General features: G+C 31.6%; 43 protein-coding genes and 1 tRNA gene (1 of these 44 only partly in view). 27 read left to right on the top strand and 17 right to left on the bottom strand.

Annotation, left to right across the window (positions count from 1 at the left end; all coding sequences use genetic code 11):
• The 5 genes from RG22_RS03540 to RG22_RS03560 all read right to left on the bottom strand — a co-directional run.
• A protein-coding gene (locus tag RG22_RS03540) for a SusC/RagA family TonB-linked outer membrane protein (RefSeq protein WP_081997663.1) crosses the window boundary here: on the bottom strand, positions 1-2,224 show its 5' portion. The gene continues 956 nt to the left of window position 1, outside the view; 2,224 of the gene's 3,180 nt are visible here — the first part of the coding sequence; the start codon lies at positions 2,222-2,224; its stop codon lies off the left edge, out of view.
• 194 nt (positions 2,225-2,418) lie between these two features.
• Positions 2,419-6,537, bottom strand: coding sequence for a hybrid sensor histidine kinase/response regulator transcription factor (locus RG22_RS03545; protein ID WP_052143619.1), 4,119 nt, complete (start codon positions 6,535-6,537; stop codon positions 2,419-2,421).
• Positions 6,534-7,553: a LacI family DNA-binding transcriptional regulator gene (locus tag RG22_RS03550; RefSeq protein WP_034040935.1), complete on the bottom strand. Its 1,020-nt coding sequence runs from the start codon at positions 7,551-7,553 to the stop codon at positions 6,534-6,536. The genes RG22_RS03545 and RG22_RS03550 overlap by 4 nt, the downstream gene beginning before the upstream one ends.
• 28 nt (positions 7,554-7,581) lie before the next feature.
• Positions 7,582-8,787: a DUF2264 domain-containing protein gene (locus tag RG22_RS03555; RefSeq protein WP_034045684.1), complete on the bottom strand. Its 1,206-nt coding sequence runs from the start codon at positions 8,785-8,787 to the stop codon at positions 7,582-7,584.
• A gap of 51 nt (positions 8,788-8,838) precedes the next feature.
• Positions 8,839-10,020 (bottom strand): glycoside hydrolase family 88 protein, encoded by a 1,182-nt coding sequence (locus RG22_RS03560; RefSeq protein WP_034040937.1) that lies wholly within the window; start codon positions 10,018-10,020, stop codon positions 8,839-8,841.
• A 115-nt stretch (positions 10,021-10,135) separates the two neighbouring features.
• Here RG22_RS03560 and kduI point away from each other — a divergent pair, with 115 nt between their 5' ends.
• Genes kduI through RG22_RS03575 form a run of 3 tightly spaced genes read left to right on the top strand, consistent with a single transcriptional unit; the run spans position 10,136 to position 12,980 of the window.
• Positions 10,136-10,978, top strand: coding sequence for a 5-dehydro-4-deoxy-D-glucuronate isomerase (gene kduI / locus RG22_RS03565; protein WP_034040939.1), 843 nt, complete (start codon positions 10,136-10,138; stop codon positions 10,976-10,978).
• An 18-nt stretch (positions 10,979-10,996) separates the two neighbouring features.
• Complete coding sequence (locus RG22_RS03570; protein ID WP_034040941.1) at positions 10,997-11,785, top strand: gluconate 5-dehydrogenase; 789 nt, start codon at positions 10,997-10,999, stop codon at positions 11,783-11,785.
• A gap of 13 nt (positions 11,786-11,798) precedes the next feature.
• The gene (locus tag RG22_RS03575; RefSeq protein ID WP_034040943.1) at positions 11,799-12,980 is read left to right on the top strand and encodes a DUF4861 family protein; all 1,182 of its coding nucleotides are present in this window, start codon (positions 11,799-11,801) and stop codon (positions 12,978-12,980) included.
• Between the two features lie 74 nt (positions 12,981-13,054).
• Here RG22_RS03575 and RG22_RS03580 read toward each other — a convergent pair whose 3' ends face one another.
• Both RG22_RS03580 and RG22_RS03585 read right to left on the bottom strand, forming a co-directional pair.
• Entirely contained in the window at positions 13,055-14,299 is a 1,245-nt protein-coding gene (locus tag RG22_RS03580) for a NosD domain-containing protein (protein ID WP_052143620.1), read from the bottom strand.
• Positions 14,300-14,600: 301 nt separating this feature from the next.
• A complete protein-coding gene (locus tag RG22_RS03585; protein WP_034040945.1) occupies positions 14,601-17,156 on the bottom strand; it encodes a DUF4955 domain-containing protein in 2,556 nt (851 codons plus the stop codon).
• Between the two features lie 405 nt (positions 17,157-17,561).
• On the opposite strand from RG22_RS03585, the gene RG22_RS03590 reads away from it, so the two are divergent.
• From RG22_RS03590 to RG22_RS03615, 6 genes are all read left to right on the top strand, one after another.
• A tRNA-Leu gene (locus tag RG22_RS03590) sits at positions 17,562-17,646 on the top strand.
• A gap of 110 nt (positions 17,647-17,756) precedes the next feature.
• The gene (locus RG22_RS03595) at positions 17,757-18,656 is read left to right on the top strand and encodes a MerR family transcriptional regulator (protein WP_034040947.1); all 900 of its coding nucleotides are present in this window, start codon (positions 17,757-17,759) and stop codon (positions 18,654-18,656) included.
• 46 nt (positions 18,657-18,702) lie between these two features.
• On the top strand, positions 18,703-20,166 hold the full coding sequence (locus tag RG22_RS03600; protein WP_034040949.1) for a phytoene desaturase family protein: 1,464 nt from the start codon (positions 18,703-18,705) through the stop codon (positions 20,164-20,166).
• Positions 20,167-20,171: 5 nt separating this feature from the next.
• Positions 20,172-21,011: a phytoene/squalene synthase family protein gene (locus RG22_RS03605; RefSeq protein WP_034040951.1), complete on the top strand. Its 840-nt coding sequence runs from the start codon at positions 20,172-20,174 to the stop codon at positions 21,009-21,011.
• A gap of 8 nt (positions 21,012-21,019) precedes the next feature.
• Positions 21,020-21,469 carry a sterol desaturase family protein gene (locus RG22_RS03610; protein ID WP_034040952.1) on the top strand — a complete coding sequence of 150 codons (450 nt, stop codon included), beginning with the start codon at positions 21,020-21,022 and terminating at the stop codon, positions 21,467-21,469.
• Between the two features lie 14 nt (positions 21,470-21,483).
• Complete coding sequence (locus tag RG22_RS03615) at positions 21,484-22,647, top strand: lycopene cyclase family protein (protein WP_034040954.1); 1,164 nt, start codon at positions 21,484-21,486, stop codon at positions 22,645-22,647.
• Here the strand turns inward: RG22_RS03615 and RG22_RS03620 are convergent.
• The 3 genes from RG22_RS03620 to RG22_RS03630 all read right to left on the bottom strand — a co-directional run bounded on the left by RG22_RS03620 (position 22,639) and on the right by RG22_RS03630 (position 24,901).
• Positions 22,639-23,196, bottom strand: coding sequence for a TlpA family protein disulfide reductase (locus tag RG22_RS03620; RefSeq protein WP_034040956.1), 558 nt, complete (start codon positions 23,194-23,196; stop codon positions 22,639-22,641). The genes RG22_RS03615 and RG22_RS03620 overlap by 9 nt on opposite strands.
• Positions 23,197-23,277: 81 nt before the next feature.
• On the bottom strand, positions 23,278-24,156 hold the full coding sequence (locus RG22_RS03625) for an anti-sigma factor (RefSeq protein WP_034040958.1): 879 nt from the start codon (positions 24,154-24,156) through the stop codon (positions 23,278-23,280).
• Between the two features lie 73 nt (positions 24,157-24,229).
• On the bottom strand, positions 24,230-24,901 hold the full coding sequence (locus tag RG22_RS03630) for a Crp/Fnr family transcriptional regulator (protein ID WP_034040960.1): 672 nt from the start codon (positions 24,899-24,901) through the stop codon (positions 24,230-24,232).
• A gap of 151 nt (positions 24,902-25,052) precedes the next feature.
• Here RG22_RS03630 and RG22_RS17955 point away from each other — a divergent pair, with 151 nt between their 5' ends.
• On the top strand, positions 25,053-25,487 hold the full coding sequence (locus tag RG22_RS17955; protein WP_034040217.1) for a transposase: 435 nt from the start codon (positions 25,053-25,055) through the stop codon (positions 25,485-25,487).
• A gap of 23 nt (positions 25,488-25,510) precedes the next feature.
• Positions 25,511-26,353: an IS3 family transposase gene (locus RG22_RS17555; protein ID WP_034040219.1), complete on the top strand. Its 843-nt coding sequence runs from the start codon at positions 25,511-25,513 to the stop codon at positions 26,351-26,353.
• A gap of 65 nt (positions 26,354-26,418) precedes the next feature.
• Here RG22_RS17555 and RG22_RS03645 read toward each other — a convergent pair whose 3' ends face one another.
• From RG22_RS03645 to RG22_RS03660, 4 genes are all read right to left on the bottom strand, one after another.
• Positions 26,419-26,850, bottom strand: coding sequence for a DUF5606 family protein (locus tag RG22_RS03645; protein WP_034040962.1), 432 nt, complete (start codon positions 26,848-26,850; stop codon positions 26,419-26,421).
• A 58-nt stretch (positions 26,851-26,908) separates the two neighbouring features.
• Positions 26,909-27,499 carry a peptide deformylase gene (def, locus tag RG22_RS03650; RefSeq protein ID WP_034040964.1) on the bottom strand — a complete coding sequence of 197 codons (591 nt, stop codon included), beginning with the start codon at positions 27,497-27,499 and terminating at the stop codon, positions 26,909-26,911.
• 87 nt (positions 27,500-27,586) lie between these two features.
• Positions 27,587-27,997 carry a Holliday junction resolvase RuvX gene (gene ruvX, locus RG22_RS03655; RefSeq protein ID WP_034040966.1) on the bottom strand — a complete coding sequence of 137 codons (411 nt, stop codon included), beginning with the start codon at positions 27,995-27,997 and terminating at the stop codon, positions 27,587-27,589.
• A 103-nt stretch (positions 27,998-28,100) separates the two neighbouring features.
• Positions 28,101-28,409, bottom strand: a complete 309-nt coding sequence (locus tag RG22_RS03660) for a hypothetical protein (RefSeq protein WP_034040968.1) — start codon at positions 28,407-28,409, stop codon at positions 28,101-28,103.
• A gap of 329 nt (positions 28,410-28,738) precedes the next feature.
• Here RG22_RS03660 and RG22_RS03665 point away from each other — a divergent pair, with 329 nt between their 5' ends.
• Both RG22_RS03665 and RG22_RS03670 read left to right on the top strand, forming a co-directional pair.
• Positions 28,739-29,554, top strand: a complete 816-nt coding sequence (locus tag RG22_RS03665; protein ID WP_034040970.1) for a 2,3,4,5-tetrahydropyridine-2,6-dicarboxylate N-succinyltransferase — start codon at positions 28,739-28,741, stop codon at positions 29,552-29,554.
• An 86-nt stretch (positions 29,555-29,640) separates the two neighbouring features.
• Positions 29,641-30,690 (top strand): glycosyltransferase family 9 protein, encoded by a 1,050-nt coding sequence (locus RG22_RS03670; RefSeq protein ID WP_034040972.1) that lies wholly within the window; start codon positions 29,641-29,643, stop codon positions 30,688-30,690.
• Here RG22_RS03670 and RG22_RS03675 read toward each other — a convergent pair.
• The gene (locus RG22_RS03675; RefSeq protein ID WP_034040973.1) at positions 30,687-31,730 is read right to left on the bottom strand and encodes a glycosyltransferase; all 1,044 of its coding nucleotides are present in this window, start codon (positions 31,728-31,730) and stop codon (positions 30,687-30,689) included. The genes RG22_RS03670 and RG22_RS03675 overlap by 4 nt on opposite strands.
• Before the next feature lie 60 nt (positions 31,731-31,790).
• On the opposite strand from RG22_RS03675, the gene glf reads away from it, so the two are divergent.
• Both glf and RG22_RS03685 read left to right on the top strand, forming a co-directional pair.
• On the top strand, positions 31,791-32,897 hold the full coding sequence (glf, locus tag RG22_RS03680; RefSeq protein WP_034040976.1) for a UDP-galactopyranose mutase: 1,107 nt from the start codon (positions 31,791-31,793) through the stop codon (positions 32,895-32,897).
• Positions 32,898-32,921: 24 nt separating this feature from the next.
• Entirely contained in the window at positions 32,922-33,692 is a 771-nt protein-coding gene (locus tag RG22_RS03685) for a glycosyltransferase family 2 protein (RefSeq protein WP_034040979.1), read from the top strand.
• Here RG22_RS03685 and RG22_RS03690 read toward each other — a convergent pair.
• Positions 33,670-34,431, bottom strand: a complete 762-nt coding sequence (locus RG22_RS03690; RefSeq protein WP_034040981.1) for a lipopolysaccharide kinase InaA family protein — start codon at positions 34,429-34,431, stop codon at positions 33,670-33,672. The two genes, RG22_RS03685 and RG22_RS03690, sit on opposite strands and share 23 nt — an antisense overlap.
• Before the next feature lie 83 nt (positions 34,432-34,514).
• On the opposite strand from RG22_RS03690, the gene RG22_RS03695 reads away from it, so the two are divergent.
• From RG22_RS03695 to RG22_RS03730, 8 genes are all read left to right on the top strand, one after another.
• On the top strand, positions 34,515-35,591 hold the full coding sequence (locus RG22_RS03695; protein ID WP_034040983.1) for a glycosyltransferase family 4 protein: 1,077 nt from the start codon (positions 34,515-34,517) through the stop codon (positions 35,589-35,591).
• Between the two features lie 38 nt (positions 35,592-35,629).
• Positions 35,630-36,301 carry a class I SAM-dependent methyltransferase gene (locus RG22_RS03700; RefSeq protein WP_034040985.1) on the top strand — a complete coding sequence of 224 codons (672 nt, stop codon included), beginning with the start codon at positions 35,630-35,632 and terminating at the stop codon, positions 36,299-36,301.
• Between the two features lie 8 nt (positions 36,302-36,309).
• The gene (locus RG22_RS03705; protein ID WP_034040987.1) at positions 36,310-36,870 is read left to right on the top strand and encodes an L-threonylcarbamoyladenylate synthase; all 561 of its coding nucleotides are present in this window, start codon (positions 36,310-36,312) and stop codon (positions 36,868-36,870) included.
• A gap of 26 nt (positions 36,871-36,896) precedes the next feature.
• Complete coding sequence (locus tag RG22_RS03710; protein ID WP_034040989.1) at positions 36,897-37,271, top strand: GxxExxY protein; 375 nt, start codon at positions 36,897-36,899, stop codon at positions 37,269-37,271.
• 31 nt (positions 37,272-37,302) lie between these two features.
• Complete coding sequence (locus tag RG22_RS03715) at positions 37,303-38,721, top strand: CCA tRNA nucleotidyltransferase (RefSeq protein ID WP_034040991.1); 1,419 nt, start codon at positions 37,303-37,305, stop codon at positions 38,719-38,721.
• Positions 38,722-38,723: 2 nt separating this feature from the next.
• Entirely contained in the window at positions 38,724-39,176 is a 453-nt protein-coding gene (locus tag RG22_RS03720; protein WP_034040993.1) for a GNAT family N-acetyltransferase, read from the top strand.
• 83 nt (positions 39,177-39,259) lie between these two features.
• Complete coding sequence (locus RG22_RS03725) at positions 39,260-40,273, top strand: COX15/CtaA family protein (protein WP_034040995.1); 1,014 nt, start codon at positions 39,260-39,262, stop codon at positions 40,271-40,273.
• A 38-nt stretch (positions 40,274-40,311) separates the two neighbouring features.
• Positions 40,312-40,827 carry an IS1096 element passenger TnpR family protein gene (locus RG22_RS03730; RefSeq protein ID WP_034040997.1) on the top strand — a complete coding sequence of 172 codons (516 nt, stop codon included), beginning with the start codon at positions 40,312-40,314 and terminating at the stop codon, positions 40,825-40,827.
• Here RG22_RS03730 and RG22_RS03735 read toward each other — a convergent pair.
• A complete protein-coding gene (locus RG22_RS03735) occupies positions 40,808-41,899 on the bottom strand; it encodes a hypothetical protein (RefSeq protein WP_034040999.1) in 1,092 nt (363 codons plus the stop codon). The genes RG22_RS03730 and RG22_RS03735 overlap by 20 nt on opposite strands.
• 215 nt (positions 41,900-42,114) lie before the next feature.
• Here RG22_RS03735 and RG22_RS03740 point away from each other — a divergent pair, with 215 nt between their 5' ends.
• From RG22_RS03740 to RG22_RS17925, 4 genes are all read left to right on the top strand, one after another.
• Positions 42,115-43,011 carry an ABC transporter ATP-binding protein gene (locus RG22_RS03740; RefSeq protein WP_034041000.1) on the top strand — a complete coding sequence of 299 codons (897 nt, stop codon included), beginning with the start codon at positions 42,115-42,117 and terminating at the stop codon, positions 43,009-43,011.
• Positions 43,012-43,035: 24 nt separating this feature from the next.
• On the top strand, positions 43,036-43,860 hold the full coding sequence (locus RG22_RS03745; RefSeq protein ID WP_034041001.1) for an ABC transporter permease: 825 nt from the start codon (positions 43,036-43,038) through the stop codon (positions 43,858-43,860).
• A gap of 28 nt (positions 43,861-43,888) precedes the next feature.
• Positions 43,889-46,600: a T9SS type B sorting domain-containing protein gene (locus tag RG22_RS03750; RefSeq protein WP_034041002.1), complete on the top strand. Its 2,712-nt coding sequence runs from the start codon at positions 43,889-43,891 to the stop codon at positions 46,598-46,600.
• A 3-nt stretch (positions 46,601-46,603) separates the two neighbouring features.
• Positions 46,604-48,429, top strand: a 1,826-nt coding sequence (locus RG22_RS17925; RefSeq protein ID WP_034041003.1) for a hypothetical protein, incomplete at its 3' end; no start/stop codon positions are given.

A 48,429-nucleotide genomic window follows, 5' to 3' on the forward strand; every position in this document is an offset into this window, starting at 1 on the left:
GAAGATCATTAGTATCTTTCTGGTAAGCCTCAACTAATATAGATAATCTGTCATTAAAAAAGCCCATATCTAAACCAACATTATACTGCTCTGTAGTCTCCCAAAACAAATTTGGATTGGCGCCAAAACTTGTAGGGCGTTGTCCTTGAACTGTTTGTCCGCCAAAAAAGTAAGACGCATCTCTATCTGTTAAAAACTCAAATCTTGCAGAACCAGGAATTCTATCATTACCTGTTTTACCGTAACCTGCTTTAAACTTTAATTGCGAGAACACATTTAAGTTTTTAACAAAATCTTCTTTATCTGCATTCCATGATACCGCTGCCGATGGAAAATATCCAATTCTATTTTTTTCAGGAAAAGCAGAAGACCCATCACGTCTTAAAGAGGCCGTAAATAAATACTTTCCTTTATATCCATAATTAAACCTTCCTAGTACAGAAAAAATTCTTGATTCGTCTGTACCGCTAATATCATCAGAACTATCTAACGTTCCTCCATCTAAAGAATTGATTCCTAAGTTTTCAAGATATTGTGGAATGTCTATGGATCTGAAACGTGTTCTAGAAGTTTTTCTAATATTTAAAGTAACCCCTAATAATGCATCAAAGGAATGATTATTAACTTTCTTTTTAAAATCTAAAGTATTCACTGTAGAGAAGTTTCTCCATTTTTGCTCATCTAAAGAACCATTTATACCATCTATTTTACTTAATAATCGACCATAAACCGTTTGGCTATTATTAAAAATACCTGTATTTCTAAATTGACGGTTAAAACTTGCTCTTGTTTCGAATCTGAAAGCTGGTGAAATTTTATATTTCAATCTTAAGTTTGCGATAAACTGATCGTTTTCTCTTTTTCTATATTCGTTATTTAAAGATACTATTGGATGCCAAACTACAATATTAAAAGCATCAAAATCTTCACTTACCTGATCTAAAGGATCAAACCCCGCTGGGTAATCTATAAATTTATTTGCTACATTACTGTAAGTTACTAAACTCCTTAAAAATGAATAGGATGAATTTCCTTCTGTATCAAGCCCTTCTTGAGTATAATTAGTATAAAGGACATCAATGGTAGCATCCAATTTATCGCTAATTTTATGGTTTACGGTCATTCTTCCGTTAAGCCTATTATATTCTGATTTTAATAAAGATCCTTGATCTTCCACCGCATTTATTGAGGCATTCAATCTTGTTTTATCACCACCGCTTGATATATTAAGTTTATGGGTTTTTGAATAGGCGGTTCTAAAGGCTTCATCTTGCCAGTTTCTGCCTGTTGCTCCAACATAATCTTCAAGATCACCAACCCGTACACTTTGACCTAAACCTTCATCAAAAACCGAAAACCATCGGGCTGCCGTACTATTCTCATTAATTTCTGAAGAGAGTTTTATATATTCATATGGTTCTAATACATCTAATGTTTTTGAAACATTTTTTACATCCAATCGTGTTTCGTAAGAAATTTTTGTTTTCCCAGATTTAGCTCGCTTTGTTGTAATAATGATAACACCATTGGCACCACGAACCCCATATATGGCTGTTGCCGAAGCATCTTTTAAAACGGTCATGGTTTCAATATCCGAAGGATCTACAAGACCTGGGTTAAAGTTTTCAATAATAAACCCGTCCATTACATATAATGGAGAGTTATCTCCATTTACCGTGTTACCACCTCTGATAACAATGTCCATGCCTGCTCCAGGTTCGCCACCGCCAGCACTTACTTGAACCCCAGCAACTCGTCCTGCTAAAGCTTCATCAAAGTTGGCAACCGGTGCTTCGGTAAGTTTGTCCATTTTCACTGTAGCTACAGAACCTGTGACATCTTTTTTCTGTACAGAACCATAACCAATTACAACAATATCATCTAATTGCTGTAAGTCTGGATTTAATTTAATATCTACTTTAGTTTGATTTGTGATTGCTACCACAACTGTTTTATATCCTATATAGCTAAAACTTAAGGAAGCTCCTTCGTTTACCTGTATAGAATATTTGCCGTCAAAATCTGTTGTTGCACCATTTAACGTTCCAGTTTCTACAACATTTGCTCCTGGAAGTGGCACCCCAATTTCATCAGTAATTGTACCTGTAATATTTTTTACTTGTGCATAAGTAGAGAAGCTACACAATGCTCCACATAAAATCATAAGAAGTATGATTCTACTACCTTTTGGCTTTGTTAAAAATAGCTTGAAATGATTCTTCATTATTTGTTATTTAAATTTGATTATACTGTTAGTAGTTTAGTTTCTGATGTAAATGTATAATCTAATTACATTATAATAGGGGGAAAAAAAGCTCTTTTAGAAGCGGCTAGCTGTTCATTTTATATGTAAACTAACCATTAAACCTTGAATGTTACAATGAGTTTACAGGACTTCCTTCTAAATACTAAATACTTCTAGGTATTTAGTTTTGAATTATTATCTCTATACTGTGAGGGCAATACATTAAATAATTTCTTAAACGATTTTCTAAAATGCTTCAAATCATTAAAACCTAAATCGAAAGCAATTTCAGAAATATTCATATCCGATTTACTTATCAATTGTGCTGCACGTTTAAGTTTTATGGTTTTAATGAATTCTGAAATAGACTGATCTGTTAATGCTTTTAATTTTCTATACAATACAGAACGACTTGTTCCCATCTCTTCAATAAACTTTGCTATTGAAAACTCAGAGCTTGATATGTTTTGTTCAACAATTTCTATAGCTTTTTTCAAGAACATCTCGTCTGCTGATGTTACTGTAAGTTCTTTAGGTTGGAGGATTATATCTTTTTTAAACTTATTTATTAAGTTTTTTCTAGATTTTAATAAATTAATCACTCTAACTTCTAAAATATTAGCGTCAAATGGTTTTGTAATATAAGTATCCGCACCTATTTGATATCCAGATTTTTGATCTTCTTGAGAGGTTTTTGCAGTAAGTAAAATTACAGGAATATGGCTTGTTTTTATGTTTGTTTTAATTTCGTTACACATTTCCATACCATCCATAATGGGCATCATCACATCGCTTATTATCAAATCTATATCATGATTTTTAGCAACCTCAATGGCATTTTTGCCATTTTCAGCATCAAAAACATTGTACTTATTTAAGAAAATAGATTTAATAAATGTTCTTACCTCAACATTATCTTCAACAATTAAAATAGTTGATAAAGATTTATCTATCGGTTTATCTTCTATCTGTTGCAACTGTTCTTTGTGTGCAATAACTGCTTTATCAACATAGGCTGCTTTTTCTAGGTTAAACATGTTATTTTCTTGTACAGTATTTACGCTTTTTACCATTTGCTCGCTACTCAAATGCGTATGTCCTAAAGGTAATTTAACAGTAAAAGATGTCCCTTTGTTTTCGTTGCTTTTAACTTTAATAGTGCCTTTATGTAACTCTACAAGGTTTTTTGTTAACGATAATCCTATTCCTGTTCCCGAGCGTTCTCCTAATTGGTAAAATCTATCGAAAATAAACTTCTTGTTGACTCTAGATATACCTCTACCATTATCTGTAACTTTTAGCTTAACATAATTATTAGATTTTTCAGTAATTGATATATCCAATGTTATTTTACCGCCTTCTGGAGTAAACTTAAAAGCGTTGGATAGTAAATTGAATATGATTTTTTTGAGTTTGGTTTGATCGAACCAAACTTCGATAGCATCACTTGTTGATATTAATAAAAATTCTATGTTTTTTGCTCTTGCTAATTCATCAAATGCCAATTTAATATCGTTTACAAACGGTATAATATTACTTTTAGATGCTGCTAAAAGGAGTTTTCCAGATTCGCTTTTTCTAAAATCTAAAAGCTGATTTATTAACTCCATTAATGTACTAGCATTTCTGTACATTATTTCATGTTGTTTTTTAACAAAATCGTCTTTATTTTCTGTTTTTAACAACCTTTCAAGTGGCCCTAAAATAAGTGTAAGTGGTGTTCTAAAATCATGTGATATGTTGGTAAATAATTCTAGTTTTAATTTGTTTACCTCTTCAATCCTTTCTTTTTCAAGACGTTCTTGTTTTAACTCATTTCTTTCTTTTATTCTTACTAAACTGTATTTTAGGATAAGTAAACCTAAACCTGTTAACACAATTATATATAGTAAATACGCCCACCACGTTAACCAAGGCGCAGGAAGAATAGTAATAGGTATAGTTGCTCCTTTTTCGTTCCATAACCCATCATTGTTAGAGGCTTTTACTTTAAAAACATAGTCGCCTTCGTCTAAATTAGTATAAGTTGCAGATTTTTTGTTTCCTATATAATTCCAATCAGAATCAAAGCCTTCTAACTTATAAGCATACTGATTTTTATTTGGTTGAGAATAGCTTAACGCTACAAAATCGAAATTAAAATCATTTTGCTTATGTTTTAGTGTTATGCGATCGGTTGAATCTGTTATATTTAAATACGGTTTATTATTAACTTTAAAAGATGTAATAGTAACTGGTGGCACAAAAGTATTCTCGACAATATCATTAGGATTAAAAACATTAAAACCATTAGCTCCACCAAATAGTAACTCCCCTTTTTTATTTTTTAAATAGGCCCCATAGTTAAATTCGTTACTTTGTAACCCATCAGATTCGTTAAAGTTTTTAATTTGAAAAGATTGTGAATTAATCCTACTTAATCCATAGTTTGTACTTAACCAAATATAGTTATGATTATCTGGAACAATACCATAAATTACGTCATTAGGTAAACCTTTAGATGTATCAAATTTAATAGTTTCTTGAGTGGTTGTATTATAATAATACAAACCATCACCTTCAGTTCCTATCCAAAGATTTTTATTGTTATCTTCATAAACAGAAAGGACTGCGTCAGAGATTTGTGAACCTTTTTTATCTAAATAATTAATTTTAGATAATTGTTTAGTTTTAATATTAATTTTTGACAACCCATTGCTACCCCCTATTAAAAGTTCGTTTTTATTAGATGCTTTTGCTATTTTATATATTAATTTCCCTACTAAACTTAAAGTATCTTTTATTCTAGTAATTGTATTTGTTTTATTGTTTAAAACATTTAATCCACCACCAGAAGTTCCTATCCATATATTATTTTCATAATCTTCAAATAATGAAATAATTCTATTATTACTTAAGCTATTAGTATTATTAGGATTGTTTTTAAATCTTTTGAATTTGAATGGAATTTTTTTTGGATTTAAAAAATTTAGGCCTTCGTCATGCGTACCAATCCAGAAATTACCATCATAATCTTGAATCATGGCTTTTACGTTATTAGCACTCAAGCTATTTAAGTTATTAAGATTGTTTGTGTAGTACTCGAAAACACCAGTTTTTTTATTATAAACATTAATACCTCCCCCTTCTGTACCTATCCATAAATTATTGTTTTCATCTTCAATAATCGAGCTAACTACTTTGTAATTAAGCTTTGTATTATTAGTTCCAGATGTAAAATGTTTGAATATATCATAGCTTCTGTCATAATAACTAATCCCCCCAGCATAAGTACCTATCCAAATATCACCTTTAATATCTTGGTAAATTTTATAAATGGAGTTTTGACTTAAACTATTTGGATTGTTTTCGTCATGTATAAAATGTGATATTGAATTTTTGTTTTGATTTAGAACATAAAGACCATTATATGTTCCAACCCAAAGATTTCCTAAATAATCTTCACATATACTACGAACATGATTATTAATTGCTTTCTTTTTTTGAGATTTTAAAGTAAAAGGTTCAAACGAATTATTATCCCTATTTAAAAATGCTAATCCGTTTTTAAAGCCCAACCAAATGTTATTATTTTTATCTTGATAAAGTACTGAAACATTATTTTCATTAAGTTCTGCTACAAAATTTTCTGGGTAAGAATAATGTTTAGCAACCTGTGTGTTTAAATTGTATACTCCAATATGCTCTGTGGTTTTTATCCACAACTCGTTGTTGCTACTAATTAATAAAGCCCTAGTTGGTGTATTAAATAGTTTTTTGCCAGAGTGTTTATAAGTAACCTCAACAAAGGCACCCTTTTTGGTATCAAATTTTTTAATTCCTAAATTAGTCCCTAGCCACAAATACGCATCTTTATCTTCAACAATGGTCCAAACTTCAAAATTATCTAAGTCTCTTTCCTTGGTATCGATTACATAGCGTTCAAATGAATTTGTTTCTAAATTAAATTTGTTAAGACCATTAATAGTACCAACCCATAAATTTCCTTTTGCATCTTCAAACAATGCTTTTATAAAATTGTGGCTTAAAGTTGTGCTGTCTTGAGAATTTTGCCTAAAAACCTTAAACTCATTGCCATCGTATTTATTTAATCCATCGCGTGTTCCAAACCACAGAAACCCTTTTTTATCTTGTAAAATAGACAACACAGAACTTTGAGACAATCCTTCTTTTAAAGAAAAATTCTTAAATTTTAAAGCTTTATAATTATTTTCTTGCTCTTGTTCTTGACTAGAAACAAAACCAATAAATAAACAAAAAAGCATCAAAGCTATGTGTCTCTTTAATGTCATTTTTTTGATGATTGACGTTCTATTAAATTTGAATCCATTATTATGGTTTGCGAGTTCAGAAGACCGTTTTCATTTTTTATATGTTTTAACAATAAGTCTGTTGCTTTTTTACCCATTTCAAACCCTGGTTGATTAATAGTTGTTAAAGCAGGATTAATAACTGTTGAAATAGGCTCGTTACTAAAACCAACAATAGCAACATCATCTGGTATTTTTACTCCTTTATCTGTTAAGTACTTTATAGCAGCAATGGCAGCAACATCATTTGCCGAAAAAATACTGTCAAACTCTAAATTACTATCTAAAAGCTTTTTTGCGTTTTCAAAGCCATCATTTTCCATTAATCTAGAACTTATTACATATTCCTTCCTGTAAGGGATGTTATTTTTATTTAAGGCTTCCTTATAACCTTTAAATCTATTTTTATATATTTCTAATTCTTGTGGTCCAGAAAAATGAACAATATTTTTACACCCCTTACTAATTAAGTGTTGGGTAGCATCAAAACCACCTTTAAAATCATCAATTAGTACATTATTAGTTTCTGGAATATTACAATGTCTATCAAAAAAAACCAAAGGGATACCTCCATTTTTTAAACCTTGCATATGGTTATAATCCATCGTTTCCATGGATATAGAAATTAGCACACCATCTACTCTATTAGCAACCAAAGTATCAATTATTTTTTTTTCTCTCTCTAATTGTTCTAATGATTGACATATTAAAACATTATAACCTGCTTGATAAGCAGTTTCTTCAACACCTTGAATTACTGATGAAAAGAAATGACGCGATATTCTAGGAACAACAACACCTATAGTATTAGTAACTCTTTTACGCAAGTTTGATGCCAACACATTACGTTGATACCCCATTTCAGACGCTGTATTTAAAATGAGTGTCTTTGTTTTTTTAGACACGCGTTCGCTATCATTTAATGCTCTAGATACTGTAGAACTATCAATCCCTAAGTGTTTAGAAATATCGTGAATTGTTATTTTATTTTTTTTCATCTATAATAAAACTAATTAAAAACTTTCACTAGTTTGAATATTTATCTCGTTTAACTAAAGAATCTCCGCTCCATATTTTTACACTGGTCCAATCTTCAGCTGAGGATATCCAAAACGAATGATTCTCTGGAAGTCCTAAAGGTAAAAAACCTAGTGAAGTTAAGTATAAACTTCCTGTAGATATATAAGGTTCTGCCATATCTGGTTGATAGCCATAAACTCCAATTTGTAACCATCCGTTTTCATCATAAAGTCCTTTAGCACTTTGCAGTTTTTTTAAAACAGCCGTTAAACCAGATCGCACTTGACCCTCTGATAGTTTAGCAGGTAGCTTTTCTAATAAAGCTAATTGAGATAAGGCTTGAAATGCACCAAATCTATAGACTGTTGATCTACCAACAATAGGAAATGTGCCTATTGGAGATATTTGTCTTTCTAAAATTTCACCATAACGTTGTGCCCTTTTTAAAACCACTTCGTATAAGGGTTTAAGTTTATGTGGTGTTCCCTGAAGTTCCCTTAAAACATCTATTAGCATTGGGTGAATAACAAACGAATTGTAGTAATCCCAATGATAATATTTACCATCAGCATATAAGCCATCCCCAACATACCACTCCATGTGTTTTTGCAATGCATATTCAATTCTTACATAATCTACATCATCAGTAAACTTTATCATAAATGCTTCTACAGATGCCGCAAACAATAGCCAATTATTGTAAGGTATGTTCGAAATAGTTCTGGTTTTTTTGAATGCTTCAATTACCATGTTTTTGGTATCATCATTTAACGGTTTCCACATTTGATTGGGTGCCCTTATAAAGGCTTGTGCTAAAAAAGCAGCATCAACCAAGGGCTGATTTCCATTAGAAAAATTCATATAATCACTAGAGTTAGGGTCTACAGCATTACGTATTGCTTTATGTGTTAACTTTATATATTTTTTTCTTAATTTGCCTTCATTTGTATCATCTACTCCTAATTCTAACCACGGTGCCATACCAGCCATTAATCTGCCAAAAGCTTCTAAATGTGCAAAAGAACTTCGATCTCCATATTCAAAACTAGCCTGTTCTGTAGGCATCTTTTCTTTAAGCTTTCCTTCACTTAATGATACTAACACGGGATCTGCCATTTTTACTAATTCATTAATCCAAATAGCTCTATCATTCTGAGCAAAATTTAGAAGAGGAGTCATAGACAGTAATACTAAAACAAGTCTCTTTTTCATGTGTTTATATTTATCGCTTTTCAATTGTTGCATTTAACCTATTGTGATACCCTATTTTAGAGTTTTACTTCTGTATAATGCTTCTAAAAAATAGTAATCAGCATAGTTCAAAGGCACGTCAATTTCTACACCATGCGGTATACTCCCAACAGAGTGTTTAAGTAAAAATCCTTTATTTGTTTCTATCTCTGCTAAATAATCTGAAGAACTCAAACTATACATAATTTCATCTGCAAAATCTAAATAGGCTTCTTTATCATCTTTCACAAAAGTACTTAATTCATATAAGGCCGATGCTGCTATTGATGCAGCCGAAGCATCTCTTGGTGTCTCCTTTTCTTTTGGCACATCATAATCCCAATAAGGCACCTTATCTTCAGGAAGTTGAGGATGATTTTTTATAAAATCGGCTATTTTAATGGCTTGCTCAAGGTATTTTTCGTCCTTTGTTTCTCTATAACAAACCGTAAAACCATAAAGTCCCCATGCTTGCCCTCTTGCCCATGCCGATTCATCTGCATAGCCTTGCGCTGTGTTTCGAGCTACAATATCCCCAGTTTCTTTATTATAATCTAATACATGATATGAACTAAAATCATCTCTATAATGGTTTTTTATTGTATTATCGGCATGTGATGTAGCAATATCAGAATATTTTGGATCTCCACTAATTTTTGTAGCATGAAAAAGTAATTCTAAATTCATCATGTTATCTATAATTACAGGGCAATCCCATTTTTCATTAGAATTCCAAGATTGAATAATTCCTGCCCCTGGACGGAAACGAGAAGATAACGATTTAGCTGTTTGTACTATTATTTTATTAAAATCTTCAGATGGAGCTACTTTCATAGCATTTCCATAGCTGCATTCTATTATAAATCCCACATCATGATTTCCTTTCCAATATTGAATAGTGTCTAGTTTCTTTGTGTATTGCATTGCTCTATTTTTCCATTTAGAATCTCCAGTTAGTGCATGTAAATACCACAAAGACCCTGGATAGAATCCACTAGTCCAATCATAATTATAAACCAATCTAATTTTATCGCTCTCAATCGTCCTTGGAAACCTATTTTTATTATCTAATTGTGAACTTGTAGTATCATACAAATAATCATATTGATTAGTTGCTTTTGCAATTATTGTTTCTCTAATATCTGAAAAGGAAGTGTTCTTAGCACAACTACCACAAAGTAGTATAAGAAGAAGAATTGAATAAAGGTTTCTCATAATATATATTAATTTGATTTCCAACAAAGTTAAGAAATAATATTTTAAAATCCAATCGATTGTATTTTAAAATATTTTATTTACTTTTACAAAAAATTTATTTATTCAATTAGTTATGAGCACTCAATATCAAGTTAGATACGCAGCTTCACCGCAAGACGTTAAAAGTTATAATACCAATAGATTACGTGATGAATTTTTAATTCAAAATTTAATGGAGAATGACCAAATAAATTTGGTGTACTCTCATTACGATAGATATATTACCGGAGGGGTTGTTCCTGTTTCTAAAAAAGTAGCATTGGAAAGCATAGACCCTCTGAAATCTGAATATTTCTTAGAAAGAAGAGAATTAGGAATTATCAATGTAGGGGGCAAGGGTAGTATCATTGTAAATGATGAAACATTTGAATTAGAGTATAAGGAAGCCTTATACATAGGTAGAGAAAACGAATCTGTGGTATTTTGTAGCGAGGACGCTTTAAATCCTGCAAAATTCTATATAAACTCTACTCCTGCTCACAAAACTTTTCCAATTAAAAAAATTAGTCAAAATGATGCTGAAATTGTAGAACTAGGTGTTTTAGAAACTGCTAATGCACGTACCATTAGAAAATTAATAGTAAACAGTTTAGTTGAAACTTGTCAATTACAAATGGGAATGACGGAGTTAAAAACAGGGAGTGTTTGGAATACCATGCCAGCACACGTTCATGACCGTAGAATGGAAGTCTATTTTTATTTTGAAGTGCCCGAAGACCAAGCGGTATGCCATTTTATGGGCGAACCTACTGAAACTAGACATATTTGGATGCAAAATAATCAAGCAGTGATTTCACCTCCTTGGTCCATTCATTCTGGTTCTGGAACAAGCAACTACATTTTTATCTGGGGAATGGCAGGTGAAAACCTAGACTACGGTGATATGGATCATTGTAAAATAAACGAATTAAAATAAATTAAAAAATTACATATTATGTCAACTCAATTATTCGATTTAACAGGAAAAATAGCATTAGTAACAGGTGCTGTACATGGGCTAGGAATGGCCATGGCAAAAGGTTTAGGAAATGCGGGAGCTATAATTGTAGTAAATAATCATACGAGAGAAGCTTTAGACGAAGCTGTTGCTGAATATAAATCATGTGGTTTAAATGCTTATGGTTATGTGTTTGATGTAACCGATGATAAAGCCGTAGAAACTACTATAGCAAAAATTGAAGCTGAAGTTGGTCCTATTGATATTTTAGTAAACAACGCTGGAATTATTAAAAGAACACCAATTGTTGACATGGAAACAGTAGATTTTGAGCAAGTTATAAAAGTAGACCTAATTGGCCCTTTTATTGTATCAAAATACGTCGCCAAAGGCATGATTAAAAGAGGTGGTGGAAAAATAATTAATATCTGTTCTATGATGAGTGAACTAGGTAGAGATACTGTTAGTGCTTATGCCGCCGCAAAAGGCGGGCTTAAAATGTTAACGCGAAGTATGGCTACAGAATGGGCTAAATTTAATATTCAAACCAATGGTATTGGACCAGGGTATTTTGCTACAAGCCAAACTGCTCCTATTCGAGTTGACGGACACCCGTTTAACGAATTTATTATTAAAAGAACGCCTGCCGCTCGTTGGGGTGACCCTGAGGATTTACAAGGTGCAGCTATATTTTTAGCCTCTAAAGCTAGTGATTTTGTTAACGGGCATATTGTATATGTTGATGGCGGAATTTTGGCAACCATTGGTAAGCCTGCTAACGAATAATAAAAATAAACTCATGAAACGACTTAGTAAATCAATTTTGTTTTTTTCAACTTTAGTGTTGCTTTGTTCTTGTACTAAAAAGGAGAAAACAACAACAATTAGCGTTAAAAATACGCTTGACGTTGAAAGAACTTTTGAAACTGTAGAATTGACCAAATCTTTTCTAAAAGTTAAGGAGCTTTCTAATATCGGCATTCTAAATATTGAAACTAATACTTTAGAGTTAATCCAAACTGTAGATAATGATGATGATGGTGTTTTAGATGTTATTTTATTTCAACCAAAAATTAAAGCCAATTCGGATGCTACATTTAAAATAGTTACCATCACTGAAGCAGAAAAACTTACTGCGCCAGAATTATGTTATTCTCGTTTTGTACCAGAACGCACCGATGATTATACCTGGGAAAACAATAAAGTAGCGTTTCGTGTTTATGGCCCCACAGCTCAAAAAATGATTGAAGATAAGGTTCCTGGAGGAACACTATCTAGTGGTGTTGATGCTTGGTTAAAAAGAGTTGAACACCCAATAATTAATAATTGGTATAAAAAAGAGACAGAAACCGAGGGTACTTATCACGAAGATACTGGTGAAGGGCTAGATAATTTTCATGTTGGCATAAGCCGTGGTGTTGGCGGTATTGCAGCAAAAATTGATACGACATATTACTATTCTAAAAATTACATAAAATGGCGCACTATAACTACTGGCCCATTGCGAACTAGTTTTTATTTAGAATATGAAAATTGGGATGCTGCTGGAAACACCGTTAAAGAATCAAAAATAATTAGTTTAGATTTAGGTCAGAATTTTTCAAAATTTACTACTTCACTAGAAGGTATTAAAAATATTTCAGCAGGATTAACTTTACATGAAAAAGACGGAGAAGTTACTGGTAATAGAAACAAAGGATGGGTAAGCTATTGGCAACCTCATGCTGACTCTGAATTAGGAACTGCCATTATTGCATCAAAAGATTATTTTGTTGATTTTGAAACGTATAATAGTGAAGTAAAAGACCTAAGTAATGCTTATGCTCATCTTAATATAATAAACAATCAAGTAGTCTATTACGCAGGTTTTGGATGGAAAAAGAGCGGTCAATTTAATTCTAAGCAAGATTGGGAAAACTATTTAAATGCTTTTTCTGAAAGAATAAACACTCCTTTGGAAGTTTCACTTAAAAAACAATAACCATTAAAATTATTAAATTTAAAATCCGTTTTTATTCTAAGAATAAAAACGGATTTTTTGTTATAGAAAATTAATTAATAATTTCCTGAGTTGTTTATTCCTGATGGTAAAGTTATAGCATCAATATTATTATTAAATACACCGCCACTACCTGCGTTGAAATCTGATGCATCAACAGGTGTTCCTATTTTAATTCTTCCGTTAGGGAGACTATTGTTAGCTATCCTAATTGAGTATTCTGAAAAGCTTGAGCTTGATGTGTTTCTCCAATACCCAATACCGTGATATATATCATTAGTTGAACTAGACACATTAATAGTATTTCCATCAATAACTACATTTTTTAAAAATGGATTAGAAGGATTGTTACTATATACATACAATAGTATACCAGATGTATTTAGTGTATTATCTGTAATGGTAAGGTTCTGCCCATTTCTAGCTTTTATAGCACCTCCTGAAGCGTTTGTTGGCCATCCAGATATGGTATTATCTATTATATCTAACCCATCAAAACTGTGTGCGTAAATACCATGATCTGTTTCACTAGTATTAACCCACGATGCTTTTCTTTCTATAGTGTTCCCACTTATTGTAGTGCCATCACTGTTATCATTTATGGCTGTTACAAAATACCCAGTGCTGCCACCATCTCCAAATGTATTATTGGTAATACTGGTATTTGTACTTCCAGATGTATAAACACCTCGACCACTATTTCCGCTTCGTCTTTTAAATACACAACCCCTAACCTCTATATTTGTACAATTATTTAACTGAATGTAAGCATCAGCTGTATAGCCTTTATCTGTACCCGATTTTCGTTTGCCATAATCAAATATGCAATAACGAAACTTAGTGTTATCAGCATTTACAAATTTCAATCTAATATTTCGAAACTGAATGCCATATACATCAATGTCATCATTATTTGATGATATATATTGTTCTAGCATTTGAGAAGGCGAAGACGTTTGAGCATCAAAAATAGGTGTTGTTGAAGTTTTCTTCTTAATATAAACACCATTTCTAAAATTTAATCTTCCGCTAATAGTATATGTACCAGCTTCAACTTCAACTGTATCTCCACTACTGGCTGATGCTAATACAGCATTTAATTGAGAAAAGGTCATTCCGTTAGTAATAGTGTAAGTAGTTCCTGCTGGTGGAGGTCCAGGTGGAGGTGCCTGTAATTCATCATTATTAATTAATTCATTTTTTGCTTCCTCTGCTTGTAGTTCTTCAGAATTAGAATCACATGAAAAAATTGTAATTAAGCTAAATAAAATAAGTGAAAAAATAGTTTTTAAATTTTTCATAATAAATAATAGTTACTTGATTAATAATTAGTTAGTAAAATATAAACCTAAATTTACACACACACGATTAAAAAAACAGGGTGTTAACTAATCAAAATAGAGTATGTTTCTGCTCAAAAAAAAGGATTGAAAATTAATTCAACCCCCTCTATTACAATAAAAATTAATAAACTATGTATTTCTATAATATTATATAGACTTATCTAAGAAAACAAACGTATAAGGATTCTTTATTAAACGATAGTAATGAGTTAAGCTCATCCAACTAATTAACAGGTATTAATGTGATTTTTACACTAAACTAACGTACTATAATTTTTTTCGTTATAATTATTCCATTTTGAGCCTCCTTGATTTTTAAAAAGTATATACCTTTAGCTATTTTTGAAACATCAATATTATTAACCTTCTTACTACTACACACTTCCTTTCCCGTTATATTAAATAAAGATACAGAATGCATCTGAAATGAGTTATTAGCAACGTGGATATGGAGCGTATTAGAAACTGGGTTTGGGTATACTTTTATTAAAATTTCTGCTTCAAAAGACTCATTTGATAAAGCTGCACTCGACACAAAGTATTTAACATCAGAAATATAAAACGTGCCATTTCTATTTGTTGGAGACCAAGCAGACGGACTACTTGTGTATTTAAAGGCTAAAGTAAATGCTGTACTCGTATAAGCCGAAATATCTAAAACAGATTCAATATAAGTTTGTGCATTTAGACCAGATGTTGCAATTTGATTTAGGCTTGAGGTGACATTAGTCCAATTAGCAGTAGTAACATTGTTGGTATAATTAGTAGAAACAAATACTTCTAAAGCCGAAATACCTCCATTGGCGTACCTTTGCTCTGTCCAAAAGCTTACATACTTATAAGTATCGTCAACACTTATATATGGGTTATTGGTTGAAACATCTACTGTTTGCATCACTACCCAAGCTTCCAATTCATAATTAGTATTAGAAGAAGTCCCTACGATAGAAAGCGCCCTTTGGTCTCTTAGCTGATTTACTGGAATTCTGTTTACAGGTCGTGTGACTGTAAACTCGTTATTAGAATCTGCTGCATCAGGAATATCACTCACTCGCTTTCCTATTTGAGCTTCATCTTGAGAATCAGGATTTTCTATGACCTGAACGGAGTATCCTTGATTTGCAGCTCCGAAATCTTCATAATGAAAAAGAGGATAAAAAGGACTAGGAGCATCTTCATTAATCCAACTTGGTAACGTCCCTAAACGATATTCTAATTGATGCTCATATAAAGATTCTTCGTCAACATGTGTACCTTGAGATTCATTTTCTTGATATTGATTTGTTTCTGTTGACATAGTAAATCCTTCCAATCCTGATATAATCGGCATCAAAAATTTAGCATATTTCGTTTCAGAATTTGGTCTCCAAGATTTCACACCTGAACTTTGATACGATACACCTTCAAAATTCCACAACACCATATGTCTTAGGTGGTTTGGTAACGCTCCTGCTGACCCTCCTTGTTGAAAGAAGAAACCACCCTTACAAAAATCAAACAAAGTAGACCTTGGTTGACTTGCATGAATTTCCATACCTGAATTTCCGTTTTGTGGACTCTCATTTCTCCAAAGAACATTTCCAATAGACACCGCATTTACACCACACCCGTGCCAAATACCCAACGTATTATCAATATTTTTACCAATAAAACATCCCGTTGCAGAGTTTGTTACTATATAATTATGCCCTGGATTTCCTGTATATGTATTATTTAAAGCTGTACAATATGCAGAAAATTTAAACTGTGCCACTTGAGACATATCTGAAAATTCTACATTTGAAATCCACCCATTTATAACATGGTTAAATTGAATACCGCTCCATCCTGACGAACTTAAATACGCATGTGGTCCACTTACTGGTTCTCCTGGATATAATTCTTGTGGTGCTCTATGATGTATATGATTATATGTAAAACCTCCAGTATATTTTAAATCTTGAATTCCTACTTCTTCAAGCGCCTTGAAATTATTAATTTTCCAATTGTAAGTAGCATTAACTTCTCTGTGAATTGGTTCTTTAAACGTAATAGTGTTACCACTTTTACTAACAACTTTATGAATCTCCCTAACTTCTACACCATCATTAACAATCTTTAAATTCTGTGGTTCAAAAAGGTCTGCTGTGGTATATGGTGAAAGTTCTTCAGTTAACAATGCTGAATTAGTATCTTTAATATACATTTCTATCCATTGCCCTACAGAAATCCCTGAAGCATTGTTTACTTCTATGGAATAGGTGTCTCTGTCAGCATTTCCTGTTACATTTGTAATAAAATTGTTTGCAGAATCCTCTCCATTCCAAAACATAAATAAATATGGGCAAACCCAATCTTTAGTTGCCATATCTGGATGCGTGGTATTATCTTTTTGATATAACTCAGTACCTCCTATTCCAGATCCACTTCCTTTAATTACAATATTACTTTTTGATATTCTTATAACTTCACTTAAATCATCAATATTCCCATCATTCACTACAAATCTCCCAGGAGGAAAAAAAATAATACCACCATTTGGATTTGCTTCTGCGGCAGCAATAGCAGCCATAATTGCTGATTTATCAGAAATACCATCATTAGCTATAGCACCATAAGTGGCATCTGTAACATTGTAAGTTTGTTGTGTAAATGAATTTGGCAAACCAACCTCTCCATTATGATATCCTGCATAACTAAATGTTGGTAATATAGGTACGGTGCTATTAACTTGAGCATCTGTCCAGTTTTGATATAAGGTGCTTGGGTTTTGCGCTTCTAACTGTATTTGAAATAGAAATAAGCAAAACAGTGTAAAACGTAGAATAACATTCATAATAATGCGGGTTAATAACAATTATTTATTAGAATCAAATTTACAAATGAACCCAAATACTATACAGGTATAAACAGACCAAAAAAGGGGGTATTTTAAGTTGAGCTCAATTATTAATTCAAACAAAACTTAACACTGTTAAAAAGCTAACAATAAAACACCAATCTGTTTAAACAAAATAATTTGGAACTTAGCCGCTAAAACGATTAGAATGAATATAATTTCTATAATTTTTTAGCTTATTTTGATATAGTAAACATCAACAATGATTATATTTGATTTTTAAATGCAATAGCATTCATTCAAGTTCATTTAATTTTTAAAATACAAATAAGACGCGTTAATCGCGCTTATACTTGTTAAGCATAGTTCACTTAACTTTTCTATTTTATACACTTTATTTTTGCGCACGTGGCGGAATTGGTAGACGCGCTGGCTTGAGGGGCCAGTATCCGTTTAGGATGTGGAAGTTCGAATCTTCTCGTGCGCACTTTTACTTAAAAAACTATTCTTCAATTAACTTAACTCTTCTATTTCATTAAATTTTTATCAATTTATTAATTATTATCATTACTTTTGTCTAACATAAATTGATTATTAATGAACAATATTCAGATTAACTTCAGTATAAAAGACTTAGAAAATCTTACTGGTATAAAAGCTCATACTATAAGAATCTGGGAAAAACGATATAATTTACTTAGTCCGAATAGAACAGAAACTAACATTAGAAATTACAGTTTAACTAGCTTACAAAAGCTATTAAATATATCTTATCTAAATAATAATGGACTTAAAGTCTCTAAAATTGCTAATTTAAAAGAAGAAGAAATACCTATAAAAGTTAGAGAAATTGCATCTAGAGCAAAAGTTGAAGACCATGCCATTAATGCTTTAAAAATGGCAATGATTAATTTTGATCAAGTTCTTTTTTACAGTACATACAATAACCTACTAGAAAACAAAACCTTTAGTGAAATATTCTATACTGTATTTTTACCTTTATTAAACGAAATTGGTTTACTATGGCAAACAAGCACCATTACACCTGCACACGAACATTTTTTATCCATACACATAAAGCAAAAAATTCTATTAAATATTGAAAGATTACAAAGTTTAGAACCAAAACCAAAATCTAAAACCTTTGTTCTCTTTTTACCAGAGAATGAAATTCATGATATTGGATTACTATTTGTAAATTATCAATTAAGAAGCAAAGGTTACCACACTATTTTTCTTGGAGAAAGCGTGCCTATGGACAGTCTAATAAACTTACTTGAGTTTTTTGATAACATTACATTTGTATCTTATTTTACAGTATATCCTGAAGCTGAAAATATTCAAAACTATATTAATAAATTTAATGAGTTACTTTTAAAAAATACATCTTCTGATTTTAGGATTTTAGGATCAAAATTATCTTCAGTTGAACTATATAATCTACCAGAAAAAGTTAAAACCTACAATTCAATAGAAAGTTTAGTTAAAGATTTATAAATATTATTATAATATTGTTTAGCATTTTTGTATATTTGTTAAACAAATGAAACAAACTATAAATATAATTGGTTCCGGGTTTTCTTCTCTAGCAGCATCTTGCTACTTAGCAAAAGCTGGTTGTAATGTAACAATATTTGAAAAAAATGCAACTATAGGTGGTCGTGCAAGACAACTTAAAAAAGATGGATTTGTTTTTGATATTGGTCCAACTTGGTATTGGATGCCTGATGTTTTTGAACGATTTTTTTCAGATTTCAACAAAAAACCTTCAGAATATTATGCTTTAGAAAAGCTAAATCCTGCTTATAGCGTTTATTATGGTAAAGACGATTTTATAACCATTGAAGACACACTAGAAAAAATCACAAAAGCCTTTGAAAAAGAGGAATCTGGTAGCTCTAAAAAATTAAATAAGTTTATAAAAGACGCTAAAGATAATTATGAGGTTGCTATAAAAGATTTAGTCTACAACCCAGGAATTTCTCCGTTAGAGCTTATTACACCTACAACTATAAAAAAAATAAATCAATTTTTTAGCACCATTAAAAGAGATGTTAGAAAAGAATTTAAAAATGACAGATTAATTAAAATCTTAGAATTTCCTGTTTTATTTTTAGGAGCAAAACCTAGCGATACACCATCGTTTTATAGTTTTATGAATTATGCCGATTTTGGCTTAGGTACTTTTCATCCAAAAAAAGGGATGTATCAAGTTATATTAGCTATTGAAAGTTTAGCAAAAGAACTTGGAGTAAATATTAAAACCGAATCACCAATTGATAAAATTATAGTTGAAAATGGAGAAGCTAGAGGCATCATTTCAAACGGTAAAACCTATCTGTCAGATATTGTGTTAAGTGGTGCAGATTATCATCATACCGAAACACTTTTAGACAAACCGTACAGACAATATTCAGAAAAATATTGGAGCAAAAAAACATTCGCCCCTTCTTCTCTTTTATTCTATGTTGGGTTTAATAAAAAATTAAAACATGTAAATCACCACACTTTGTTTTTTGATGTTGATTTTGAAACGCATGCCAAAGCCATTTACGATACCCCTAAGTGGCCAGAAAATCCACTTTTTTATGCTAGTTTCCCAAGTAAAACGGACTCTAGTAGTGCTCCCGAAGGAAAAGAAGCTGGTATATTTTTAATTCCGTTAGCACCAGGTATTGAAGATACACAAGAACTTAGAGACCAGTATTTTGAAAAAATTATATCTCGATTTGAGAATTTAACTTCTCAACATGTAAAAAATGATATTATATTTAAAGAAAGTTTTTGTTTAAACGATTTTATAAAAGATTATAACTCTTATAAAGGTAATGCTTATGGTATGGCTAATACATTATCACAAACAGCCTTTTTAAGACCCAAATTAAAAAGTAAAAAAGTGAAAAATTTATTTTTTACTGGACAATTAACTGTACCTGGTCCTGGAGTACCACCATCGTTAATATCAGGGAAATTGGCAGCAAATTTAATTACTAAACATCATAGTTAAAACATATGAAATCACTTTTTGATACCGTTTCTTATAACTCAAGCAAGCTTGTAACTAAAACCTATAGTACATCTTTTTCATTAGCTACAAAAATGCTTTATTCTAGTATCAGATCTCATATTTATAATATTTATGGTTTTGTGCGTTTTGCAGATGAAATTGTAGATTCTTTTCACGATTATAACAAAGAAGAACTTTTTAATAGATTTAATGAAGATTTAGAACTTGCTTTAAAAAATAAAATTAGCTTAAATCCTATATTAAATTCATTTCAACATACTTACCATAAGTACAACATCGATAAGGATTTAGTAGATGCTTTTATGAATAGCATGAGAACAGATTTATACAAAACTAAATATTTAACCGAAGAAGAATTCAAGGCATACATTTATGGATCGGCTGATGTTGTTGGGCTAATGTGCTTAAAGGTATTTGTCAAAGGTGATAACGAAAAATATAATGAGCTAAAGGAAACTGCTATGGCTTTGGGTTCTGCTTTTCAAAAAGTGAACTTTTTAAGAGATCTAAAAGCAGATTTTGAAGGTTTAAAGAGAAGTTATTTTCCAAATACCGATTTAAAAAATCTGGACGAAACTTCAAAACAAAAGATAATTGACGACATAGAGTTAGATTTCGAAAAAGGATTAATTGGCATAAAAAAACTACCCAACGAAGCTAAATTTGGTGTATTTATGGCATACAGATATTACAGACAGTTATTGAAAAAATTAAAAAAAACACCAGCCTTACAAATTAAAAATGCACGTATTAGAGTCTCAAATCCTAAAAAAGTTGAACTTTTAATGCGCAGTTATATAAAATATCAACTAAAATTAATGTAATTTTAAGCATGCAAACTTTACTTTGGATACTTGTTTTTTTAAGTACTTATTGCTTTATGGAATTTATGGCGTGGTTTACTCATAAATATGTAATGCATGGCTTTCTGTGGAGTTTACATAAAGATCACCACAAAAAAGACCACGACAGTTGGTTTGAGCGTAATGATGCTTTTTTTATTTTTTACGCTATAGTTAGTATTACATTTTTTTTACTTTGGAAGTATAACGGTTTGTGGATTGGTCTGCCCATAGGAATAGGCATTTTTGCTTACGGTTTATCATATTTTATTGTGCACGATATTTTTATACACCAACGTTTTAAACTCTTTAGAAATGCCAATAATTGGTATGCAAAAGGTGTAAGACGCGCTCATAAAATACATCATAAACATTTAGGAAAAGAAAAAGGTGAATGCTTCGGAATGCTGTTTGTGCCTTTTAAATATTTTAAAAAGTAAACTTTTTGTTTTAGATGTCTAATAATACCCATTTCGATTACATTATCATAGGAAATGGTTTAGCGGGTTTACAACTGGCTTTAAAAATGGCTTCCAATGCTTTTTTTGATAATAAGCAAATTGCGTTAATTGATTCTTCTAAAAAAAACGTTAATGATAAAACTTGGAGTTTTTGGGAAACAGAACCTTCGCAATGGAATAATATCAGCCATAAATCTTGGAACAAAGCCTCAGTTATCACTTCAAAAAAAACAATCGATTTGGAGCTTAAACCTTATACATATAAATCTATTCGTTCTATTGATTTTTATAAAGAAGCTAAAAATCGCCTTAAACAAAATCCTAATATTCATTTTATAATAGACAGCGTAAAATCGGTTAAAGAAGAAAACGACAACGTATTTATAACGACCAAAGAAAATACTTTTACGACTTCTCATGCTTTTGATAGTCGAATTCCTGAAAATTTTTCAGAATATTCGAAACAAAGCATTTCCATAACACAACATTTTAAAGGATGGGTTATTAAAACTAAAACCGATGTTTTTGATGATAGTAAAGTTATTATGATGGATTATCGTTTAAAAGACGGCAATCAAACTACATTCACTTATGTATTACCTTTCTCTAAAACCGAAGCTTTAGTAGAGTTTACTTATTTTACTGAACAACTTGTAAATGACGAAAGTTACGATGAATACATCAAAAATTATATAAAAGAGTATTTAAAAATTGATAGTTATATTATTATTGAAACCGAAACTGGGCAAATACCAATGACTAATTTTCCTTTTGATAAATACAACACAAAACGCATTACTAAAATTGGTACTGGTGGTGGTTGGGTAAAAGGATCAACAGGTTACTCATTTAAACACACCGAAAAAAAAGTTGCTAAAATTATTGAGAATATTAAAGTTAACAAAACACCTTCAAATAATTTATTTAAAAGAAAATACAAGTTTTACGATAAAGTATTTTTAAAGGTTTTAAAAGATGAAAACCATAAAGGTGAATGGATTTTTCAACAGTTTTATGCTAAAAATTCAGTGGAGACCATGTTTAAATTTCTTGATGAAGAATCTACTTTTTTTGAAGAATTAAAAATTATGTGGTCACTATCTTCTTGGAGTTTTATAAAAGCATTTTTAAAACACTTTAGCAAAACATCATTTTAATAAATCGTCTATAGTCTGTCTAACCGAATCACTATTCCAATTGGCAGCCCCCGTTTTATCAATAACAACCTTGCCTTCTTTATCGATTAAAAGCGTTCTTGGAATACCTCTTACATTAAAGAACTCTGATTTTGAAGCTTCGTTATAAACTTTAAAAGTATAGTTGTTCTTTTCTAAAAATGAATTAATAGTTTTAAACGATTCATCTGAAACAAATACAAATTCAATCTTATTATTATAGTCATTATAAAGTTTTTGAAGACTCGGCATTTCTGCAATACATGGCGGACACCACGTTGCCCAAAAGTTTACTAATACAACTTTTTCTTTAGTGTCTTCAAAATTGAGAATTGTTCCGCTTTCATTTTTAAGCTTCCAATTGTAGTCTGTTATACTAGATTGCTTATTCTCATTTATTACTGGCGGACTAATTAGCGCCAATCCTTTTTGTAAAAATACTTGTATAGGTTTTCGTGTTTGCGGAATTAATAAAACCGCAAAAACAATTAAAAAAATTATATTATTCCTTTTTGATTTGGTAATCTTCATAAGTCTTAAATAAAAAAAGCATAGTTTCTAAGTCGAAACTATGCTTCAAATCTAACAAAAACAAAGTATTTAAAATACTTTTTATCTAGATACTGTTCCTGCTAAAGAAACAACTGGGCCAGTTCCCATATTTAAAACAGTATGATTCATCACATCTGTAGGAACTACATGAGCTAAAGGCTTTAATGTAAATGGTGCTGGACTATTATCTGGGCTTGGCTCAACAGAAATTACTATGGTTGCGCCTTTTAAATCTGTTGGAAAAGTAACCCCGGCTGGTGCATTTTGTAAAAAGTCTTCTCCAGGAAAAAATCCATCTGCTCCATTTGGTGCTGGTAAAGGTTCGCTACCACTAAACGGAGCTGCATCATCGGTTGCTGCAACTTTTGTAAATGTTCCAGTACTTAACGGCTTACCGTCTACTACAGCCCAACCTTCGTACTTCCAGCCTTCAGGTAGTTCTGGCAAACTTAATCCAGCAACAGGAGGTGGTGCATTGGTGTTATCTAAAAACCAAACGCCACTAGCTTCGTTAGTATCATCCATATCTGTTGGAGTTGCTAAAATATACTTTCCAGAAGCTGTACTAAAATCAGCAACAATACCTTTAGAGCTTACAGCAGCAGATTTACCAGAAAAATCCCCAGCTAAAATTTTTGTCGCAGCTGGAGCAGGGTCTGAATCTACTTTAGGTTCTATTGAAAGTACAAATTTTGTAGCCTTTGCCAATTGAGCTGCGTCAACAATAAAAGTTTGCGGAAATGCAACTGAAGAAAAAGTTCCTGTAGAAACTGGAGCTCCATCTACAATAATCCAACCTTCGTAAACATAATCGCTACCTAATTCTTCTAAACCTGTTAAGTTTAAAGTTAAACCAGCAGTAGTTAGTTCATCATCATTACTACAAGATGTAGTTAAAATTCCTATTGCTAATATTGCAAAAAACATTTTTTTTATCATCGCTATTTTTTTAAAATTATTTATATTTCAAAAGTATAGCACAATAATTTTATAAAATGTTAGCCATCTAACATTAAGCAATTTTTTTATGAATTCTTATTTCTTTTCTTGAAAACTCGATAACTTTCTCTTCTTTTAACTCATTTAAAAGAATATTTAAAGTAGGTCGAGATGTGCCGATTAGTGAAGCTATATCTTTTTGAGTATAAGGGTGATTTATAACTTTATCTCCAGTTTTTTCGCAGTCGTAACAATAATCTGAACATAACTCATCTAAAAATTCAACAAGTCGTGTTTTAGCATCTTTAAATAATAATAACTGAAGTCGACGTTCTAATTTCTTTAATTTGAAACCAATAACTTTATATATTTTAAAACTAAAAGTTTGATTATTTCGCATTAAATCATGCATAGTATCTACTGATATTGGACAAATACTTGTAGTATTATCAATAGATTGGGCAAACTCTTCTCTAATAGATTCTCCTAAAATAGCGGTTTCTCCAAACAATTCGCCGCGAGTTAAAATAGCTTTAACGACTTCATCTCCTGCTTCGCTATAATAACCAATCTTTACTTTTCCTTTTTCTATAAGATATACTTTATTTGCTGAGTCTTCTTCAAAATATATATAGTCTTTCTTTTTGTAGGCATCAAAATCATGCTCAGCTTTGTAGGCTTTAAACTTATGGGGACATAATACTTTAAAAAGATTCACATCATCAAAGAACCAAAGTGATTTCATTTTGCAAATAGTTTTTGTTAGTGTTTTAAGGTCGCTTTTAGGTTTAACTCCTTACAAAATAAGGCGTAAAAAAACCTCCGTTTATAGAGGTTTTTTTTTATATAAAAATATGTCCCGTCCTGAAATAGCGATACACTAAAACTTTAGTGTAATGAAAACATCAGAAAACACAGGTTACGTTAAGCGTACCCAAAAAGATTACTCCCTTTCTTTTAAACTAGAAGTTGTCCAAGAAATAGAGCAAGGATTTCTAACTAGAAGCCAAGCACGTGACAAATATGGCATTCAAGCTGGTTCGACCATTACCAGATGGTTAAAAAAATATGGTAACTTTGACTGGCAAGAACAAATCTCCACCAGTATGTCTACAACTCCCGAGCAACGTATTTTAGAATTAGAACAGCAAGTAAAACTATTAGAAAAGCAGAAAGCAAGAGCTGAATATCTAGCAGAACGCGCAGATAAAAAAGTGATTCTTTTTGATATGATGGTTGATATGGTCGAAAAGGAATATAATATTGATGTTAGAAAAAATTACAATCCCGAGTTATTGACCGCTTCAAAGAAGCCCACAAAGAAACAGTAGTTTCTACCTGTTATTTACTCGGGATTGATAGACAGGTTTACTATAGGTCGATACAATCCAAAAGACAAAAACAAAGTGTTGCCCAAAAAGTAATAGCACTAGTGCAATCCGTTCGCATATCCATGCCAAATCTTGGAACTCGAAAGCTTTATCATATACTGAAAACACAATTAACAGCTTTAAATATTGGTAGAGATAAACTCTTTAGAATACTAAGAGCAAACCATTTACTTATAAAACCAAAACGAAGTTATCATGTTACAACAGACTCACATCATCGTTTTAGAAAACACAAAAACTTAATAAGTACTTTAGAAATTAAAAAACCAGAACAAGTTTGGGTTAGTGATATCACATACACAGGAAACAGAAAAAATCCATCTTATCTCGCTTTGGTTACAGATGCTTATTCTAAGAAGATTGTAGGGTATAATGTATCTAACAGTTTAAATGCATCTGGTTCTATATTAGCTTTGGAAATGGCTATTAAAAACAGAAAATATAAACAAAAAGGTTTGATTCATCATTCTGATAGAGGTTTACAATACTGTTCTGATGACTATCAAGAAAAACTAAAAGATAACTTTATAAAACCAAGTATGACTGAACAATATGATCCTTATGAAAATGCTATCGCAGAACGTATAAATGGTATTTTAAAACAAGAATTTGGTATAGCGAAACACAATGTGGATTTAAAGCTAAGGATCATTTTAATTAAAAATGCAATAAAAATTTACAATAAAAAAAGACCGCATTGGTCTAACAACATGTTAACTCCAATACAAATGCATCAACAAAACACTTTAAAACCAAAACGATATAAATCAAAAAACCTGAACAATAGTAATATTGTTCAGGTTTAATTTATAAATTTAATCCTTTATTAATCTGTATCGATTATTTAGGACTAGACAATAATTAATTTGCATTACTCTTCTTCATCATGAATTTTTACCTCATTATTTTCATCATCTAAAAGACTTAGCATATTATGTTGATGTAATAAATTATACCATTGCAAAACCTTTTTGATGTCGCTTGCATATACTCTATCTTCATCATAGTCTGGCAAAACATCAAAAAAATATTCTTCTAATTTATCTTTGCTATCTTTTGGCTTAACACTTGTTTGCCCTCCCTTTTCTTTATCTTTAATAGTAGTGAAAACTTGTCTTAAAGGAACCTCTTCTGTTAATGTATAAATAGCTATTTCGCTTAAAACACTAACATTTTGTTGTACACTTACAGATATACGTTTATTATCTATTAACGATTCTGCTACAAAACCGCCTCTTGTTTGTGCTATTAGTTTATACAAACCTGGTTTCCCAGAAATAGCTAATACTTTATCTAAACCCATAAATTATTTTTTTTTTAAAAGTGGCAAATATCAATTGTTTAATAATATAGTGCAACTATTATCGTTTCTTTTTTTGATCAGGAAAACGCATTCTGTAATCAACATTAATTTTTCCTTTTGATATATTATTTAGCTTTCCTTTTATTAAACGCTTTTTTAAACTCGATAATTTATCGGTAAATAATATGCCTTCAATGTGGTCGTATTCGTGTTGAATTACTCTAGCAATTAAACCTTCAAAAACTTCGGTGTGTTTTTTAAAATGCTCATCAACATATTCAACCGTAATTTTTGGTTTTCTAAATACATCTTCTCTAACATCTGGAATACTTAAACAGCCTTCGTTAAAAGCCCATTCGTCGCCTTCTTCTTTAATTATTTTAGCATTTATAAAAACACGTTTAAAATCTTTTAATGCATTTTGCTCATCTTCTGAAAGCTCTTCATCTTCAGAAAAAGGTGTGGTATCGACTAAAAACAGACGAATTGGTAATCCTATTTGTGGTGCAGCTAAACCAACACCAAAAGCGTTGTACATAGTCTCGAACATGTTTTCTAAAAGCATATCTAAATTCGGATATTCTTTTGTAATATCTGTGCTTTTCTTCTTTAAAACTGGGTCACCATAGGCTACAATTGGTAAAATCATTACGGTTACATTATTTAATTTTTGCAAAAATACAATACTTAATATTTATGGGAAGTATTTATGCTTAAAAATACATCTTTTATAAAACTATTTAGAGTATAGATAGCTTTGCAAAATAAGAGTTGCACTAATTTCATCAATTAGGGCTTTATTTTTACGTTGTTGCTTTTTTAAACCACTATCAATCATGGTTTGAAATGCCATTTTGGAGGTAAAACGTTCATCAACTCTTAATATAGGAATATTTGGAAATTGTTTTTTAAGTTTTATTAAAAATGGTTGAATTAGTATTTCGCTTTCAGAAGCTGTATTATCCATCTGTTTAGGTTCTCCTACTAAAAACAATTCAACCTTTTCTTTATTTACATAGTCTTTTAAAAACGCGATAAGCTCTTTAGTATAAACTGTAGTAAGTCCAGAGGCAATAATCTGTAACTCATCCGTTACTGCTATTCCTGTACGTTTCATACCATAATCTATTGCTAAAATACGAGCCATAATTAATTTTATTCAAAAATAGTGTATTAAAATAAAAAAGACTGCCTTTACAGACAGTCTCTTAAATAATTTAACCTTAATTATTAATATTTGAACTTTATTTTTATGCTACTTTAGCTTTATTTATTTTAGGAAATAACCATTTAATATTTTCAACCTTTCTTACACGGTTTAAATATACTCTAATATCACTATTAGTTTTTGCTACATTTTCTTTTACTTCAACAGTATTAGTTTTAGTTTCCTCTTTATTTACTACATTATTATCACTTTTAATAGTAACAGTAACATCTTCATCATTATCAGAAACTGTAATAGTATTTTCAGTTTCAACTTTTACTACATTGTCTTGTGCACTTGCAAAAGAAAAAGAAAGTAATAAAATTAATAATATGTAAATATTTGTTTTCATCAGATTTGGTTTCGTTTAATGGTTCAAATATAGAAGTGCATTAAAGCTTAACCCAATAAATTAGTTGTAACACATTGAATTTTCGTTTATTAGAAAACGGTAGGACTTCTGCCGATGAATAGTTGAACGGCGTGTTTTTAACTACTAAATACGCTTAAAATGTATTTCATCGATTTATTTATTTCCTTAAAAGTGAAAATCGTCTTTAATTTTTTGAAAAATTCACTTTATAAGGCTAAAATTTTTACCATATACGCAATCTATATTATAGACATTTCACGCTTTATTTTGAATCTTAGACATTATATTTGCTTAAAATATAAATACCAATGACAGAATTACAACAAACCATTGAAAACGCTTGGAACAATAGAGAACTTTTAAAAGAAAAAGCTACTACGATCGCCATTAGAAGCGTTATTGATTTATTAGATAAAGGCGAATTACGAGTTGCTGAGCCTATAGCAAACGGATGGCAGGTTAACGAATGGGTTAAAAAAGCTGTTGTTTTATACTTTCCTATACAAAAAATGGAAACTATTGAGGCTGGCCCTATGGAGTTTCATGATAAAATACCATTAAAAAGGGGTTATGCTGAAAAAGGAATCCGTGTTGTGCCACATGCCGTTGCACGTCACGGAGCCTACATTTCCAGCGGTACCATATTAATGCCGAGTTATGTAAATATTGGCGCCTATGTTGATGAAGGCACTATGGTTGACACTTGGGCAACTGTTGGTAGTTGTGCACAAATTGGCAAAAACGTACACTTATCTGGTGGTGTTGGTATTGGTGGCGTTTTAGAACCTTTACAAGCTGCTCCAGTAATTATTGAGGATAATGCTTTTATAGGCAGTCGCTGTATTGTTGTTGAAGGCGTTCGTGTAGAAACCGAAGCGGTTTTAGGTGCTGGTGTTGTTTTAACTATGAGTACAAAAATAATTGATGTAACTGGAGATGAACCTATTGAGTACAAAGGAAAAGTTCCTGCGCGTTCTGTGGTTATTCCTGGTAGTTATGCAAAAGAATTTGCTGCTGGTAGTTATAATGTGCCTTGTGCTTTAATAATTGGCAAACGTAAAGAAAGCACAAATAAGAAAACATCGCTTAATGATGCATTGCGTGAGCACAATGTTGCGGTATAAATTTTAAAGCTTCAAAAACTAAATTCTAAATTCCAATGCGTATAAAATTGGAATTTGGAATTTTTTGTTTGTAATTTGGTGATGGAATGAAAATTTTAGTCATACAGCAGAAAATGATTGGCGATGTGCTTACAAGCAGTATACTGTTTGAGGCGCTTAGACAGAAATACCCAAATGCCCAATTGGACTATTTGATTAACGAGCATACTTTTCCTGTTGTAGAGCACCATCCGTTTATTGATAATTTTATTTTTTTTACCAAGGAAGCCGAAAGCAGTAAAAAAGCGCTTTTTAAGCTCGTAAAATCAATTAGAAAAAAAGAATACGATATTGTCATTGATGTCTATTCAAAACTTTCAAGTAATTTGATTACGGCTTTTTCTAAAGCAAAAACCAAAATTTCTTATTATAAATATTATAGCTCGCTCTTCTATCATCATAATATAAAAAGACAACAAAGCACTAATGGAAAATCTGGCTTAGCCATTATTAATAGAATGCAGTTGTTACAGCCTTTAGGAATTGAAGCAACATCAATTAAACCAAAAATCTATTTAACCGATAGCGAAATTTCGAATAGCAAACGTTTTTTAGAAAAACATCAAATAGATTTAAACAAACAGTTGTTTATGATTAGCGTTTTGGGTAGTGGCGATAATAAAACCTATCCGTTTCCTTATATGGCAAAAGTTATTGATGCCATTGTTGAGAAAACCAGTGCACAAATTCTGTTTAATTACATTCCAAAACAAGAAACACAAGCTAAAGCGATTTTAAATTTATGCAAAACCAAAAAGCATATTAAATTTCATGTTTTCGGGAAAAGTTTAAGGGGATTTTTAGCGATAACGCATCATTGCGATGCGGTAATAGGCAACGAAGGTGGAGCTATAAATATGGCGAAAGCATTAAATATTAAAACCTTTGCCATTTATTCCCCGTGGATTGACAAAGCGTCGTGGAATCTTTTTGAAGATGAAAACAACCTAAGTGTGCATTTAAAAGATTACATGCCCGAGTTGTACACAAAACCCGAAAAGGAATACAAAAATGAAGCATCAGCTTTATATCAAAAATTTAAACCCGAATTGTTTATTTATAAACTTGAGGATTTTTTAGTGTCATACCAAATTTAACTCTTCAAAGTCTCCAAAGCTTTTTTTACAGCAGTTTCAACAAATTGTCCTTGCATCACTTTTTCTTGAACTTTCAAAACATTGGTTTTCATGGTTTTATAATCAGATTCTGTTACGTTTTCTAAAATAGCATTCAAATCCTTTAAATTAGAAACCGCAATGCCCACCTTATTTTCAACTATAAAACTGGCAATAGCGGCTTTGTCCCATACAATAACAGGTAGTCCGCACAATAAATACAATGAAGTTTTATGCGGATTGTTATATTTTAAATATTCGCCTAAATCACCACTACAAGCTTCGGTTGAAATACCATCCCACACCAAACCAAAATCGGCTTCAATTTTATGTGCAATTTGATCGGAAGGAAAAGCACCTTCATAAAAAATAACAGATTCTTCTTCACTCACTTTTCGTTTACTTCCATCAAAACCAATACCGTATAATTTTAAATTATACTTGCTGTTTCCTAAAACATCAAAATCGAAAATATACGCGTTTTTACCTTCGCCAAAGCCACCAGCGTAAGCAATATTGTATGTATCTTTTTTAATTCTGTTTATATTCTGGATTGGTTTTTCTTCAGAAACATAATCGAAAATACCCAAAACCACGATAGGTATTGTTGTGCCTTGATTTAAAAACCATTGCTTCATAGAATCGTTGTGCACAATTATAACATCGGAGCACACTATTTTAGACAGTTCCTTTTCAACATCTTTTACCCGTCCTTTTAAGCATCTTACATCGTGTACAATCGTAATTATTTTACAGCGTTTGAATTTCGCAAAAAACAAGATTAGTTTTCTAAATTTATTATTGGGATATTGCGTGCAGATTGTCGACTTAAACGGCAAACGTAACAAAGCTATTGTAATTCCAAGAAAATTCTTTATCGTTCCAATAGCAGAACTAGGGATAGACGATTGTTTAAACCCAAGGTTTTTAAACCCTAAGTTTTGCAATGATATTTCGCAATCGGTTTTTGCTTTTCCTGCGGCATTAAATAACGACTTATAATTTCTGGAAATGTAATACATAAAGGCTAAAAAGTTTTGTTTAGGAAATTAATATTCTAGTTTTGTTAAAAATATAAAAGTATGCAAAAGTATGATTATTTAATTGTTGGTGCCGGATTATTTGGCTGCGTATTTGCGCACGAAGCCACCAAAGCTGGAAAAAAATGCTTGGTTATCGATAAAAGAAACCATGTGGGAGGCAATGTGTACTGTGAAAATGTGGACGGTATTAACGTACATAAATACGGCGCCCATATTTTTCATACCAACGATAAACAGATTTGGGATTATGTAAACCAATTTGCGGAATTTAATAATTATGTGAATTCCCCCGTTTCAATTTCTAAAGAAAAACTGTACAATTTGCCTTTTAACATGAACACCTTTTACCAGTTATGGGGCACAAAAACACCCAATGAAGCTAAAAAAATTATAGAAAGCCAGATAAAAGAATACGGTTTTAAAAATCCGAAAAACCTAGAAGAGCAAGCCTTATCTTTAATAGGAAAGGACGTTTACGAAACGCTGATAAAAGAATACACCGAAAAGCAATGGGGCAAAAAAGCAACCGAACTTCCTGCCTTTATTATTAAACGCTTACCCGTGCGTTATACCTTTAACAACAACTATTTTAACGATAAATATCAGGGTATTCCCATAGGTGGTTACAACAAAATTATTGATGGTTTATTGGAAGGTATTGAAACAAAAACCAATGTTGATTTTTTTGAAAATAAAGAAGCATTAAGCAAATTAGCTTCAAAAATTGTGTACACCGGAAAAATAGACGAATTCTATAATTATAAGTTCGGGAATTTAGAATACCGCTCGCTGCGCTTTGAAAACACGCGTTTGGAAAAAGAAAACCACCAAGGCAATGCCGTAGTAAATTATAACGATGGTGATATTCCGTACACCCGAATTATCGAGCATAAACATTTCGAATTTGGCAAACAAAACCATACCGTTATAACCAAAGAATTCCCCGAACAATGGACAAAAGAAAAAGAAGCCTACTACCCTATTAATAACGACGACAATCAAAATAAATATCAGCAATACAAAGTCCTGTCGCTACAAGAAAACAACGTTGTTTTTGGTGGTAGACTTGCCGAATATAAGTATTACGACATGCATCAAATAATAGCTTCGGCACTACAAAAAGTTAAAAAGGAACTCAATAAATAATGCTTTTAAATCTTTACTTCTAAATTGAAGAATTCTAAAAAAATATCGGCTTTACTTATCACGTATAACGAAATCAACCACATTGAAGCCGTTATAAACAATATTAGTTTTGCTGACGAAATTATAGTTATAGATTCTATTAGTACAGACGGAACGCTTGAAAAGTTAGCTGAATTTAAACACGTTACCACCATAAAACGCAAATTTAAAAACTTTGCAGACCAAAGGAATTTTGCCTTACAACAAGCCACTCACGATTGGGTTTTGTTTATTGATGCCGATGAATGCTTAACCGGTAAATTAAAAACCGAAATAACTGCAACAGTTAACAATCCCACCGATATTGCGGCATTTATGGTTAAACGCTTGTATTATTTTAAGAAAAAAAGAATCCGTTTTAGCGGCTTTCAAACCGATACCACTTACCGGTTATTCAAAAGAAACAAGGTTAAATATATTGAGGACAAAATAGTACACGAAATGCCCAAAATTGATGGCAAAAGCGGTATTTTAAAACACAATATGTTGCATTATTGCTTTGATAGCGCTGCCCACTATAAAGCAAAAATGGAGCACTATGCAAGCCTTAAAGCTTTAGAGCTTTTTAAAAAAGGCAAAAAAGCCAACACTTTCCATTTTATATTTAGGCCATTTTACAAGTTTGTGGTAAACTATGTTTTTAGGCTTGGTTTTTTAGATGGAATAGCTGGTTTTCAAATTTGTTATTTAAGTGCTTATGGGGTTTATTACCGCTATAAAGAACTTCAAAAACTCAATAGGTCTTCCAAAATTTAAACTTCTTTTTTAAACGTCTTTTTCGGTGGTATTTTTCTTGAAAAGCTTCGGTTTCGTACCACATTAAATTAAAAATGGTCTCGTAGTTTTCTCCAGAACATTTGGCGTATTCATCACTCATCACCTCTACCATCGATTTATGGATGGTTAATTTTGAGAAATTTTTAATCCGGGTTTCAAAATCCAAATCCTTAAACTCCATGCGGTTTAAATCCACCAAATAAAAATCGTAACCTTTTTCGGTTTTTTTAATTAACGTGTTTCCTGGGGAATGGTCTAAAAAATGAACCCCTTTTTCGTGCAAATCGAATGTAAATCGTGTAAAGGCTCTGAGAATGGCATCGTAATTTGGAATGTTAAAATCGGTTGTTAATTCCCGATACGTATAATCACAATCAATCTGCTCGCTTATATAATAGCTTTTTTTGAATAAAAAAGGAGTTTTAAATTCGTAATACGCCACAGGGTGCGGAGTGCCGATGTTTAAATCTTTCAGCTTATTGGCGTATTCAAATGAGCGTTGCGCTTTGCTTTTTCTAAAAAAACGATACGCGATTTGATTGATTAGATTCGGCACTTTAAACGATTTAACGTTAATCGTTTCATCACCCAATTGAAATAATTTGAGTGAATTTCTTTCTTGATTGCCAAAATCTTCACCAAGCACATCAAAATTTTCGATGAAATTATCCAACTCGCTTTCAAACGATTTATACGCTTTATGAATCACTTTTTTCATAAGGCAATATTACAATTACTTTTTTCTTTTAAAAAATCTAAAGCATTTCATACATATATTTATTTACTTTGTAAAAAAGAGATATGCAGAATATTTTTTTAGAATCGCATAATATTAAAAACCAACATTTTGGCTTTGGTCAATTTAATTATCATTTAATAAAAGGGCTATATAACGCAAATATTGAGGACTTTAAAATAACGCTTCACGCCAAAGACACCCATATTTTAAAGGAAGAATTCGGTACTTATTTTAACTATAAAAAATACTATTCGTTACGACGACACAAAGCTTTTAGAATAAGAAAAAAATACGATTTATGGCATTGTTTAAATCAGAATATTAAGATTGAACCACATCACGATATGCCATATATGCTCACGGTACACGATGTTAATTTTATTGATGAAGTTTCAAGCGATTTAAACCACGAAAGAAACATAAAATTTCAAAATAAACTCAATAGAAGCGGTGCTATTACTTACATTTCGGACTATGCAAAACAATCGACTCATCAATATTTTAAAGTACCAAATGTACCAGAATTCGTTATTTATAACGGCAACCCGATTATCGATATTGAAATTCCCGAAAACCATAAGCCGAAATTAACTTCCAAAAAACCGTATCTATTTAGCATTGGCGAATTTACCGAACGTAAAAATTTCCATGCCTTGATTGACATGTTAGCGTTTTTGCCAGACTACGATTTAATCCTTTCGGGCAACAACAATACGGGGTATGCTAGTGGCAGATTGCAAGACACCATTAAAAAGTTAAAACTGGAAAACCGTGTCATTATTACCGGAAAAATATCCGAACTAGACAAACAATATTACATGCAAAACTGCGATGGGTTTGTGTTTCCGTCGTTGCGCGAAGGTTTTGGTATTCCGCCCATAGAAGCCATGCGTTTTGGGAAACCCGTTTTTCTATCAAACAACACGTCGTTACCCGAAATTGGCGGCGAACACGCTTTTTATTGGAATCATTTCGAACCCACTTACATGGCCAAAGTTTTAAAAGAAGGTTTAAATATTTTCAATAAAAACAAAACCGAATTATCCCAAAATTACGTAAAACACGCCAAAAGCTTTAATTGGAATGACGCCGCAAAACAATATATTGAGGTTTATAAAAGCATTTTATTTAAAAAGTAAATCCTAAATTTGCTACCTAACCATTAAAAAAGCCCATAATGATTTTTAAAATAATTATTGCAGTTATCCTATTGGCAGTCTTGATTCACTATGCCATAAAATTCGCAAAACACAAATCATTATATCCGTTTATGCCTTTTAAATATAATTTCAGAAGACGCAGAATAACTTTTGCAAAAACACTTAAACTACTGGACGAAAGAAAAGTTAAAACTATTATTGAAACCGGCACTTCCAGAGAAGGGTTGAATAACACCAAAGGCGATGGTGGCGCGACCATAGTTTTTGGAAAATGGGCGCAGCAAAACCATGCCAAAATGCACTCTGTTGATATTAGCGAAGATTCGGTAAAAGGCTCACAAAGCGAAGTTGATAACCAAAATTTAAACGATACGGTTACTGTGCATTTAAACGATTCGTTAGCGTTTCTTAAAACCTTTGATGAACCCGTAGATTTCTTGTATTTGGATAGTTACGACTATTCAAAAACCGATACGGAGATTCAAATGAAAAGTCAGGAACATCACTTAAAAGAATTTAAAACCATCGAAGATAAATTGCATAAAGATTCCATTGTGCTTATCGACGATTGCGGATTACCTGGTGGCGGAAAGGGCAAAACCGTAATCGCATATATGCTTGAAAAAAACTGGAAAATTTTAATTGACGCCTATCAAGTTTTATTGGTAAAAAAAGAAAGTCTTTCATAAATTTTTTGATGAATACCGAGATTAAAAACGCACTACAAGTCTTAAAAAACGGTGGACTTATACTCTATCCAACCGATACCGTTTGGGGCATTGGTTGTGATGCCACGAACCCTGAAGCGGTTAAAAAAGTGTACAAACTAAAACAGCGTGAGGACAGCAAAGCCTTAATTTGTTTGGTAGCCGATGATAGAATGCTTAAAAAATATGTAAAAAAAATACCCGAAGCCGCATATAGCATCATCGATATTTCTGAAAAACCAATCACTATAATTTATGATGATGCTCAAAATTTAGCTTCAAATTTAATTGCTGACGATGGCACTATCGCTATTAGGATTCCAGATGACGAATTTTGCTATCAATTATCAAGAAAACTTAATGGTGCAATCGTTTCAACTTCGGCAAATATTAGTAATAAACCAACTCCAAAATCGTTTAAAGAAATAGCTCCAGCCATTTTAAAAGGTGTAGACTATGTTGTAAATTTGCATCACGAAAAAATCTGCGACAAACCCTCCTCAATTATTAAATTGAGCAATAGCGGGATTATTAAGGTGATTCGAGAGTAAAAACAGCCACTAATACACGAATATTTATGTCTAAAATTATTTATAAAGACGAAAGCTATGCTATAGTTGGGGTTTTATTTGAAGTTTATAATAATTTGGGAAGTGGTTTTTCAGAAATTGTTTATAAAGATGCTATCGAATACGAATTTAAAAGTTTAAATATTCCATTTCAAAGAGAAAAAGAATTTAGCGTTGCGTATAAAGACACTTTACTAAAACATAAATTTTACGCAGATTTTGTGGTTTTTGATAAAATTATTTTAGAAATAAAATCGACAGAAAACCTAAACGACAAGCATACTACTCAATGCATAAATTACTTAAAAGTATCACAATGTAAACTCGCTATTTTAGCAAATTTTCACAAAGATTTATTAGACCATAAAAGAATCGTTTTATAAAAACATTCGTGGATTCGTGGCAACAAAAAAAATGAATTATAAAGAAGCATTATATCATCCCATTTTTAAGATTATATCGCAATCGGCTAATGAGCTACAACTCGACAGCTTTGTTATTGGGGGTTTTGTACGCGACCATATTTTAAAGCGTGGCGCTGCCAAAGACATTGATATTGTAGCCATTGGCAGTGGGATTGAACTCGCTAAACAAGTCGCCAAAAACTTGCCCAATAAACCCAAGGTTCAAATCTTTAAAACGTACGGAACAGCAATGCTTAGGTATGATGATATTGAAATAGAGTTTGTTGGTGCAAGAAAAGAATCTTATAACGAAAATAGCAGAAATCCTATTGTGGAAAATGGCTCTTTAGAAGACGACCAAAACCGTCGTGATTTTACAATTAATGCTCTAGCATTAGATTTAAGCGAAACTAAATTTGGTGATTTACTCGATCCGTTTAATGGGATAGACGATTTAAAAAATCAAATTATAAAAACACCTTTAAATCCAGATATTACTTATAGTGATGACCCCTTACGAATGATGCGCGCCATAAGATTTGCCACACAACTCAATTTTAAAATTGAGGATGAATCATTAAAATCTATTTCAAAAAACTGTCATCGTATTAAAATTATAACCAACGAACGGATTGTTGTAGAATTAAATAAAATTTTGGAAAGCGAAACGCCGTCAACAGGGTTTTTACTATTAGAAAAAACCGGATTGCTACAGCACATTCTACCAGAACTTACGGCTTTAAAAGGTATTGACGAAATTGAAGGTCAACGTCATAAAGATAATTTTTATCACACTTTAGAAGTTGTCGATAATATTGCAAAACATACTGACAACCTTTGGTTGCGTTGGGCCGCTTTATTACACGATATTGGTAAAGCACCAACAAAAAAGTTTAGCAAAAAAGTAGGTTGGACATTTCATGGTCATGAATTTGAAGGTTCAAAAATGGTGTATCATTTATTTAAGCGATTGAAAATGCCATTAAATGATAAAATGAAATTTGTTCAAAAAATGGTATTTATGAGCTCTCGCCCAATCGTGCTTTCTCAAGATATGGCAACCGATTCTGCGGTGCGTCGCTTGGTTTTTGATGCTGGAGATTATGTTGAAGATTTAATGACACTTTGCGAAGCAGACATTACCACAAAAAATCCAAAAAAATTCAACAAATATCATAACAACTTTAAAATAGTACGAGATAAAATTATTGAGGTTGAAGCACGTGATCACGTACGTAATTTTCAACCACCAATTTCTGGCGAAGAAATTATGAAAACATTCAACTTAAAACCATCGCGCGAAATTGGTGTGATTAAAGAAACTATAAAAGAAGCCATTTTAGAAGGCGATATTCCAAATGAATATGAAGCTGCATATCAACTCATGTTAAAAGAAGGAAAGCGTTTAGGCCTAAAAGCATCAAATTAATTATGCTAAAATTAATTAGAACAAATTTTGACAATAAAGACTTTATAAATTTAGTAAAAAAACTAGATGATTATTTAACTTTTGTTGATGGCGATGAGCATGATTTTTACAATCAGTACAATAATATAGATGTTTTAAATAATGTAATTGTAGCCTATTCTAATAGTATTCCTGTTGGTTGTGGTGCTTTTAAAGCGTTTAACACAAATACTGTTGAAATAAAGCGCATGTATACAAATTCTGAAAACAGAGGCGAAGGTATTGCATCTAAAATTTTAAAAGAATTGGAGATTTGGAGCAATGAATTGGGTTATAATTATTGTGTTTTAGAAACTGGTATCCGTCAAGTGGAAGCTGTTCAGTTTTACAAAAAAAATAATTATACTATCATTCCAAATTTCGAACCATACAAGAATGTAGAAAACAGCTTATGCTTTAAAAAAGATTTGATTTAATATACTATTGTCTCCTCGAGCGCAGTCGAGAGGTTTTTAGCAATAAATTAATGAGGTCTCGACTGCGCTCGACCTGACAAAAAATGAAAAAAGACAACAAAAAAGTTATTTATTGGTTACTTACAGGATGTATTCTTATTTTTATAATGGTGATTGTAGGTGGCATAACTAGGCTAACAGATTCGGGTTTATCTATTTCAAATTACAAATTAATAACAGGTACTATTCCACCGCTTAACGAAACCGAATGGCAAAACGCTTTTGAATTATATCAACAATATCCGGAGTATCAAAAATTACATTCTCACTTCACAATTGATGATTTTAAAAGCATTTATTTTTGGGAATGGCTACATAGACTAATTGGCAGAGTTATAGGTTTAGTGTTTATCATTCCGTTCTTATATTTTCTTATAACTAAACAGCTCTCAAAAAAAACCATTAAAAAATGTTTGGTCTTATTGGTTCTTGGTGGCTTTCAAGGGTTTTTAGGCTGGTACATGGTTAAAAGTGGTTTGGTAGATATGCCAGATGTTAGTCATTACCGTTTAGCTGCACATTTAACAACGGCTTTCCTTACTTTTGCTGCCACACTTTGGGTCGCTTTAGATTTGTTTTATCCTAATAAAAAACCAACAAATATTAAGTTTAGAAATCTTATAATAATTAGTTACTTAATTCTTATTATTCAAATTATTTACGGTGCTTTTGTAGCTGGTTTAAAAGCGGGTTTACTGCATAACCATTGGCCTTTAATGAATGAAAATAAATTTATGCATCACACAGTTTATATACTCGAACCCTTTTATAAAAACCTTATTGAAAACCCAAGTGGCATTCAGTTTATTCACAGAATTTTAGCGTATTTTGTGGTGATTTCTATTTTAATATTATGGTATAAAACTCGTAAAATGGCAATTACAAAACTTCAAAAAAGAGGCATAAATACATTATTAATTTTGGTAGCTTTTCAATTTCTATTAGGCATTTTTACTATATTATATGCTGTACCGCTATGGTTAGGAGTAGCTCATCAAATAGGAGCATTTTTCCTTTTAAGCGCCATGACATTTACCTTGCATCGTTTCAGCAAATAATACAAAAAGACTTATCTTTGCATCAATAATTTTTCAGAATGATTTACAGATTTAGAGTTATACTTGATAATGATACCGAAGAGGATATTTTTCGCGATTTAGAAATCCGAGAAACAGACACGCTAGAAGATTTACACAATATTATCACACAATCTTTTGGATTTGATGGCTCTGAAATGGCATCATTTTATTTAAGTAATGATACTTGGGAGCAAGGTGAAGAAATTTCGTTATTCGATTTAAGTGAAGATGCTTCAGCTCGCCTAATGAATGAAACTAGCATCAATGATGTTGTACATGAAATACAACCTAAACTAATTTATGTTTACGACTTTTTAAGCATGTGGACGTTTTATGTTGAATTAGCCGAAATAGTTGATGAAACTGAAGGACACGATTACCCAAATCTTATGTTTGTTCAGGGTCAAGTACCAGAAAATGCTCCAGAAAAATTATTTGAAGCTGATGATGATGATGATGATTTTGACGAGTTTGAAGACGGTATTGATGTAGATGATTATGAGGATTTAGACTTTAACGAAAACTGGAATTAATACTACGTTTTTTTCTTAAATTTTCCAGATTTACATTTTCATAGTTCCGTGTTAAATATTCCAAAGAATATTTAAGGATTTGTCCCATATTTTTACTTCGCTTAAAATTCACATCTTGTGTATGTTCAAATACTTTCATTTTTAAAGAATCAATATTTTCATCTTTTGAAATTGAGTCTTCAATCATACATTTTAATAATCTATTTATTCTTTTGTGAAAACTTTTTAAACGTTTCACCAAAATAGAACGCTCTTCAATTTTATATTGATCGATTGATGGCTTTTGAATAATTCCTGAAACCAATTCAACCATTTTTATATTCTCTTTAAAAAACTGCGGTCTGTAAATATTAAACTTACCCTCATAAGATTGTTGATCAAAATCAATCGCCCGGATTTTGTAAACAACATGGTCAAAATCATGAGTGGGTACAATAACATAGTTATAAGAACGCATATCTCCCAAAAGTCTTATCATACAGCGTTCGTTAAACTTAACAAACTCCTTAGCTATTTGTGCTTTTTCAGATTTAGTACAATTTGGTAGCATATTTTTTATAAACTCATCACCAGGTATTCCTGCAATATGCTCTTCTATTAATGTGTTTTTGTATATTAAAAAATTCAAATTATAAGGTGATAGCATATGCTCTAATTCTAAACCATACACCCGAGAAGCATCAGCTGTTTTTATATAAAAGTAAGTGTAATTGTCATTTAAAATATTTCTAATTTTAATTCTAAAGGGTTTCGAATTTCCGAACGTACAAAAATCAATGGCATCAACATTTAAAAAAGGTAAAATATCATCATTACCATCAGAATGCAAGATTGTATATACTTTTTTTAACGATAAATCTATTTCTTCTCTTTCAAATTCGTTGTAATAAACGCGTATCCATAAAGTATCATTATCATCTTTATCATAAACTACTATTGAGCCCTGAAAACGCAACAAATCATCATAAAAAATAGGTATTTTTATATTTCTATTATACCTAGAAAGATAATCGTGTAATTTGGTGGTTACAGGAAATGAAGGTTTCTTTTTTGATATTTTTAAATCTTGCATACTTTATAAACTTATTCAAAGTAAAGAAATTTTATTCACTTAGATTCCCGTATCCGCTAGAATGACAATTTAAACGTAAACCTCAATATTGCTATTGATGAATTTTTATTCAATTTAAAGCTTTTATTAATAACCTTGTAACAAAATAAGTTAAGCATCGTCATACTTTAATAACTAACCTTGTTGATATTTTTCAGCAAACAAAACAATTCATCTTGGAACCAATACTTACAATTAACAACCTTACCAAAAAATTTGGCTACTTAACTGCTGTAAAAGATTTATCGTTTACTATTAACAAAGGTAACGTTTATGGGATTTTAGGACCTAACGGAAGCGGAAAATCTACCACTCTAGGTATTGTTTTAAATGTTGTTAATAAAACACAAGGTGATTTTAAATGGTTTGACGGACAAACTACGACACATGATGCATTAAAAAAAGTAGGTGCTATAATTGAGCGACCAAACTTTTACCCTTACATGACGGCAACTCAGAATTTAAAACTGGTTTGTAAAATTAAGGGAGTTGATTATAGCAAAGTTGAAGAAAAGCTTGAAATTGTCGGCTTATTAGAACGAAAAGATAGCAAGTTTAAAACCTATTCTTTAGGTATGAAACAGCGTTTAGCGATTGCCTCTGCATTATTAAACGATCCAGAAATTTTAATTTTAGATGAACCTACAAACGGATTAGACCCACAAGGGATTCATCAAATTAGAGAAATTATTAAGCAGATTGCTGCAAAAGGAACCACTATTTTATTGGCATCTCATCTTTTAGATGAAGTTGAAAAAGTATGTTCCCATGTTGTTGTGTTACGTAAAGGTGTAAAATTATATTCAGGTCGTGTTGACGAAATGATTTCTAGTCACGGTTTTTTTGAATTAAAATGCAATAAGCCAAATGACTTAATTAAACTTTTAGAAAATAATGCATCATTCAAATCAATTAAAGAAAAAGATGGCTTAATCACTGCTTTTTTAAATAAACCCATGAAGTCTGAAGATTTCAACAAATATCTTTTTGAAAAAGGCATTATACTTACCCATTTAGTGCAACGTAAAGAAAGTTTAGAAGAACAATTTTTACAATTAACAGATAATAACTAATACCAACCAAAATATACTAACTCTATGTTACGTCTTTTAAATTTAGAATTACAAAAATTACTACTTAATAGAACCAGTAAAATACTCATTTTTGTATCGTTTATTTTACCATTCTTTGTCATATTATTATCTTCTTTGAAAATTAATGTATTTGGTTTTTTTACTTTAGAACTTGGTGAGTTAGGCATTTTTAACTTCCCTATGATATGGCATTTAACAACTTTCTTTGCTTCTCAATTTAAATTCTTTTTTGCTATTGTAGTAGTAAGTATGATTGGTAATGAGTATAGCAACAAGACTATTAAACAGAACCTAATTGATGGATTAAGTAAAAAGGAATTCATATTATCTAAATTTTATACCATCATATTCTTTTCATTAGTTTCTACAGTTTTAATAGGGTTAATTTCGCTATGTATAGGGTTATACTATTCTAGCTATACTGAAGTTTCAATTATTTTTAGAGAAACTGAATTCATACTAGCCTATTTTGTGAAACTTATTGCTTTTTTTAGCTTGTGTTTGTTTTTTGGAATGCTTGTAAAACGTTCTGCTTTTGCCCTTGCCTTTTTATTCATTTTATTTATTCTAGAATGGATTTTATTTGGATTAATGGCATGGAAATTAAATGCAGATACAGCAGAGAAAATTCAAAATTTCTTTCCATTAAAATCAATTTACAAATTAATAGACCAACCGTTTCAACGTATAGCAATGACTAAGTTTCCTGACAAAGCAGAAATAGCATACGACTATGCAGTCCATTGGTACGAATTTGCCATAGTAATTGCTTGGACTGCTCTATTTATCTTTTTATCGTACAGATTATTAAAAAAGCGAGATTTGTAATATCTTTGATAGCTATCGCTATTGAAAGATGAAAAAAATTGCCATATTCGTATTTGCCTGCTTTGCCAGCATAAATAGTTTTGCCCAAAGCGAAGCTGCCAATTGGTATTTTGGCTATGGTGGTGGTATCAAATTCAATCAAAATAACAATACGATTTCTTCTGTAAATGATGGTCAATTATTTACTAACGAGGGTTGTGCATCAATATCAGACAGTTCTGGAAATCTATTGTTTTACACAGATGGGACAAGAGTTTGGAATAAAAACCATGCTACCATGATGAATGGTTTGGGTTTGTTTGGCGATTCGTCTAGTACACAATCTGCTATTATTGTTCCTAAACCAGATGATGAAAATATTTATTACATTTTTACTGTAGATAATAACCTTGACGGTAATAATTACGGTTTAAACTATTCTGAGGTTGATATATCCCAAGATGGAGGTTTGGGAGCTGTTACAACCAAAAACACAAATTTACTCCAACGCTGTTCAGAAAAAATTACGGCAGTTTTAAAAGATTGTATAACAAAATCTATTTGGGTACTAACCTTTGCTCCAGAAAATGGAAGCATAGGTAACTATAATACATTTTATGCTTTTGAAGTTAATGGTTTAGGCGTCAATAATACACCAGTAGCCTCTCCATTTATTCTTAATATTAGTGATGCAAGGGGCTATTTAAAATTATCACCAGACGGCACAAAAGTTGCAAATGCTAATGTAAGCGATGGGTTGTATATATATGATTTTGATGTGTCTACAGGAATTGTAAGCAATCAAAACGAATTATATATTAGCGGAGAAAATGCTTTCACTTACGGCGTAGAATTTTCTCCAGATAGCCAATTACTTTATGCGCATACATCAAATGATTTTTTTGATAGAGAAAACCCAAGTAATAATAATGATCCGTCCTATCACTCTTCATCATTACTCCAATATAATCTTTTAGCAGCAGATATTCAATCCTCCGTAGTTATTATAGACGACAGGCAATTATACAGAGGTGGTTTGCAACTCGGACCTAATGGAAAAATATATAGAGCATTAAGTGCCACTTATAATGAAGGGTTGCCATATTTAGGAGTTATTAATAATCCTAATAGCTTAGGTACGTCTTGTAACTATCAACATAATGCTATTAATGTTTCACCAAATAATTCCTCCCAAGGACTACCCCCTTTTATTGCTTCTTTTTTTAACGAACAAATTGATATTATTAAAAATGGAAAAAGCAGTACTAACCTCTCACTTTGTGTTAATGATAAATATACGCTAGCTGCTGAATATATAACTGGAGCTACATACACTTGGACGCGTGATGGAGATTCGCTGCCTGAAAGTGAATTTGATTTAGAAATTGATTCTACAGGTCATTACGAAGTTTATATTGACCCAAATAATGGAGATTGTGCCATTCAAGGAGAAGCCTATGTAATTTTTAACGAAAACCCCGAAGCCTTTAATGCAAACCTATTACAATGTGATGAAGATGTTACTGTTGATGGACTCACACTGTTTAATCTCAATCAAGCAAACACAATTTTAACTAATAACGGTATTAATCTTTCAACAAAATTCTATACAGATTCAGCTAGAACCAATGAGGTTGATGGAAATTCTTTTACCAACACATCTAATCCGCAAACTATTTATGTAGATGTTATTAATGACAGTACAGGATGCTCTTCACCTTCAGAGTTAACTCTTAATGTTAGTGTTACAGACTCTGAAGATACCGAACTAGTTGAATGTGATAATGATGGAACCGAAGATGGATTTTTCAACTTTAATTTAAGCGATGCCGATAGTGACATAGTTGCAGGACTTCCCTCAGGGTTATCAATCTCTTATTTCGAAACTTATGATGATGCTTTACTTGAAACAAATAATTTAGGAAGCACATTTACAAACACAAACCCATACTCTCAAACTATTTATGCCCGTGTTGAAAACGCTAATAATTGTTATGGTATAAGTGAAGTTGTTTTAACCGTAAACGAATTACCAGATATTGAAACTGAAGCTTTAGCATACTACTGCCTTAATGATTATCCGAAGAGAACCACTTCTTTAAATGCAGCAGTTATAAATGATAATCCTTCCAATTATACCTATAACTGGTCCACTGGAGAAAACACCTATCAAATAGATATTAATGAAGCGGGAACTTACACCGTAACGGTTACCAATACAAATGGTTGCACAAAACAACGAACCGTTACCATAGAACCTTCAAACATAGCAACTTTTGAAACTATTGAAATCGTTGATGCTACTCAAAACAATACCATTACCGTTTTAGTTTCTGGTGAAGGTGTTTATGAATACCGATTACTTGATGAAAACAATATAGTATACGTACCTTATCAGGAAAGTAATACGTTCGAAAATGTGTATCCAGGTATTTATACTATAACTGTTAGAGATATTAAAAATAGCTGTGGCACAGTGCAAAATCCAATTTCAGTTATTGGTTTTCCCAAATTTTTTACGCCCAATAACGATGGCGTACACGATACTTGGCAAGTAATTGGTATCTCTAATATGTTTCAGCCCAATACCAATATCCTTATTTATAACAGGTTTGGTAAATTAATTAAACAATTAAATCCATTGGGTAGTGGTTGGGACGGGCTATTTAATGGTCAAAAACTGCCAGCCGACGATTATTGGTTTGCTGTAACTCTGCAAGATGGAAGAATTTTAAAAAATCATTTCACTCTAAAATATTAATCTTTGAAATTAGCCTTAAAAATATCTGTCTTAATTATTTTTTTATTGTGTTACAATAATACGCTAGGTCAACAACCAACGGATTGCATTGATGCCGTAATTGCTTGTGGAAATTCAAACGTTAACTTAAATGTAAGTGGTGTTGGCACTCAAGAATTAAGCGGATCAAACACATGCTCAAGTCAAGAAAACAATAGTGTTTGGTTAAAAGTTACTTTAGTAACTAGTGGCACATTAGGTTTTACATTAACCCCAAATAGCACCGCTATTACAGAAGATTATGATTTTTTTGTGTTCGGACCAAATGCAACCTGTGGCAATATTGGACAAGCCATTCGGTGTTCTACTACTAATCCTTCAGCCGCCAATCAAGGAAACAACTTAACTGGAATGAATGATTCTGCAAGTGATACTGCCGAAGGCCCAGGTGCAGATGGCGATAGTTTTGTAAAGTGGTTAGATGTGCTAGCAGGAGAAACTTATTATATAGTCATAGATAGACCAATTGGCAATAGCCCTTTTAGCTTACAATGGACAGGAACTGCACAGTTTTCTGATCCTCCTTCAGATGAGTCAGGAACAAATGGTATGCCATTAAATTTAGAAAGTTGCGATGTAGTTACTCCTTTTGATAATGGCTTTACAACTTTTAACCTAACAGACAATACAAGTTTAATTGCAGGAACACAAAGCGATGTTACCATAACTTATCACGAAAATATAAGTGATGCTAATATTGGAATAAACGAACTAAGCAGTCCATATACAAACATTAATAACCCTCAAACCATTCATGCTAGAATTACAAATAATACCACAGGGTGTTTTGAGTTGACCAACTTTCAATTGAATGTTAATCTAGGTCCAAATTTTTCGCAACCAATAGATTACGAACTATGTGACGATTCAGCAGATAGAAACAATACTAACGGACGAGTTATTTTTGATTTATCATCTAAAAATCCTGAAATTTTAAATGGTCAAAACCCTTCTGATATTAATATTACGTATCATACTTCGCAATTAAATGCCGAAACGCGAGCAAACCCTTTACCAAATGCTTATTATAATTCAACACCATTCAACGAACAACTTTTTGTTAGAGTTGAAGATGCCTTAAACCCTGATTGTAAAAGTGTAACTCCATTAAATTTAGTCGTACATCTAAACCCCGAAGCCTTTAACGACACCCTGTTACAATGCGACGAAGACGGTGCTATAGATGAACGCACTATTTTCAATCTCAATCAAGCTAATACTGTTTTAACTAATGGTGTCGCTGGATTATCAACAAAATTTTATACAGACTCTGCCAGAACTATTGAAGCCGACGGTAATGCATTTACCAACACATCTAATCCGCAAACTATTTATGTAGATGTTATTAATGACAGTACAGGATGCTCTTCACCTTCAGAGTTAACTCTTAATGTTAGTGTTACAGACTCTGAAGATACCGAACTAGTTGAATGTGATAATGATGGCACCGAAGATGGCTATTTTAATTTTATTTTAACTAATGCAGATAGTGACATAGTTGCAGGACTTCCCTCAGGGTTATCAATCTCTTATTTCGAAACTTATGATGATGCTTTACTTGAAACAAATAATTTAGGAAGCACATTTACAAACACAAACCCATACTCTCAAACTATTTATGCCCGTGTTGAAAACGCTAATAATTGTTATGGTATAAGTGAAGTTGTTTTAACCGTAAACGAATTACCAGATATTGAAACTGAAGCTTTAGCATACTACTGCCTTAATGATTATCCGAAGAGAACCACTTCTTTAAATGCAGCAGTTATAAATGATAATCCTTCTAATTA

It is taken from the genome of Wocania ichthyoenteri Th78, assembly GCF_000789235.1.
GTDB lineage: Bacteria > Bacteroidota > Bacteroidia > Flavobacteriales > Flavobacteriaceae > Wocania_A > Wocania_A ichthyoenteri.

Coding starts and splice junctions, on each gene's coding strand:
- RG22_RS03700 (WP_034040985.1), top strand. CDS start 35,630: ATGATTTTTAAAATAATTATTGCAGTTATCCTATTGGCAGTCTTGATT.
- RG22_RS03715 (WP_034040991.1), top strand. CDS start 37,303: ATGAATTATAAAGAAGCATTATATCATCCCATTTTTAAGATTATATCG.
- RG22_RS03550 (WP_034040935.1), bottom strand. CDS start 7,553: ATGAAAAAAAATAAAATAACAATTCACGATATTTCTAAACACTTAGGG.
- RG22_RS03605 (WP_034040951.1), top strand. CDS start 20,172: ATGAAATCACTTTTTGATACCGTTTCTTATAACTCAAGCAAGCTTGTA.
- glf (WP_034040976.1), top strand. CDS start 31,791: ATGCAAAAGTATGATTATTTAATTGTTGGTGCCGGATTATTTGGCTGC.
- RG22_RS17955 (WP_034040217.1), top strand. CDS start 25,053: ATGAAAACATCAGAAAACACAGGTTACGTTAAGCGTACCCAAAAAGAT.
- RG22_RS03575 (WP_034040943.1), top strand. CDS start 11,799: ATGAAACGACTTAGTAAATCAATTTTGTTTTTTTCAACTTTAGTGTTG.
- RG22_RS03710 (WP_034040989.1), top strand. CDS start 36,897: ATGTCTAAAATTATTTATAAAGACGAAAGCTATGCTATAGTTGGGGTT.
- RG22_RS03570 (WP_034040941.1), top strand. CDS start 10,997: ATGTCAACTCAATTATTCGATTTAACAGGAAAAATAGCATTAGTAACA.
- RG22_RS03555 (WP_034045684.1), bottom strand. CDS start 8,787: ATGAAAAAGAGACTTGTTTTAGTATTACTGTCTATGACTCCTCTTCTA.
- RG22_RS03735 (WP_034040999.1), bottom strand. CDS start 41,899: ATGCAAGATTTAAAAATATCAAAAAAGAAACCTTCATTTCCTGTAACC.
- RG22_RS03750 (WP_034041002.1), top strand. CDS start 43,889: ATGAAAAAAATTGCCATATTCGTATTTGCCTGCTTTGCCAGCATAAAT.
- RG22_RS03670 (WP_034040972.1), top strand. CDS start 29,641: ATGAAAATTTTAGTCATACAGCAGAAAATGATTGGCGATGTGCTTACA.
- RG22_RS03645 (WP_034040962.1), bottom strand. CDS start 26,850: ATGGGTTTAGATAAAGTATTAGCTATTTCTGGGAAACCAGGTTTGTAT.
- RG22_RS03600 (WP_034040949.1), top strand. CDS start 18,703: ATGAAACAAACTATAAATATAATTGGTTCCGGGTTTTCTTCTCTAGCA.
- RG22_RS03625 (WP_034040958.1), bottom strand. CDS start 24,156: ATGATAAAAAAAATGTTTTTTGCAATATTAGCAATAGGAATTTTAACT.
- RG22_RS03615 (WP_034040954.1), top strand. CDS start 21,484: ATGTCTAATAATACCCATTTCGATTACATTATCATAGGAAATGGTTTA.
- RG22_RS03675 (WP_034040973.1), bottom strand. CDS start 31,730: ATGTATTACATTTCCAGAAATTATAAGTCGTTATTTAATGCCGCAGGA.
- RG22_RS03620 (WP_034040956.1), bottom strand. CDS start 23,196: ATGAAGATTACCAAATCAAAAAGGAATAATATAATTTTTTTAATTGTT.
- RG22_RS03595 (WP_034040947.1), top strand. CDS start 17,757: ATGAACAATATTCAGATTAACTTCAGTATAAAAGACTTAGAAAATCTT.
- RG22_RS03545 (WP_052143619.1), bottom strand. CDS start 6,537: ATGACATTAAAGAGACACATAGCTTTGATGCTTTTTTGTTTATTTATT.
- RG22_RS03610 (WP_034040952.1), top strand. CDS start 21,020: ATGCAAACTTTACTTTGGATACTTGTTTTTTTAAGTACTTATTGCTTT.
- def (WP_034040964.1), bottom strand. CDS start 27,499: ATGATTTTACCAATTGTAGCCTATGGTGACCCAGTTTTAAAGAAGAAA.
- RG22_RS03705 (WP_034040987.1), top strand. CDS start 36,310: ATGAATACCGAGATTAAAAACGCACTACAAGTCTTAAAAAACGGTGGA.
- RG22_RS03695 (WP_034040983.1), top strand. CDS start 34,515: ATGCAGAATATTTTTTTAGAATCGCATAATATTAAAAACCAACATTTT.
- kduI (WP_034040939.1), top strand. CDS start 10,136: ATGAGCACTCAATATCAAGTTAGATACGCAGCTTCACCGCAAGACGTT.
- RG22_RS03745 (WP_034041001.1), top strand. CDS start 43,036: ATGTTACGTCTTTTAAATTTAGAATTACAAAAATTACTACTTAATAGA.
- RG22_RS03585 (WP_034040945.1), bottom strand. CDS start 17,156: ATGAATGTTATTCTACGTTTTACACTGTTTTGCTTATTTCTATTTCAA.
- RG22_RS03580 (WP_052143620.1), bottom strand. CDS start 14,299: ATGAAAAATTTAAAAACTATTTTTTCACTTATTTTATTTAGCTTAATT.
- RG22_RS03725 (WP_034040995.1), top strand. CDS start 39,260: ATGAAAAAAGACAACAAAAAAGTTATTTATTGGTTACTTACAGGATGT.
- RG22_RS03690 (WP_034040981.1), bottom strand. CDS start 34,431: ATGAAAAAAGTGATTCATAAAGCGTATAAATCGTTTGAAAGCGAGTTG.
- RG22_RS03665 (WP_034040970.1), top strand. CDS start 28,739: ATGACAGAATTACAACAAACCATTGAAAACGCTTGGAACAATAGAGAA.
- ruvX (WP_034040966.1), bottom strand. CDS start 27,997: ATGGCTCGTATTTTAGCAATAGATTATGGTATGAAACGTACAGGAATA.
- RG22_RS03630 (WP_034040960.1), bottom strand. CDS start 24,901: ATGAAATCACTTTGGTTCTTTGATGATGTGAATCTTTTTAAAGTATTA.
- RG22_RS03660 (WP_034040968.1), bottom strand. CDS start 28,409: ATGAAAACAAATATTTACATATTATTAATTTTATTACTTTCTTTTTCT.
- RG22_RS03720 (WP_034040993.1), top strand. CDS start 38,724: ATGCTAAAATTAATTAGAACAAATTTTGACAATAAAGACTTTATAAAT.
- RG22_RS03730 (WP_034040997.1), top strand. CDS start 40,312: ATGATTTACAGATTTAGAGTTATACTTGATAATGATACCGAAGAGGAT.
- RG22_RS03560 (WP_034040937.1), bottom strand. CDS start 10,020: ATGAGAAACCTTTATTCAATTCTTCTTCTTATACTACTTTGTGGTAGT.